Raw genomic sequence first — 41,507 nt, 5'->3', positions numbered from 1 at the left:
GTTAAAAGTTTGTAGTATTGTTGAAAATACAAGTAGAAAATACCCTAAAATTAAATATAGGGATTTTATAATATATTGTGCGGAGTATAAGATATAAGATAAATCTTATACTTTAAATTTAAAAGTAAAAAGGAGAAGGTCACCTAATGGCTAGGTGGCCTTCTTCTTTTAAAGCATTTTTTGACTTGCGTTTTATTTAACTCTTAGTACAAACACATGAGGTGTAAGTCTACCACTCTCAATTTTTATCTCTTGAAGAAGCTCAAGATCTTCATTATCTATTAGAACTTCTCTAAATAATTGCTTCTCTATTGTGTATACAAAGGCCATTCCACCTTTTATTACAAGGCTCGGAATTTTATTTACAAAGTCCCTATATAAGTCTGCATATTTATTATGGGTGGTGGACTTATTGTCAAAAGGCATATTTGTTATAAGTTCATCAAAAGGATGGCTAGTATAAAATTCAAATATATCTTCATCTATTAAATCGATGTCTAGATTAGCTAATTTAGAATTTACTTCAGCAGCTGATATAGCGCGTCTATATATATCAATACCTGTTAAACTTCCAACGGCTTTTAGTTTAGCTCTTTCAATAAGCATTGTTCCAGTGCCACAGAAGGGATCAATAACATTAGCACTAGTTTTCAACCATTTTTCTATAGACTTCATTACAATAGCTGCAGTTATAGGATTTATGGAGGTTGCTATTTCATTTTTCCTATAGTCAAATCTATTGTCAACATAGGAATATAGTTTTATAAATACACTACAGAGATCATTTTTCTCAAGTATTCGGATTTCAACTTCATAGGATGAGGGACTATTTTTCAAATTACCAGAGGAGAGGCTATCTAACTCCATAGATAAGTTTTTTACAAACTCAGATCTCTCTCTACTTGCATCCATGGTTTTAAATTCGACTCTATAACCAAAAGGCAAATTACTTTCGTTATCATGACACTGATTTAAAAAATCTACAATATTTGCATTTATAATTTCAGAAGCTATTATTTTATAATCAAATTGTAAGTCTTCACATTTATCTAAAGGGAACAGAAGCTCATAAAAGGTTCTGCATTTGTAAATCTTATCTAAATCATCCTCGTAAATAAGAATTCCTTCGTCTATAAGTCTACCGTTAATTGAGTTTTCTTCAAGCTCTTTTAAAGTTTGCTGATATTGATAATTCATAACTGTTAGAATCATAGGTACAGTTTCATCAAACCCTTTAAATTCATGATGTACAGGTGGTGACAATTTATCTATGGCTCTTGTAAGTGCTAGTTTTTCCTCATTAATATGTTTACTAGTTTCTATTAGTGAGTCATTTTCACTGCAAGCTTTTTCATTTGTTACTACATCTTCAAACATTTTTCTCAATTTTACTGCATCATCAACTGTGCCACAGTTTCCAATTGCAAGTACATAGGAATATCTTACAAATAATTTATCTTCAGAATTATATGCATTATATAAAGCCTCTAAATATGCAGGGTCACCTAGTTCACCAATAACACCGCATACATTCTTTCTTACTTTGGGATCTGAATGCGAAAGAAGAGCGCTTAACTTTTCCTTTGAATTTCCAATAGTTCTTTTGAACATTCCCTTTGGTTTTTCCTTTTTTAAAATATCTCTCATAACAGAAAGTATTGCCCTTGGGTCCTCATCTGTTATTATTTTTGACCATAACATTGGAATTGCATTATTATAATCTAGAGAAAGCTTATTTACTATAGCAGATCTCTGTTTATCATTTGCATTTTTTAGACTTTCTAATAGTGCTGCTACTGTATCATTTATTTCTATCATTCGTTACCCTCCTGTAGTTCGCTGGGGCACAAAACAATTATTAATTGTTTTGCCTCATATGTTTTAATTTAATAACTTTAATTATACCTTATATTTAGAGGAAATGGGGAGATATTAGTGTTTTATGTATTATATATGTACTATATGTACTATATATGTATTATCTGTAGGTTAACCATAAGCCATACCTATTTTATTATATATTTTTACTCCACAATTATTGACTAATATTTGGTATAGGTAAAGTGTCTTCTGCATAAGCTAGATTTGAAATTTAAAAGATACATGAAAAAAATATTATCATGGTATTACTTTGGTTACTATGAGTTTTTAAAGTGCGTACTTACATTAACAAAATATAGTGATACAATGATATATAGTGGAAATAAGATAACGGAGGAATTTCAATATGAATGAAACTTTGAAAAATATAAGAAATAGAAGAAGTACAAGGGCATTTTTACCAGAACAACTTAATGATACTGATGTGCAAGATATAATAGATGCAGGTATTTATGCACCAAGTGCTACAAATAAGCAACCTTGGCATTTTACAGTAATACAAAGAAAAGATATTATAGATAGATTAAATGATGATTTTAAAGAAGTTGCAAGTAAATCTGATAATGAATACGTTAGAAGATTTGCTGATAGTGAAAATTTTCATGTGTTTTATAATGCACCAACAATAGTATTGGTATCTGGAGACGAGAATAATGCTGCCGCTTCAGTTGATTGCGCTATAGCAGTAGAAAATATGCTTTTAGCAGCAGAATCATTAGAAATTGGTGGCTGCTTCATTGGTCTTATTGCATATTTATTAAATAGTGAAAATGGAGTGGAATGGCTTAAGGAGCTTGAAATACCAGAAGGATTTAAACAAATACACGCATTTTGTCTTGGATATAAAAAAATTCAGATAACTAATGCACCAAAAAGGAAAGAAGACACTGTAAATTACATAAAATAAAAATATATTCATAATATAAGATACAAATAAAAAATCCAATAGATTTAATTAAATCTGCTGGATTTTTTTGTGTAAATAGACATTTTATAAGGATAAGCAAAAATTATAATTTCTATTTATATAGTTATAGTGTTAGTATAAATATGAAAAACCAATATTGGGAGTTTGGGGATTTCAAAATTTTTAAATATACTTTTGGGGGGATTTTAAATGTACGATAAAGTTATGGAATCGGTAAATTATATAAAAAATAAGGTGAACAATAAACCTGTGGTTGCCGTAATTTTAGGCTCAGGCTTAGGAGATTTAGCAAGTTTAGTAGAAAATAGTGAGTACATTGAATATGCAGATGGGTAGTTAAAATTATTGAAGACTTCGACCGCACTCTCGTGTCTTAAGCCATGAGTTGGGTCGTCTTACATATGTTGGCAATAAAACAGTTATAGACCCTTAAAGGTATGGCTTAGCTTATTTGCCAACATAAGTGAGGCTAATAAATGAAAGTTTATCTATTCTTAATTGTTATATGTATTTACAAATGCGGAAAAGTAGAGTATACTAGATTTATTCCGTAATGTGCGTCACTAGCTCAGTTGGTAGAGCACCTGACTCTTAATCAGGTTGTCCAGGGTTCGATTCCCTGGTGTCGCACCAACATAAATAATAGATACCCCAATAATTATTGAGGTATCTATTATTTTTTGTGCTCTTCGTTGAGAAATACGAAAAGAAAGTGAGCATAGTGTTATCTAGGCTTTGTTTTTTTATAAAATATAGATAAATCGTTATAACAATCAATGAGTTTTTTTATGACTTACAGTGATTTTAATAATATAATAGCAAACAATATTTATATGCTGGCAACATCTTTACTATTTGTTCATGTTTTAATATATTTTTTAGACTTACCACAAAATCAAGTAAGTAAAAAATATAAATAAGTAAAAGTTATAATAGAGTAATATATGTGATATAATTAACTAATGACAAAATATATAAAACAGAACATAAATTGTAAGGGGGAATAATTATGGATTACACACTTTTGATTATACCAGGCATAGTGCTAGTAGCAATATTTTTAATTGCTTATGGTATAGGGTTTACAAGTATAGGCTCAGATGAAGTAGGCATTGTTGAGAAATGGTGGAGTATGGGTGGGTCAGTTCCTTCAGATGGACTTATAGCACTTAGAGGAGAAGCTGGTTATCAGCCAGAAGTACTAAGGGCTGGTGTTCACTTTAAAACTCCTTTTAAGTACAAGATAAAGAAAGTAAGGTTAGTAACCATACCACAAGGTCAAATAGCTTATGTATTTTCAAGGTCAGGGGAAAGTTTAGGAGATGGCCAAACACTAGGTAAGGTTATTCCAGAATGTAAATCTTTCCAAGATGTTGTAGCATTTTTGAATAATGATGGTCAAAAAGGACCACAAAGGCAGGTTCTTCGTGAGGGTACTTATGCATTTAATTTGGCACAATTTATTATAATCACCAAAGATAGGGTACATTCAATATTTACCTCAAAGGATGAGACAGCTCAAATAGAAACTATGCGAAGTGACTTAGCTAAAGTAGCTGGATTTAGCCCTGTACTTATATCGAGTTCAAAAGTTTCTGAACAATATACTCATCAGAATGACAGTAATGAAATGGAAGCTGGATTTGGTAAAGGAGTTAATAAGTACGATAGCAAAGATAGTCGCGATACTATAGGTATTGTAACTATTAATGAGGGGCCTACACCTGATAATGGAGCAATTATAGCGCCTATTGTTGGTGAAGGCGTAAATAATGAATTCTATCATAATAACTTTCAAGAGCCAGAAAAGTTTTTGGCTGCAGATGGAAGAAAAGGTAAGCAGATGCAAGTACTTACGGATGGAGTTTATTTCATTAATAGAATGTTTGCAAGTGTGGATATAGTACCTAAAAGTATAATAAATATTGGGTACGTAGGGGTTGTGGTAAGTTATTTCGGTGATAAAGGTGAGGATGTTTCAGGCACTGGGTACTCTCATGGAGAACTTGTGGAACAAGGTAAAAAGGGTATTTGGAGAGATTCTATGATGCCAGGAAAGTATGCGTTTAATACTTATGCTGGTAAAGTTGTGCCAGTTCCTACTACTAATGTAATACTAAAGTGGATTAGTGGCCAAACTGGAGTTCACAAATTAGATGATAATTTAAAAGAGATTAGTTTAATAACTAAGGATGCTTTTGAGCCCAATCTACCACTTACAGTAGTATTTAACATTGATTATAGAAAAGCTTCCTCAGTTATACAAAGGTTTGGGGATATTAAAATGCTTGTTGAACAATCTCTTGACCCAATGGTAGCTGGTTATTTTAAGAATATTGGGCAAACGAAAACTCTTATAGAACTTGTTCAAGATAGAAGTCAAATTCAGCAAGAAGCATCTGATGAAATGAAGCAGAAATTTAAATTATATGATTTAGAACTTCAAGAAGTATTAATTGGAACACCAGCAGCTTCGGCTAGTGATACAAGAATTGAAAAAATTCTTGCACAACTAAGAGATAGACAGGTAGCTATGGAAGAAATTAAGACCAATGAAGCTAAACAAAAATCTGCCGAAAAGCAAAGAGAATTAAATGAAGCTCAAGCGAAATCAATGGCGCAATCAGCTCTTACACAATCAAGTATTGATATTGAGGTAGCTGATAATAAAGGTAAATCAGAATTAAGGCTTGCAGAGCAGTTAGCATTAAAAACTCAGAAACTTGCAGAAGCTGACAAATACAAGAGAACTCAAGAAGCGGATGCTGAGAGGTATACTAGAGAAGCACAAGCTGCGGCGCAAGCCAAAACTATAGAATTAACAGCAGCTGCTAATGCGAAACAAGTTGAATTACAGGCAGGTGCAGAGGCATTTAAGCTTGAAAAAGTAGGTAATGCAACAGCATTAAATATTAAAGTAGTTGCGGATGCTACTGCTGAGCAAGAAACAAAGGTAGGTATTGCAAAGGGAACAGCAGCAAAAGCTTTAGTTGATGCATACGGTGGACCAGAATTACAAGTACAGCAAAGTGTTATGATAGCATTTGCAGAGGCATTAAAGATAAGCAAGTCTCCACTTGTACCACAAACTGTAATAATGGGTGGTAGTGATGGAAAAACACCTAATGCAATGGAAGGAATAATGAGTATGGTACTAGCGAATATGGCAAGTGAAAAAAATTCAATTGTATCAAAACCTATAGAAAATATAGTGGTTAAAGAGGTAATAAAACCAGAAAGCAACTAGCAAAAAACTAATAAAAATTCAGTAGAATAGTATTCTGCTGAATTTTTTTTGTATAAATTGTTTGTACAACTTGCCACGTGGGTGGCACCAGTTTTTATGAAGTTATTATTGCAATATTCTAAAGATTAATATAGTATATAGTTATGATAAAAAGTTAACAATATTTACAGGAGGAATTATAATGAATAAGCAATTTGATTATAGTAAGTTAGATAGCATATTAAGCCAGCATGAATTTGAATCCTGCAATATTATTGCAATATTACAGGATACACAAGAAATTTATAGGTATTTACCTAAGGAAATATTTTCATATTTGTCAGACAAGCTTGGAATGAGTAGAGCTAAAATATATAGTGTGGCTACTTTTTATGATAATTTTTCATTAGAACCTAAGGGCAAGTATGTAATAAAAATATGTAATGGTACAGCCTGTCATGTAAGAAAGTCTATTCCAATATTAGACAAGCTGCGAACTGAATTAGGACTTTCAGAAGCTAAGATCACAACCGATGATTTAATGTTTACCTTGGAAACGGTATCATGTCTTGGTGCTTGTGGACTTGCACCTGTTTTAACTATTAACGAAAAAGTCTATGGTGCTATGACTCCAGAAAAAGCTGTGGGGCTTCTAAACACACTTAAGGAGGAGAATTAATATGCTTCATAATAGAAATGATTTAATTGATATTAGGAATGCTTATAAGGCTAGTCTGGGCATGCAAAAGAAGAAAATTCTTATATGTGCAGGTACTGGTTGCGTTGCAGGTGGTTCCCTAGATATTTATGATGAGCTTGTAAGATTAATGGTGGATAAAGGAATAAATTGTGAAATAAAACTTGAAGTGGAACCACATGATGAATCAGTTGGAATTAAAAAAAGTGGATGTCATGGATTCTGCGAAATGGGACCTCTTGTAAGAATTGAACCTTGGGGATATTTATATATAAAAGTAAAACCAGAAGATTGCGTAGAAATTATAGAGAAAACTATAATTAATAATGAGTGCGTAGAGAGACTCGCATATACCAAAGACGGGAAAATATATAAAAAACAAGAGGAAATTCCTTTTTATAAAAAGCAAACTAGGCTTGCACTTGAACATTGTGGACATATTGATGCAACTTCCATAGAAGAATATTTTGCTGTTGGAGGATATAGGGCACTTGAAAAAGCATTATTTGATATGAGTTCTGATGACATCATTAAGCAAATAGAGGAATCAACTTTAAGAGGACGTGGGGGCGGTGGGTTTCCTACAGGCCGTAAATGGTCACAAGTAAAACTTCAAAAAGAGACAACTAAATATATTGTGTGCAATGGGGACGAAGGTGACCCTGGTGCATTTATGGACAGGAGTTTAATGGAGGGTGACCCTCATAGAGTAATTCAAGGAATGATGATTGCGGCTATTGCCTGTGGAGCAAGGGAGGGTTATATTTATGTGAGAGCCGAGTATCCTCTTGCTGTAAGCAGACTTAAGAATGCTATTAGTCAAGCAAGAAGTTATGGAATTTTAGGTGAAAACATTCTTGGGACAAACTTTAGTTTTGATATTAAAATAAACAAAGGTGCAGGTGCTTTTGTATGCGGTGAGGGAAGTGCACTTACGGCTTCTATTGAAGGAAAAAGGGGGATGCCTAGGGTAAAACCTCCAAGAACAGTAGAACAAGGACTTTTTGGTAAACCAACAGTACTTAATAATGTTGAAACCTTTGGAAATGTACCATCAATTATTAATAGAGGGGTAGAGTGGTATAAATCTATTGGAACGGAAAAAAGCCCAGGAACGAAAGCCTTTGCATTAACAGGGAATATTGAAAATACAGGACTTATTGAGGTACCAATGGGTACAACATTAAGAGAAATAATATTCGATATAGGTGGAGGAATTAAAAATGGTAAAAAGTTTAAGGCTGTACAAATAGGTGGTCCCTCTGGCGGTTGTCTTGTAACCTCGAACCTTGATTTATTACTAGATTTTGATTCGTTAAAAAAAGTAGGTGCAATGATAGGTTCTGGTGGTCTGGTGGTTATGGATGAAGATACTTGTATGGTTGAGGTTGCAAAATTTTTCATGAGTTTTACTCAAAATGAATCTTGTGGTAAGTGTGTACCTTGTCGTGAGGGCACTAAAAGAATGCTTGAAATTCTTGAAAGAATTGTTGCAGGTAGTGGTGTGATAGAAGACATAGATACACTATTAGAACTTGCAGATACTATATCTCAAACAGCACTATGTGGCCTTGGTAAATCAGCTGCATTGCCAGTTATTAGTACTATTAAAAATTTCCGTGATGAGTATGAAACTCATATAATTCAGAAGAAATGTCCATCAAAAACCTGTGTAGGACTTAAGACAATATTTATTGAAGCTGAACTTTGCAAAGGATGTTCAAAGTGTGCGAGAATATGTCCAGTTCATGCAATTTCAGGCAAGATTAAAAGCCCATATATAATTGATAAAGATAGGTGCATTAAGTGTGGCGCTTGCATTGAAGCTTGTGCATTTAATGCTATAAGGGAGGATTAAAAAAATGAATGGACAGTTTATGCTTATAGATGATATTCCGGTAGAGATAAATGGTGAAAAAAACATTCTTGAATTAGTTAGAAAAGCTGGCATTGAATTACCTACCTTGTGTTATTATTCGGAGCTTTCGGTTTATGGGGCCTGTCGTATGTGTATGGTAGAGAACAAAAGAGGAGATATGGAGGCTTCTTGCTCCACTCCGCCAAGAAACGGAATGGAGATATATACCAACACACCAAGGCTTCGTAAATATAGAAAAATGATTCTTGAATTATTACTTTCAGATCATTGTAGAGATTGTACTACTTGTGAAAAAAATGGTCACTGCAAATTGCAAGAGTTATCACAGCGTTTTGGTATAAAGGAAATAAGATTTAAAAATACTTCTGAAAATAAGAAGATAGATAATTCATCTCTATGTATAGTAAGGGATAATAGTAAGTGTATTTTATGTGGAGATTGTGTTCGTGTATGTGATGAGGTACAAAATGTTGGAGCTATTGACTTTGTTAAAAGGGGTTCGAAAATGAGTGTAGGAACTGCTTTTGATGAAGCATTATCAGAATCTAATTGTGTGGGTTGTGGACAGTGTGCAGCTGTTTGTCCTACAGGTGCTATTGTAGTGAAAAACGATACAGCCAAGCTTTGGGAAGAACTTAGTGATAAGGATACAAAGGTTGTAGTTCAGATTGCTCCTGCAGTAAGAGTTGGAATTAGCCAGGAACTTGGACAAAAAGATGGAGAAAACGTAATGGGTAAAATAGTAAGTGCTCTTAGAAAAATGGGTTTTGATGAAGTTTTTGATACTTCTACTGGAGCGGATCTTACAGTACTTGAGGAAACCACAGAATTTCTCTCAAGAATTGAAAAAAATGAAAAATTACCATTATTTACATCTTGTTGCCCTGCATGGGTAAGCTATGTGGAAAATAATTATCCAAGTCTAATGAAAAATGTTTCTACTTGCCGTTCACCTATGCAAATGTTTTCTTCAGTGCTCAAGGAACACTACAAACATTCTAATAAGAGAATTGTATCTGTAGCAATTATGCCTTGTACAGCGAAAAAATCTGAAGCAAAAAGGGATGAATTCATGGAGGATGGGGTTTCTAGTGTAGATTATGTAATAACTACACAAGAGCTTATCCAAATGATAAAAGAATCGGGAATTGTATTCTCAGAGGTAGAACCTGAGGCAGTAGATATGCCATTTGGTGTTAGCAGTGGGGCTGGCATTATATTTGGAGTAACAGGAGGTGTTACTGAAGCTGTTATTCGTAGGGTTTTAGATGATAAATCAACTCCCACATTACGTTCCATTGCTTTTAATGGTGTACGTGGCATGGAGGGGGTTAAAGAAACTAGTATTACTGTAGATAATCGCATAATTAAGATTGCAGTGGTAAGTGGACTTAAAAACGCAGATGAGATTGTAAAAAAAATTCAGACGGGCGTTGCTCATTATGACTTTATTGAAGTTATGGCATGCCCAGGAGGCTGCATTTGTGGTGCAGGACAACCATTTGCAAAAACTGAAGGAAAACTAAAACGTAGTGCGGGATTATATGAAGCAGATAGAATGAGTAGCATAAAACGCTCCGAGGAAAATCCAGTGATGATGTCATTGTACCAGGGATTGTTAAAAGGAAAGGTTCATAAGCTATTACATGTAGAATATAAAGGGAAGGAGTGATTTTTGTGATAGACTTGAGTGTTTGTGTAGGAAGTGCATGCCATATTAAAGGATCTTATAATGTTATTAATAATTTTCAGCAAATTATTGAAGAATATAAGGTATCGGATAAGGTTCAGCTAAAAGCAATTTTTTGCTTAGGGCATTGCACAGAGGGAGTATCTGTAAAAATAGATGACAGTGAGGTTTATAGTGTTTCAGGATCTACATCTAGGAAGTTTTTTGATACTGAAGTAATGACAAGATTAAATTTGTAGAATTTTCATTTTTAGTTATGAATATGAATATGAATATGAATATAAAATAAAAACTCCAGTAGAATAAACTAATATTCTGCTGGAGTTTTATTTAAACATCTCTTAGTTATAATAGCTACTTGACAAGTGGGTAACAACTAATTATCTCTGATTATCCTATAAAGTTTTGTATAGCAAGATAAGCTTTAATATCTATCTTCTCATTTGAAGTAATCAAACTTTTAGCTTCAGCCTTTGATAATAGCATAATCTCAATATCTTCATCTGGTTCTAAATAAGCTTTTGATATTGAACCTTGGCAGGTGCAATATACTAAGGCTGCAGACTCATCTGTCATACCTGCTGATATATAGGCCTTAGCTTTGGTTTTTTTAAAATCAATTTTAAGTAAATCAAGTCCAGTCTCTTCTTTTAGTTCGCGTTTTACAGTAGTTTCAAAATCTTCGCCAGCATCTATAAGTCCAGCGGGAATTTCATAAACATAATCATTAAGCGGAACCCTAAATTGCTTTATAACAACTAATTTATTTTCTTCTGCAGGTGTAGCTTTATCTACGAACGTAGCTTTATCTATGTACATAGCTATTATAATAACAGCATCGATATCGCCTTCTGCGCCATTAAAATAATTGTCTTTCAATGTATTCAAATCTTTTCTAGAAGCTATGGACCAGTTTTTAGGGTTTCCATTTTTATTGATATATTCTGCATTATAAAGTTTTAAAAACTTTGTATCTGCTAGTGTTGTAATATTGGTTATTGACATTATTTCATCTCCAACTGTATTCCATTTTATACTACTTTTTTTTGAATGTTTTTAGTCGCAAAAGAAAGTATATATTACGTATAATGCATTGAATTGAGCTTTAGAACTTCTTATTTTATTTTTATTCGAAATCTTCTGGTTTTAAATTATTTACATACTCTAAAACTACATCTAGTGAAGCCGATGAGTACATAGCATCTGTACCACCTTTGTGATAATAAACCGAAAAACGATCATTTTTAAAATAGAATATGTGATAGCTTCTGCTACCTACTTGCCTATGACCTAAACAACTTTCATCTTCTAAGATAAGATCATTTAATATTTTATTTCCTACATCTATACCTTTTATAACTGCTAAACTCATATAACGAGGCTCAAAAGTAAATTCTTTCATTGTGTTCATTTTTATTCCCCTTTCATACAATATATATAATTTAATAATAACACTTTGCAAGCCTAAAAACAAATATTATATAGTAATATTTGCAACAATTGGGTTTAAGTATTAATAGAAAATAAATTCAATTTTTGATATACTAATAGTGAATTTTAAAAGCTGTTAAGAAATAAACATAAAGAAAGATAGAGTTAGTTTTGGAGGGGAAAAAAAATGTTCTATTTTGTTAAAGATGTAGAAGATAATGTTATGAATGTGAATTGTTTACAAGAGGTCCCGTTTTTGGACGAGGCAATATATAATATGTCATTAGAAAAAATGATGAAAGAGTATGAAAATATAAAAAAGTGGTTCATGATAAATAAAATGGCTAACAATTTTCAGCTTAAAGGTGCTGCAGGAGAAGAATTGAATTTTTTTCTTATAGATAAGATTCCCTACGATGATATGGATTATACCCATGATATTCTCCATAATAGAATTAAACAAAAGATGAAATGTAAATTTGAAAAATATGAATATGATTTGAGATTGAGATTAAGTAGAACATGCTCTGTAATTTTATTCAAAACTAAAATAAAAGCTATATTAGAGGAGTGGTCATAAATAGTTTTATGCAAATATTTAGTGTATTTTATAAAGATTAGATAAAAATAAGATATAACTAAATATAATGTGTAAAAGGAGCAGGAATTGTTGTGAGTAAAAAAGTTATAATTGTAGGAGCAGGTGTTGGCTGTGGCAAGTTTAAAATTAAAGTCACAAGCATAATGCAAATGAAAAGTGAATTTTTTTAGAAATTTGCATAAAGTTTTTATTCTAATGTACGATAATGATAATGTAGGGAAATAATTTATGTAAAATGGGTGATAATCATGGCATTATCTACAAATATAATTAACAATACCTTGTTAAATCAATATGCTTCGCAAATAAAAAATAATAATACAATTTCTGATGATAGCACAAAGGATTTTGAGAATGAAAAAAAAGCGCAAGAATTAGCTTTTAAAACAATGCTTATTCAAATGATGGATAGCTCAGGTAATTCTATGATGGCAGAGCTTATGTCAACTGCGTTATCAAAGGAAAATTCTTTTGATTTTGATGATTCACTGAGTTCTATGAGTAATTTTAATGCAAATATGAGGGGCGCGGCGCTATCATTAAATAATTATAGCCAAAGCACGGATAATAAATTAAGTGGCTTTGGGTCAACATCTGCTAAATATGAATCTAATGGAAATCCAGGTTCAATAAGTAATACACCAGGAGATTATGGTGGAAAGTCCTATGGTGCATGGCAATTTTCTTCTAAAACAGGCTCCTTAAATTCTTTTGTTAACTCACTACAAAAGAAAGATAACCAAATTTATTCAAAACTATCAGAAGCTAAAGCTAAAGATGGTAATAGATTTGGCACAAATTTCGATACGGCATGGACTAGTATTGCACTATCTGACAAGGATAATTTTTTAAAGCTGCAGCAAGGTTGTGTTAAAGAAAATTATTATGATACAGCAGCACAAGCATTAAAATCAAAATATGGTTTTGATATAAGCAAAAAAAGTAATGCTTTAAAGGAGAGTTTGTATTCTACAGTAGTTCAACATGGTGTAGGAGGAACTTTATCTGTATTCTCAAAACTTAATTTAAATAAAAGTGACGGTAATATCATAAATGACTTGTATAATGAGCGCCAAAAGGTTGATGTTTATTTTAGAAGTAGTTCTTCGGAGATAAAACAGAGTGTGTATAATAGATTTACTAATGAAAAGCAAGATATGCTTAAAATGCTAAATGGAGAAAATGTTTAATTAATTCGTAACTACAAAATGTGTAAAAAATCCGGTAGAAGGCCTATTCTACTGGATTTTTTTTCTTAAAATTGTATTAATAAGACACTTAAAATAGAGTGAATACTTCCATCAAAATAAAACATACTATTCATAACATGAAAAAAATTATGCTTTGAAAAATAATGTTTAAGGTGGAGTAAAATGAAAAAGTTCACAAAATTAACTTCTATATTATTAGTAACTGGATTATTGCTAAACAATTTCAGTTTCATTGCACAAGGTGCACAAGTTGAAAGAACTGCGCAAGGTAGAAAGCTACAACTATCCAATTATGTTTCCACTACAAGCCAGGTGAACGTCTTTAAAATAGGCGAGTGTATATCAGGATTTAATCTAGAATCTAAAAAATGGATTGAAGACATACATTCTACTGCCATGATATTTAAACATGACAAAAGCGGAGCTAAATTAATTTATTTGCAAAATGAGGATGAAAACAAAGTGTTTTCAATAAGTTTTCGCACACCAGTGCATGATAATACTGGTGTTAACCATATTATTGAACATTCGGTTTTGTGTGGTTCAGAGAAATATCCCGTTAAAGATCCATTTCTTATTATGACTAAACAATCATTGAGTACGTTTATAAATGCATTTACGGGTCCGGATTTTACAATGTATCCAGTAGCAAGTAAAAATGACAAGGATTTTCAAAATTTGATGAGTGTGTATTTGGATGCAGTGTTTTATCCTAATATTTCTAAAGACCCTAGAATACTTAAGCAGGAAGGTTGGCATTATGAAATTAATAAGGAAACAGGAGAATTAAATTATAATGGAATAGTATATAACGAAATGAAAGGGGCAACTTCTTCACCACAAGTAATACTAGCTAATACTATCAATAAGTCGCTTTTCAAGGGTAATTCATATAATTTTGAATCAGGTGGTAATCCGGAAAATATTCCTGAATTAAGTTATGATAAATTTCTAGAGACTTATAAAAAATATTATATTGCATCAAATAGTTCTTTATATCTGTATGGAAAATTAGATATTCAAAACACATTAAAATTTATAAATGACAATTATCTATGTAAACTTAAAAAAACATTTGTTGATAGTGAAATCAAATCACAAAAGGCTTATAAACCTGCCATAGAAAAAGTAGAAATATATCCTGTAGCAAAAGAGGCAAGTACTACAAATATGGCGTATTTATCATCTAACTATGCTATTGATAAAGGAACAGATGTTGAGAATATTTTAGCTTTTCAAATGTTGCAGGCAATTCTTTTGAATACTGATGCTTCACCTCTAAGAAAAGATTTATTGAAAAGCGGTATTGGAGGCAATGGGTATGCTAGTTTTAGTACATCAACAATACAACCAACTTTCAGTATAATTACCACAAATGCAAATGAGGCAGAAAAATATAAATTTAAAAATGTTGTTGAGACTTCACTAAAGCGAATAGTAAAAGAAGGGTTTGATAGTAAACTAGTAAATTCAGTATTCACTGCTGCGGAATTAAGTTTGCGCATAGAAAATTCTGATGCAAATAGGGGCATGAACTATATGTCCACTTCTATGGCCACTTGGAATTATGATATAGACCCTACAGAATATTTAGAGATTACTCCCGCACTTAAAAAAATAAAAGCAAAGATGTCTCATAGATATTTTGAAAAACTAATACAAAAATATCTGTTGGATAACAAACATAATTCATTAGTTGTTTTAATACCTTTTAATGGATTGAATGAAAAAAAAGAAGAAATGTTAAAAAGCAAGCTTGCGGCATATAAATTATCACTATCAGAAATTGAGTTAGCTAAAATAAAAAGTGACGCACAAGAGTTAAAAAGGTGGCAAGACACAGCAGACTCAAAAGAAAATTTATCCAAGGTCCCAACACTTTTGCGTGAAGATTTAAATTTAAAAGCAGAAGAAGTTCCAACGGTAGAAAAAGAAGAAAATGGTATAAAATTATTGTGTCATCCTATGGTTACTGATGGTGTAACATACACAAACTTATATTTTGATAGTTCAGTTGTTCCTCAGTATAAGATACTATATTTAAAACTACTTGCTAGTATTTTAGGAAATGTTAAAACTGAAAAATATAACCTTATACAGCTTTCAAATGAGATGAGAGAAGATACGGGTGGGATTAGCTTTAATTCAACGCAATTTAAAAATAATACTAATAGTAATGAATATTTTCCTAAAATAAGTGTTTCAATGAGTAGCCTCAATGGTAGATTGCCACAGGCTTTGGAACTTTTAGATGAAGTAATTAATCATAGTGTGTTTGATGATGAAGTACGCATAAAGGGATTAATTAAAATGCTAAGAGTAAATTATGAATCTATGATAGTTAATGGAGAGAATAGTTTCGCAATGGAGCGTACGTTATCCTATTTATCAGATAGTGGGAAGTATAATGATTTGGGGTATTTACCTTATTATAATTTTATTTGTGATTTAGACGATAACTTTGAAGCTAGATATAATGAAGTATTAAAAAATTTAAAGAGTATCAAAGAAATGGTATTTAACAAAAAAGGGTTAGTTGTAAGTTATACTGGTGATGAAAAATATTATGATGATTTTGTTCATAGCTTTAATTTATTTTCAGAAAAAATTATAGATGAGGAATATCCTACTCAGATATATAAATTTGATTATACGAAAAAGAATGAAGCTTTTGTTGTTCCATCTCAGGTACAATATGTTGTTAAAGCAGGAAGTTTTAAAAATGCAGGCTTTAATTATAATGGAAAAATGAAGGTTGTAGAAAATATTATAAATAGTGATTATTTATGGAAGGAACTTAGAGTTAAAGGTGGTGCATATGGCGGAGCTATGAGTTTTACAAAATATGAAGTATTATTTTATTCATACCGTGATCCAAACTTAAAGGAAACGCTAAATATCTTTGATGGAGCTGTAAAATTTTTAAAAAACTTTAAAGCAAGTGATAAAGAAATGACTAACTATATAATAGGAACAATAGGTGGTATGGATTATTTAAGAGGACCCTATTATAAGGGCTTAATAGCGGACAACATGTATTTTTCATGTACTACTCAATATGATCTTCAAAAGCTACGGGATGAAGTGTTATCTACAACTGTAGAGGATATAAGAAATTTTGCAGAGGTACTCGAGGCAGCAATAAAACAGAACACACATTGTGTTGTTGGTAGTGAGTCTAAAGTTAATGAAAATAGTGATTTGTTTGATAGTATTATAGTACCTATAAAAAACCCTAAATAGCAATAGTCATGAGAGCTATAAAGGAAACACACAATATATTTTAAAATTAATTATGGCACTATAGAATATGCAAATGATATGTTATAATGTAAATAACTAGATATTCGCATAAAGGAAGTGTTGTAAAATGAATTTAATTAACAATAGATATAGAGTAATTACAAAGTTGAGCCAAGATAGGATTAAATCTTCCTATCTTGTTTCTGATGTTATAAATAATTATGAAAAAATACAGTTAAATATTATTAATTCTGAATTCGCATCAGAAAATTTGATAGATTTTTATGCATCTGAGTTTGCAACACTTACAAGTATAGATCATGTAAATATAAGTAGTGTGTTTGACTTTGGAATAGTTCACACTATTGATAATAAAAAGACAAATAACAGTGAATACTTCTATACAAATGATTATATAGAGGATACTGTGGAGCTACATGAATTGACTTCTAATTTAAATGAAAATGAAATTTTGAATATATTTATGCAATTATGTTATGTGATAAATTATTTACATATTAGAGGCTTTGTTTATGGTGATTTAAATACTAACAATGTAATGATTAAACAGGTTGTCAATAAACACAAGGTTATTCTTGCAGATTTACCGACTATAGAAATTCAAAAGCAAGATTATAGTCGTAATATAGTAGGACAACTTAACTTTAAATCTCCTGAGCAAATAATTGATAATAAACCAACAATAGTTGCAGGTATATATTCATTGGGAATAGTTCTTCTTGCCCTTTGTAAAATTGATGTAAATCAAAAATTTAATATATATCAAAGTATTATGAAATTGGAGAGTAAAGTTGAAAATAAGTACAGTAAATGCCCTGAAACCTTGAGATTTTACAAGAATTTAATAATAATTATAAAAAAAATGACAGAACAAAATTCAAGGTTGCGTTATAGTAACATAAATGAAATAGTGGAACACATTAATGAACTTTTTAATACTAAATATAGTGCTTATAAAATTGAAGAAATTGAAAAGTTAAACTTTAATACAAAGATAGTGGGTAGAACTACTGAAATTACTGAAATAATAAGCGCTTATGAGAATATAATAGGTCCAAGTGCTTTAAATAAAATTATACTTGTTCATGGTGAGCAGGGAATTGGTAAAACCAGACTTTTAAAAGAAATTGAACATCTACTTTGTATTAAGAAAGCTAATGTATATTCAAGCTTTGCCATAGAAAACTTTCAGGGTAAAAGTAATAAGGCATTTGTAGATATATTAAAAAAGATGGTGTATATGTGTGATGAGGAAATAGTAAAAAGGTATCAGAGTGAATTAATAAAATTCATTCCAGAACTTGGCGAAGAAAATAATATTGTGGCTTCTGAGTCTTTAGTAGGTGAAAAAGAAAAGTATAGGCTAATTAGTAGAATATATAGCTTTATTGAAGAGGCAATGTATAATAAACCTACCATTTTTATTATTGATGATGCCCATTGCTTAGATGAATTTTCATTAGAACTTTTAGAATATATAAACGTGCAAAATCATAATGAGCAAAATATAATGATAGTTTTATCTTATAGTACTGGTGATTACATTGAAAACAATAAGCATCAGCAATTATTAAATAAAAACTCTAACAATCTCAATCTCTATTTAAATAATTTAAATAATGAAGAAACTGGTATTATGATTCAGGAAATACTTAGTATGCCTAGAGTTCCTAGTGAATTTGGAGAAAGAATTTATGCGAAAACTTATGGTAATCCTCTATTTATTGAAGAAACATTAAAAGACTTTATGGCTAAAAAAATTATGACTATAAATATAGATAATGGTAAGTGGTGTACACCTTTTGAAACCATTGATGAAATGCCTATTGCTGTAACAATGGAACAAGCATTATTGAATCAAATAAAGGAAATTAGCAAAGAAAGTTATGAGATTTTAAGTACTATAGCTATTTTTAATACTGCCATTTCAATTGAAGTTATTGAAAAAACTTTTATTGGCGCTGAAAAGAAAATAGACAATTATATTGAGAAACTATGTTCTAAAGGAATACTTATTAAAAAAATTGAAGATATGGGTTTTGTATTTGATTTTAATAATAAGGTGCTTAAAAATCTAATATATAACAGGCTAAGTGAAGAGCAGCGTAAGGTAAAACATGAAATTGCAGCTTCTGTGCTAGAAAGTTTATTTGAAAATGAAGGTAGGGAAAATAAAGAAGAGCTTATATATCATTTAGAAAAAGCTGAGGATAAACATAGAGTCGTAAAATACTGTATAGAAGTTGCAGAAAAAATGAAATCATTTAGAATAATGGATGAAGCCATTTCTAAGTATGAAAAAGCTTTTTCTATGTTATCTGATGATGATCATAATCAGAAGGTAGAGATTCTACTAAAGATAGGAGATGTTTATTCAGATTCGGGGAATCTATCAGGCGCACTAGAAACATATAAAAAAACATATATATATTCAAAAAAATTAGTAAAAGAAAAACTTCAAGTTGATTGTGCTAATAAAATAGCATATATTTGTATGATAAGAAATGAAGTAGAAAAAGCGCTTGAATATATAATAAAAGCTGAGGCTCTATTGTTAAATATGGAATATATGGAGGGCTACCTTGAAAATAAAAGGATTCTTGCCAACATATATACTGCAAAACAAGAGTATGATAAGGTTTATGAAATATGTACTAAATGTATAGAAGAATGTGGTAATGATTATATAAAGTATAAAGGATTAATGTACAATAATCTTGGGATTATGTATAAGGAAACTTCCAGAGTGAGTGAAGCCCTAGACTGCTATAGGAAAGGACTTGTGTATTTTGAAGAAATAAATTACCCCGAAGGCATGAGCCGTTGTTTAAATAATCTTGGAGTAATTTATGGAGATCATTATCAAGAAAATGAAACCGCTATTGGCTATTATAATAAACTATTAGTAATTTGCCAGGAAAATAATATTATGGACCTAGAGTTAATTGCTTTAGTTAATTTAGCAACTTGTTATTGTGATAAGTTTGATTATAATGCAGCACTAAAATATTTTAAAGATGTATTAGAAAAGTCAAAAAACATGGAATTTGAAAGTAATATATTTTATATCTACAATTATATTTCCTATGTTTCTTTAAAAATGGGAAATAACAAGGAGGCTCATGAATATTACCTATTAGCACAAAAGGAGTTAGAACAATATCCCATTCAAGGTAAAGATATTTCTATATATTATCAAATGGGAGCAGAACTTTATTATGGCATAGGAAACATTGAGCAGGCCTACGATTTAATTAAAAAAGCCCTAGATATATATAATAATAATGGTACAACACAAGATAATAATAGCAGATTATTATTCTTTATATTAGAGATTAATAGATTGGAAAGAGTAGAGGATGTAACTGAGAGTATCCAAAATATAAAGTTAGTAATTCATGAACATAAGAATAAAGTAAATAAAGCCAATGCACTATACGAAATTTGTATTGCGTTGTATGAAAACGGATATGTGCATGAAGCTACTGATTTATTTGAAACCCACTCCTTTAAAAGTGAAGATATTTTAGTTGAAGTGGTGAATATTAAAAGATTATATTTAGAAGGACTCATATATAGTGATAAAAGGAGTATAGACAGCTTAATGTTGGCCTTGGATTTATCTAAAAAGGTCAAGAATAAGTTTTTTCAATGGAGGATATGTAGTGCTATTGGAGACTATTATTTTACTCAGCAAGATTATTTTTATGCAGTAAACTATTACTTTGAAGCTTGTGAGATAATTAAAGATTGTACACTACAATTGCCAAAGCGGTTAAGGATAAATTATATTAATGCTTATAATATGATGAAGCCTTTTAACATGATTAAGGGTATGAGTAAGACCAATGCACATAATAAAACTTCCCATTTGGTAGAGGAAAAAATTCTCATTTCAAACAATGAGGATTTAGCAATTCTATTTAATTATGGTGCATTTACCGAAGTAATAAATAATAAAAGTTTTATTGAGTCCGCTCAAAAAATATATAGTTCTATTTTACCAGAGGGCATTCACAATATAAACGATATAATTACTAATATGTGTGAGGATCCACTTCAAACATTGGACGTCATTACAAAACTTATTTCAAGTATGGTGTTATCTACTAGGAGCTTAATTATTTCTGAGTCAAATGATAATGAATGCTCAGTTGTTGCTTCTAGTGATGGAAATCATGATATAGGGGACATAAGATTGATTTTACAAAGAGCACGGGAAACTAAGAATTCTGTATTAGTCAGCGATGCGTTTAATAGCACAAAAAATGTAGAATTAAGATTTATGCCAAGTGGTATAAAATCTATAATGTGTATACCCATTGTAAGGAAGGGTCATTGTTATATGGAAAGCCCTAAAGGGGCAGTTAAAAGAGTATATGAAACATTTAAGCTAGAAAATATAAAAGGCTATCTGTATATGGAATCTGAAAGAGTATTAAATAATTTTAATGAAGTGAGTTTGGATAAATGCTTAGACTTAACCTCATTTATAAGTTTTATTATGGAAAACTATTTACTTAAAATCAGTTCTTCTATCGACAAACTAACTGGGACACTCACAAGACGTTTTCTAGAGGAAGCACTGTCAGATAATGTAGAAAAGGCGAGTGGAGCTGCGGGAGTATTTTCTATAATCATGTTTGATTTAGATAATTTTAAAGGAGTCAACGACAGATTTGGTCATCAAACAGGAGATCAGGTATTGCAAGATGTTAGCAAAATAGTTATGGACTCAATTAGAAAGATAGATGTATGTGGACGTTATGGGGGGGAAGAATTTATAGTCATCTTACCTGGAACTGATGTGAATATAGCAAGTGGAATTGCGGAAAGGATAAGACAAAACATTGAAAATAAAAAAATATTGGGGTCTAAAAGGGAGTTAACAATAAGCATGGGTATTGCCACTTATCCTAGTCATGGAAAATGGAAACAAGAATTGGTAGAAAAAGCTGACCAAGCATTATATGTGGCTAAGGCAAGGGGTAAAAATAGATGCCAAATTTGGGAAGACAAGTTTTCAGGTAAGGTCAAGGGTACTAATAAACTCTCTGGAATAGTATCAGGAAATGTAGTTCAAGATTCAAGAAATGTACTAGCTATGGTAGAGCTAATTGAAATTATTAAGGCGGAGTCAGATTTAGAAACCAAAATATTCAATGCACTTGGAAGAATAATTGAAACCACTGAGGCACAAAATGGTATGTTTTTTATTGTTAATGAAAACGAAATTTCTGAAAAGTTTGGGAGGAAAATTTTCAAGGAAAATTGGACTTCAGTTAAAGGGTATAGTGGAAATATAATAAAGTCTGTAATTAAAGATAAGCAAGCTATATGCATAATCGATTGGGACTCTATAATAGACTATGATTTAGTAACTGGAATGCCGAATTGGAATTCTGTTTTAGCTATTCCTATAATTAAATCAGGAGTTGTTCGTGGAATACTTTATTTAACTGTTCCTATTAAAATTAAAGAGTTTAAATTTGAAGATTTGAATTTTGTAAATACCTTGGGGCAGCTATTAGTAGGAATGTTGTAATATATCATTTATAATATTTATAATATTTAAAAATGGTTTATTTAGATGATTTCAGTTCTAATAGTGATTTAGGAAAGAATATAGAACGTAAGTTTTATGTTCTTTCTTTTTTTATGTTATAATTAAAGGATTATTAAATTCAAGCATTATAAAATTTAAATACTAGGGAGAAAATATGTTGAACGAAGATATGGTATTACAAATATTTAATGAAGGAACCAGTGGAAAAAATCATGCTAGTGGTCAAAGGGTCCTTAATAATGATTTGGTTTCTTCTGTAGACATTACGAATGAAGATAAATTAATATGTATAGAGGGTAATGTTATTTCAGAAAAACTTTTTAATGAATATCACACGAAAATTGAGATGGATACTGTGAGAAGGAGTATTTTTACTACTGCTTGTAGTTGTGCAGATTTTGAGAATAATGAGTTTAAAAAAGAAAATTATTGTTGCAAACATTTAGTGGCAACCTTTTATAGTGCGGTAGAGGATTTAGCTAAGCATCCCCTTTTAAGAGACGAGGATGGCATAAACCCTGGTATAGTTAAAAATAGTAGTAATGTACTATCTATGCTATTAGGGGACGAAAAGTATAAGGACGAAATTAAAATTGAAGTTTACATAAATAAAAATCAATGGACTAACGTTCTTACAGCTGAATTTAAAATAGGATTAAGCTCTATGACATCTAGCAACCTTTATATTTTAAAGGACATCAATCATTTTTTATTAGCCTATTATAATAAAATTCCTATAAACTATAGCAAAAATTATAATTTTAATATTGAAAATCAAAGGCTATCTACTAAAGATAAAAGACTTATGGATTTTATTGAAATGTTAAAGACAATGGAGTCAAGTCAAAGGTACGTTAACAGAAGAGAAGAGCTATATATAGACGGGAAAAATATTAATATTCCCAAATATTTAACAAGAGAATTTTTTGAAGTTATAACTAAGCATAGAGTCTACTTAAATGAAGGTTTTTTTTCCAGACCTATAGACGCAGAAATTTTATATGAGGCTCCTGCGCTAGATTTTGATTTGAAGCTAATAAAAAATAGTTATGTGCTTAAGTCAACAAACGGAATGCCTGTGGCCCTAGGCTCTAAGAATGATGCTTTTTTGTATGGAAGCAATATATATCTTCCTGACTATGAGTTTTGCTATAAAATAAATCCTTATCTTCAAGTTTTTAATGAGGCAAGGGTAGTAACTATGACAAGCCTTGAGGAGGAGAACATATTAAGAAGGCTAATTCCAGATCTTAATTTTTTATCACCGAGTGTTACTTTATCCAAGTCTATAAAAGATAAAATTGTAATAGGTAAGTGTGGATTTAATTTCTATTTTGATAAGGAAGGGAAGAATATTACCCTAACATTAAAGGTAAAGTACGGAAATTTTGAGTTTAATGTGTTTGAGGATTGCAATGAAAAAATCATATATCGAGAATCTAAAAAAGAAGCTCAAGTCACTTCAATACTTAAATCCTTAGGCTTTGAGGACATAAAGAACAAGTTCTATTTCACAAAGGGAGAGGATTACATATTCAAATTTTTTAAAAGTGAGATAGTAAAACTTCAAGATATAGGAGAGGTGTATTACTCTGATAACTTTAAAGGTATAAAATCACTAGGGATTAAGGGCATTAGTGGAGATATTAAAAGTGGAAAATATAATTACTTTGAAATGGACTTTAAGATAGGAGATATTAAACCGCAAGAAACTATAAATATATTAAGGGCCTTTAGAAACAGTCTTAAATATTATAAGCTAAAAAATGGTGAATACCTTGATTTGGAGGAATTAGAACTTAATAAATTCTTAAAGCTCCTTGATGTTATGACTCCATCTCATATTGAAAATAATCATATAGAAATATCAAAAAGTAAGGGCATTTTTTTAGATGGATATTTAGAAGAAAATAAAATTAGATATATAAAAGGTAAAAAAGAGCTAAAAGAAATAAAAGATAAGCTTAAGAATATAGAAAAATTGAACTTCAAAGAGCCAGTGGATTTAAAGGGGCAATTGAGGGAATACCAAAAGGTTGGATATAATTGGTTTAAAACCTTAGAGTATTTAGGGTTTGGAGGAATTTTAGGAGATGAAATGGGTCTTGGTAAAACCATTCAAGCTATTACTTTTATATTAGCGAGTAAGGAGAAGAAGACTTTGATTGTAGCACCAACCTCCCTAATATACAATTGGATAAGCGAGTTTGAAAAGTTTGCACCTAGGCTAAAGGTAGCAGCGGTTAATGGGATAAAAGAAGAGAGAGAAGAAATAATAAATAATCTAGAAAATTATGATGTGATTATAACTACTTATAATTTATTAAAGAGGGATAGCGAAAGGTATAAGGTAGTAGAATTTGATTATTGCATTTTAGATGAAGCTCAAAATATAAAAAATCCGAAATCTCAAAATGCCATAGCTGTTAAAGAGATAGTGGCGAAGACAAAATTTGCACTATCTGGTACACCAATAGAAAATTCTCTTATGGATTTATGGTCTATATTCGATTTTATAATGCCCGGATACTTATATGATGAAAAGAGATTCAGTGTAAGATATCATAAAAAATTAAAGGAGTGTCCGGAGATATTAGAGGATTTAAACAAGCTTATAAAACCTTTTATTCTGAGAAGAAGAAAAAAAGATGTTTTAAAGGAGTTACCTGATAAAATAGAGAAACAATTAATAGTGAATTTAGAGCAGGAACAAAAAAAAGTTTATAAAACTTATGCAAACCATGCAATGGAGCTTATTGAAAATAAGGTGAAAAATGATGAGTTTAAAAATAGTAAAATAGAAATACTATCTTATATAACAAAGCTAAGACAATTATGTCTTGACCCCACAGTGCTTATGAATGATTATAGTGGTGGAAGTGCAAAAATAGAAGCACTAGTGGAACTACTTCAAAAGAGTATAGAAGAAGGGCATAGAGTGCTTGTTTTCTCTCAATTTACCTCTGTTCTTAAGAATATACAAAAGAGACTTAGGGGAGAGAAAATATCCTTTAGTTACTTGGATGGATCTATACCTTCAGAAAAGAGAATGAATTTAGTAAAATCCTTTAATGGTGGCGAAAGTTCTGTGTTTTTAATAAGTTTAAAGGCTGGAGGAACAGGTCTGAATTTAACCTCTGCGGATGTAGTAGTTCATTTTGATCCATGGTGGAATCCAGCAGTAGAAGAACAGGCAACAGATAGAGCGCATAGAATTGGTCAAAAACATGTGGTAGAAGTTGTGAAAATTATAGCTAAGGGCACCATTGAGGAAAAGATTTTGTCGCTTCAAGAAGAAAAGAAAAAGCTTATATCCTCGCTTATGGGAGATGAACTATCAAGTGGAGAAGGGTTTGCAGCTTTAACTGAGGAAGAGATATTTGGATTATTTGAGATGAAGGACTAATAGTGCATAATATAAATATGAATAATGAAATTAATTAATGCTCACAATAAACTGAGGTGAGATTATGAATGATGTAAAAGAAATGAACAAATTCTTAAAAGGAATACACATGGGAGGCACTACATTTAAAGATTATCTTCGTAAAGCTAAAAATCCAGAGGTAAAAAATGAGTTAGTAAAGATCATAGAATCCTTTAAAAGACATGAAGAAGCAGTTACAAATAGGATAGAAAAATTAGGTGGAAATGCTGCGGATACTCTCGGAATAATGGGTACCATGGCGGACTTTTTCGAGAAAATTAAGCTTATATCTGTAAACACTGATTTGGAAGTGTGTGAGAATGCTACAGCTGCTATAGAAATGGGGATAACCCAAGGAGAAAAGTTTATAAAAGAAAATAAGGGGTTAGATCCTGATCTAATGAAAGAAGTAGAGGCTGTTGTAGCCGACTATGACAATCATTTAAGGAAAATACAAAAAATAATGAGAACATGCAAATAGTAAAATGCTCCAGCTTTATAAGCTGGAGCATTTTACTATTTAGTGCCTATATTCATATTTTTTAAAACTGTATAGTGACATTTATACCATTCATTATCAGGTTCTATTTCGTAGGCTTTTTCTGCAAATCTCAATGCAGTTATGATATTTCCCAAAGCCATATATACTTCAGACTTTCCAAAATAAGCAGCACTTTTACTCATATCAACCTCAATGGCTTTAGTATATATTTTAAGGGCTTCTTTTTTACTATGTAGTGAGAGTAGCGCGCTAGCTTTACCGCATAGTGCATCATAAAAATCAGGAATTAGTTTTAGGCAATTATCATAGCAGGCTAAAGCTTTTGTAAAATCATTAAGAAGAGTTAAGAACTCTGCTTTTTTAAAATATACTGTGCAATTTGATTCATCACTTTCAAGAAGCTTTTCACAATAGTAAACGCATTTATCAAAGTCACCAGTTAAATCGTGAATATCAATTAACTTCCAGTAACCTTTTGGGTCACCCGGAAGTAACTTTAGGTACGTTTTTATGCATTTTTCTGCCTCCTCCACTTCATACATTTCAATATGAGCTTGACATTTGACAAGATAAATTTCAGGATATTTATTATTTAAGAAAATGGCTTTATTGAAGTCTTTGAATGCTTTTTCAACCTCTCCATCATTAAAAAGCCCTTTTCCTCTTTCTATATATTCTTTTACTAGAGTTTCATTATTGCATAAATCAATATTATTTTTCATCAATCTACTCCTTTCACGTTGGAACACACATTACAATTATTGACACAAAATAATATAGTATACATGTAATGGCTAGAAAGTTCTGACTTGTTATTTGTATAAATGTGTCATATAATATTTTTATGTGGTATATAAACTTTTAGAAAAATTAGGAAAATGATATTGTGAGGGGGAAATAATATGGGGCAAATTGTGAAATGTTCAATAATAATTTGTGATGATTTTAATGGTGTGCTCATCGCTGCTAGGGGAAAAAAGAAATTACCAATAGTATGGAGTCTTTTTGGCAAAGATATAAAAGGTAAGGAGACCACAGAAAGATGTATTACTAAAACAATAGATAAGGATTTAAATTGTACTATATTTGATATGATGCCATTTAAAGAATATACTTTAGATGAGCAAAGTGGAGATACTTCGCTAGTTTACACTGGAAAGGTAAAACACTATATAACTACTCACAAAGATATAAATCAAGTTAAATGGATTACTGAAAGAGAACTTAACATATATAATTTTTCTGGTGGAGAGAAAGAGATATTATCAGACTTTTTTAAAAGTACTAAATAGTTAATAACTTTTTTGATTATTGATTTATAAAATAATATTTCTTAGAATAATACAGAGAACTAGCAAAGTGTATAACGCTACTTTGCTAGTTCTTATTTGATTTGTACTAAAAAATGGATGTCACTTGCCACGTGGGTGGCACCTATTTATAAAAAACATTTTCTAAAGATATGTAAAATTTTGAAAAAGTGTGTTAATATATAAACATGTAATATATGTGATTTGATAATATTAATTATTTGTTGAAAAAAATTATCAGAGAGAGGAGAATGTATGGAAAGTATTTATAATAAATTTGTAAATTTATTAGAACTAGAGGACAAAGAAAATGCAGTGAATTTAATATTATCTTTGTTAGAAGAGAAAAAAATTGATATTGTTTCATTATACACTGATATAGTAGCTCCATCCTTAAATAATATGAAATGTGATACTGAACAGGGGGGGGTGTGTATATGGAAAGAGCATGTTAGGAGCTCAATAATTAGAACTATTATTGAGTGTTGTTATCCTTACGTTATAAAGGAAAAAAACAAAATTTACAAAGGTAAAAATTATGGAAAAGTTGTTGTTATTTGCCCAGTCGAAGAGCATCATGAGATAGGTGCCAGGATAATTTCAGATTTCTTTACACTATGCGGTTTTGAAACTATCTTTGTGGGAAGTAACACTCCTAAAAATGAGTTTTTAAAAGTCATTGATTACGTAAATCCAAAGTATTTAGCTATAAGTGTGACAAGCTATTACAATCTTGTAGCAGCTAAAGCCACAATTGAAAAAATAAGGAAGTCTAGTAATAAAAAATTAAATATACTAGTAGGAGGTCATGCTTTTAGAAATAATCCTCTAGCATTTAAAAATAGCAATGCAGATATGGTTATAAATAATTTCGATGACATAAAAAAATTGCAAAAGGAGAATCAAAATGAAATTACCATTTAAAATTGCTGTAAGATTTTTGAAGTCTAGCAAGGGACAAACTATTTTAATAGCTACGGGCATAGCCATTGGAGTATCGGTACAAATTTTTATAGGCTCGCTAATACAAGGCCTGCAAAAGAGTCTCATAGATAAAACTATAGGAAATTCTTCACAAATAACTATTACATCAAATAAAGATGATAAAACTATAGAAAACTGGTCAGAAAAAATAGCTAAAATAAAAGTAGTAGATAGTAGAATAAAAAAAATATCCGCTGCTGCAGATTCACCAGCTTTTATAAAGTATAGTGATAAAACTGCTCCAATTCTTATAAGAGGTTTAAATTTAGAGCCTGATATGGATTTATATAATATAAAGTCGAAAATTTATAAAGGCAAGGCTCCTCAAAATTTATATGAAGTACTAGTAGGGAAAAATTTACAAGAAGAACTGAAGTTAAGCATTGGAGATAAGATTTCACTCATTACGCCAAATGGAAAAACTAAAGAATCAGTAGTAACTGGTTTTTATGATTTGAAAGTAGCAGGTATAAATAAATCATGGATTATAACAAGTCTTGAAACTTCCCAAGATATATTCGGATTTAGTAATAAAATAACCTCTATAGAAATGCAAGTAAGTTCAAAAGACGTATTTAAAGCAGATGCAATTGCAATAATAGTAAAAGAAAAATTAGCGGATAATAATTTAAAAGTTGAAAATTGGAAAGCTCAAAATGAGGAATTACTTGGTGGACTTAATGGACAAAGTGTTTCTAGCTTAATGATACAAGTTTTTGTACTTATTTCGGTAACTCTTGGTATTGCCAGTGTGCTTGCTGTAACAGTAGTTCAAAAATCCAAACAAATTGGAATACTTAAAGCTATGGGCATAAAAGATAGAGATGCTAGCAAAATTTTCTTGTATGAGGGGCTTTTACTAGGTATTGCAGGCGCATTACTTGGAATAATATTTGGAATTACACTTATGGTGGTTTTCACCAAATTTGCTGTGAATCCTGATGGAACATCTATAATACCACTTTATTTAGATTATAAGTTTATTGCAATATCAGGGTCAATAGCAGTACTTTCTGCTTCAATAGCTGCTCTTATACCAGCAAGAAGCTCGTCAAAATTAGAACCAATTGAGGTGATTAAGAATGGCTAACATTATTACATTAAAGGATATAAATAAAATTTACGGGTCAGCAGTAAAGACACAAGTGCTATTCGATGCAAATTTGAGGTTTGAAGAAGGGTCTTTCAATTCTATAATAGGGCAATCAGGAAGTGGTAAAAGTACACTGCTGAATATAATGGGTACACTAGATAAACCAACTAGTGGAGAGGTTTATATAGATGGTAAAAGAACAGATAGCATGAATAAGAACTCCTTAGCTATGCTTCGAAATAAAACTATAGGTTTTGTTTTTCAATTTCATTATTTACTGCCAGAATTTACTGCTAAAGAAAATATACTTATTCCATATATGATGAATAATCCAAAGCCCTCTAAGGAAATTATAGAGAGAGCTGAAGAATTCATGAATTTGGTGGGGATTTACAATGTCAAAGATAATTTGGCAATTAATATGTCAGGAGGACAGCAGCAAAGAACTGCTATTGCTAGAGCTTTAATTAATAATCCTAAAATAATACTTGCGGATGAGCCTACTGGCAACTTAGATTCTGAATCAACTGAGAACATATACACTATACTTAGGGATATTAATGAAAAGTTTAAGACAACTTTCATAATTATTACACATGACAGAAGGATAGCAGAAAAAACTGATAGGATAATAGAGATAAAAGATGGAAGAATAAATATGGATATTAATACAAAAGAATATTAAAGGAACTTAGTAAGTTGATATTGAGAATTAATAAAAACCGTAGCATGATTTGAGTGTATATAAATCATGCTACGGTTTTATAAATTGATCTTGATCTTAATTAGAACAACACTTATTGTTTTTGTAGTCATAATAGGGTAATCTATACATAGAGATTATTTCTAAGAAAAATGTCATTAAATTTAAGGAGCTATCGATGGAAAAGTTCAATGGTAAACCGAATTCGTTAAAAAAACTGGGTATTATTTTTATTGTTTCAACTTTATTAGCTCTTGTTAGCTTAATATTTATTCCTAATATTATATTAAAAATAATTTTGCTGATAATTTTTATTGTCACTGCTTGGCAGGTGTATAAGGGAATTATATTTTCTATAGCCGTTGATGACCAAAAGATCAGAATATACAAACCCTTTGGCATCAGAACTATAAAATTTGATAATATCGCCTTTTGTGCAGTGCATGGAATAGACGATGATACTACATTACTATATGCGTTTATAAGGCAAAAGCACCTAAAAGGGGATAGAGTACGGGGAATAAAATCAAATAAATCCTTTGATGAAATTGTAAAAATCATTTCAGAGGATAATGGAAATACAGATTTAAATATTAATTTCAATATGGCTTCGAAAATTCTAATTTCTTTTGTTGAGAATGGAGATATATTAAAGGATAAAATCCTTGCAACTGTAAATGAAAGACATAAAAAAATCATATAAAAAAATCCTTGTTGAACTATCAACAAGGATTTTTTTTTATATTAATGTGCTTATGTAGCTGTTACATTGCTTCCTTTAGTTTTTCCTTATATTCTGGAGCCGATGGATCATCCTCAAGCTTCATCATTGTAATTCCTGTAAATCCGAAAAAGATAGATACTAATGGATTTACAAGGTTTAAGAAGCAATAGGGGAGATATGCAAAGGTTGATACTCCCAAAGAAGTGGACATTGTTGTTCCACAAGTATTCCATGGAACAAGTGGAGAGGTCAATGTACCTGCATCCTCAAGGCACCTTGAAAGGTTTCTTGGGGCTAGTCCCCTTTTACGAAACTCTTCCTTGTACATTTTGCCTGGAAGCACTATTGAAAGATATTGATCTCCAGCAAGTACATTAGCAACTATTGATGTGAATATTGTAGCAGTTACAAGTGAACCTGTGCTGTTTGCATATTTTAGTACTCTGCTGGCAACCGTCTGAAGCATTCCAGTTTTATCAAGTGTTCCACCAAAAGAAAGTGCAGCTAGTATTAGAGATATTGTAAACATCATACTTTGATATCCACCTCTAGTAAGAAGGGAATCTAAAATAACATTGCCAGTTTTTGATACAACACCGTTTTGCATAGCATCCATTACACCAGCAAAGCTAGCGCCTTGAGTAATCATAGCTGCAGCACCACCAAGTAAAACACCTATAAACAAACCTGGAATAGCGGGTACTTTTTTAGCAACCATAATTATAACTATAAGCGGTACTATTAGTAAAAATGGTGTTATTGTAAAGTTTTTGCTCATTAAATCAGTTATTGCACTTATTTTTGATACATCAGGTGTGGTATTTGCAAATTTAAATCCAAGTATTGCATAGCCAATTAGTGCAATTGCAAGGCTAGTTCCTGTTGTATATACCATATGGCTAATATGGTCAAATAATTTTGCTCCAGCCATAGCTGGTGCTAGGTTTGTTGTATCTGATAAAGGTGACATCTTATCACCGAAGTATGCACCGGAAATTATCGCACCTGCAGCCATTGGTGCTGGTATTCCAAGTCCAGCAGCAACACCCATTAGGGCTACACCTACAGTGCCTGCTGTGGTCCATGAACTGCCAGTTGCTAGTGCAACAACAGCACAAAGCAGACAAGTAGCAACTAAGAATATTGATGGTGTTAATATTTTTAATCCGTAAAAGATAAGTGTGGGAACAATACCACCAAGAATCCATGTACCAATAATCATACCAATAATTGCTAGAATGATTATTGCTTGCATAGTACCAGAAATACTGCTTATGATTCCTTCCTCAATATCCTTCCAAGAATAGCCTAATCTAGTAATAGCAACTATTGCAGCTATAAGTGTTCCAAGTATTAATGGAACGTGAACTGGTTGATTAACCTTGAAATAAGGTAATACGCAATACATTAGAAGTACTGTTGTACTAACAACCGGAATTAGTGCCTCCCATAGCTTTGCCTCTCTAGGCTCTTTTGTTTTTGTAATCATTAACAATCCTCCCTTGATTTATGGGTTTTTTAAAAATTGTGATGTCATATATGCTAAAATTCAGAAAAGCATAATAACCTCGCTAAACATCAACACCCCATAAGCAACATCATAATTTTATTAACAAAATTCAGTATTTTGAAATATTGAATATCCTACCAATTCAAATTACTTATGTTATACAAGTATTAATGTATATTATACAGTAATTACAAAAAAAAGCAAAGCACAAATTTTGTCATAATTTAAAACAACAATCTATAAAATGGAAAAATTATTTTATTGTATTATTGCAAAACTTTATGGTTATATAAAACGTAAAAAAATAACAAGCCAATATGCTAGCATACAGACTTGGTATTTTTACTAATAAACTAATTCTAATAACCATTCATTATCATGCTTTTCTAGTGTAAAATCAAAACTAATTATTTTTGTTCATTTTGTACTTACATATAACGACATAAATTTCATATTTTATCTTGTTATATTTTTATCACATATGATATACTGATTTTGTTGAATAATGTAACATATTAACAAAAGAATAATAATAATGATGGGGGTATTCGTATGAAAATTAAATCAATAATATTATCACTAGCTGTAGGTGCTACTTTATTAGTAGGCTGTGGAGCTAAGGAAGAAGCAAAGACTACAACAGCACCAGCAAAAACTGAAGTAGTGGCAACTGATGCCGCAAAAACTGATGTAGTAACAACAGCATCATTAGTAAATACTGAAGCTGCTTTTGAATCTGCTCTAAGCAGTAAGGGTACATGGATTATTGCAACAATAAAGGATTTGACTTTTGACAAAGAGATTATAGTTGAAGGCGAGTTTAAAAATGGCAAAAAGGATGATGCCGGTAAAGAAGTTATACAACGTAAAATAGCTTTATACACACAAGATGCAGATCGTAACGTAACTGCTAGATTTACTTTGACTGCTCCAAAATTAACTTTTAATAGTCCTATGGGAAGTATAGAACATGGAACTTTCAAAGGTGATCTTTATGTTTCAGCAAGCAACTTTCAGTTAAAAGATGCTACGGTAGAAGGAAATGTATACTTTACTACTGATGAAGCTAAATCTACATTTAAAATGGATGCTAAAAGTAAGATAACTGGAGTTCAAGAATTAAAAAAATAAATTATACAGTATATTTTTAAAAATATACAAGTTATAAAAAAATCAGCCAATCCAAATGGATTGGCTGATTTTTTAAGTTACTATTCAAGTGACACCTTAATTATGCCACTTGCCACGTGGGTGGCACCAATGGTATAATAAAATGATTAAAATATGTTTAAAATAGAAGGGTAAATAACAATGATAAAATTTAAAAAATTAGGTCTTAATGATGATATTTTGGAAATGCTCAAAATTCAAGGGATAAGTGAGCCAACTCCAGTTCAAGAGCAAAGTATTCAATTGATAAAAAATGGTAAAGATATTATAGCAGAGGCGCAAACAGGAACTGGAAAGACCCTTGCATTTTTACTTCCAATGTTTGATAATATGTCGGCTGATATAAATACAATTCAAGGATTAATAGTTACACCTACAAGAGAACTCGCAATACAGATAACTGGTGAAGCTAAAAAGCTTGCAGCAGGCAAAAACTTAAATATTTTGGCAGCCTATGGTGGCAAGGATATAGGTTCACAGTTAAAAAAACTAAAAGGAAATATTCACTTAGTTATTGCAACACCAGGAAGGTTACTAGATCATCTTAGGCGAGGTACAATAGAACTTGATAAGCTTAAGACCTTTGTTATAGATGAGGCGGATCAGATGCTTCTTATGGGTTTTAAAAATGATATTGAAGATATTATTTCTAAAACACCTAAAAATAGGCAGACATTATGTTTTTCAGCAACAATGGGATCGGATGTAAAAAAAATGGCATATAAGTATATGAAGGATCCAACAGAAATAATAATTAAAAAACAAGAAACAACACTTACAAATATAAAACAATTTTTAATAGAAACTACGGATAGAACAAAACAGGAAGATTTGTGTAAGGTAATAGATCAGGATAATCCTTTTATGGCTATTATCTTTTGTAGAACTAAAAGAAGAGTTGATGATCTAGAAATGGCGCTTTATAAAAAAGGTTATAATTGTAAAAAGTTACATTCTGATATAACTCAATCAAAAAGAGAAAAAATAATGAAAGAATTTAAACACTGTGATATTCAATATCTAATTGCCACGGATGTAGCAGCTAGAGGGCTTGATATAAATGGAGTTAGTCATGTTTATAACTACGATATGCCTGAAACTGCTGAAGCATATATACACCGTATAGGAAGAACAGGAAGAGCTGGCGAAGAAGGATATACATATTTATTTGCAGCAGCAAAGGACAAATATTTTTTGGATGCTATAGAAAAGAAAATAAAAGGTCAAATTCCTAGAAAGATTTTGTAGTTGATGTAAATTACATAACACAAAATAATCGATATTATAAAGGGAAGGTAAGTATAAAAAAAGTACCTAAAGCATAATGATACTATGTTTTAGGTGCTTTTTTAATTATATTAAGTTATAATTTTTAGTTTTACTATACGATTTTTACTAGTGTTTTGTATAATAAATTTTGTGTCATTATAAATTATTGTCTCGCCTGTCTTTGGAAGTCGTCCATGGATTCCTGTAACGAAACCACCTATGGTATCAAAATCCTCTGATTCTATATTAAGGCCTATCATTTCATTAACCATATTTATTCTTGTATTACCAGCTACAATAAATTCATCTTCTTTGACAACCTCAATTTGATCTGTATCATCATCATATTCATCGTCTAAATCTCCAACAATTTCTTCTACTAAATCTTCAATTGTGACAAGTCCAGCAGTGCCACCATATTCATCTAATAAAATTGCTATAGGTACTCGTTTTAAGCGCATGTCTGCAAACAAATCCACAGTGCTTTTAAATTCATAGGTAAAATAAGGTATGCGCATATGTTTCTCTATAGTGAATTTTTCTATTTCATCTTCAAAGAAAATTAAATCTTTAAGGTATAAAACTCCAATAATATTATCAATAGTATCTTGATATATAGGAAGTCTAGAAAATTGTTCTTCTTTGAAAATTTTAATGAGTTCTTCATAAGTTGAGTTTATATTTGCTACAATCATATCAGTTCTTGGAGTCATAACATCTTTTGCTTGTGAATCTCCAAATTCAAATACATTATAGATCATTTGCTTCTCTTCGCCTTCTAAAACCCCTTCTTCATGACTTACACTGACCATAGTTTTTAATTCTTCTTCTGTAATAAAGGGCTTTTGATTACCAACTTCTCCACCTAGTATCTTTATAAATATATTTGTTATATAAATTAATACAACAATAAGTGGATTTAAAATGAAGGTAATTAGACTTATTGGCCGAGCAATTTTCAAAGCAACTTTTTCAGAATTTTGTGCAGCTAATGACTTTGGTGTTATCTCTGCAAAAATAAGTACAAGAACCGTCATTATAGCTGTTGCAATAGCTACCCCTGATGCCCCTAAATATTTAATTGCCAAGGATGTTGCCAGTGCAGAAGCACCAATGTTGGAAATGTTATTTCCTACTAAAATACCACCTAAGAGTTTGCTCGGGTTTTTAAGTAATTTATTAATTAGTGCAGCACCTTTAATTTCTGAATCTACCATATGTCTTAATCTAATTTTACTTAAAGTCATAAGTGCAGTTTCAGAAGCAGAGAAAAATGCTGAAAAACCCAATAAAATTACTAAAGCTATAATTTGCCACGTACCGTCGGGGTCCATAATATGTTCACACTCCTTAAGATATAACCTAGAAAAATTATACCATAATATGAGGGATATTAAAATAAAATATCATTAATATTTCGACTAATTGTATTATATTGTATATATAATGGTTTCATCCAAGCTAAAGACTAATGGTAAAATGATTTTTTTGTGGAGCTATAAATCAGTGCAGCAATAACTATTTTTACGTATTGTAGGATTATAATTATTAAAAAAGCTATTAAAAAAAAGTGATATGCCATAAGTATTTGAAATTTATAATAGGATGCATAAAATAGACAAATTGAATTGCAAAGAAAAAGGGTGATTATAGGTTCTTTAAAAGACCTATTAATTCTTTTATTGTAACTAGATATTAAAAAAATCATACAAAAAATAATCCCTAAAAACAAGAGATTTCTATATGTAAATGTAAAGCTTAAAGTGAAAATTTCCTTCGCAAATACATCTTTTTTAAAAACTAAATATCTCATGACTCCCATTTTCCTGTCCGACAAATATTGAAGAAGTAAAGGTGGAACTAACATGAGTACTTGTAATATAGTAATTATATTTTTTAACACAACGATCCAAAAATTTTTTTTCATATTTTTCACCTTTCTAATTATATTAAAGTTTAATATTAAATATAACACAAAAGGGCAATATTTTAAGTATGCCCTTTTGTGTTTTTATTATTTAGATTTTGGTTCACCAGTTTCAACAGGATTCTTAGGATTTGCACTCCATTCGTACCATCCATTGCTGTATAATGAAATGTTTTTAAGGCCCATTACATCAGCATAGGTGAGAACTTCAGCAGCTCTCCAACCAGAACCACAGAAGAAGGAAAGTCTCTGATCTGGAGTAATTCCTTGCTCTTTCCACATAGCTAATATTTCGTCACTATTACGCATTGTATTGTCTATATTTCTATATTCTTGTAAGTGATTTGCGTCGCTACCCGCATGACCCCAAGTAGAACCTGCTGGCCTTCCCTTAAACTTTAAATCACTGTAGCCAGATATCTTACCAATGTATTCATCCCAGCTTCGTACATCCACGAGTTTGCTATTTGCTTTATCTGCTAATATTTCTTTTGTTTTGTTTATATCTACTATATAATTCTTATTTACTGGTACAATAGCGCCAAAAGAACTTATTGGTTGTTTAGCATTAGAAATAGTTTCTGTTTTATATCCAGCATTTCTAAAGGCTGCAGTTCCACCATTGAGTACCCTAACATCCTTAACTCCAATATATTTAGCTATTGCAGCTATTCTAAAGGAAGCCATTGGATCAGGTCCATAAAGCACAACTGTTGTATCTGGAGTTAAACCATTTTTTTCTGCGAATTTTTGAAGAGCAGCATCAGAGTTAATACTCCAAAGGGGCGCGGATTCTATTTCATCTGTGTTTATATGCACTGCACCTTTAATATGCCCTTTTATGTAATCCTTATCCTTAGACTCTTCACCCCAGGCAACTTCAAAAATCTTATATTTATTGTTTGTATAAGTTTCTGGCTTTTTACCATTAACTAAGTCATTTACAAAGGATGGAGGAACTAACATTTGGTAATTTGCATAGGCTTCCATTGGAAGACTATTGTCAGCAGCCCATTGTTTAACATCATATGTATAAATATTAGTTATTCCTTTTTCTTTTAAGTATTTTGCAACTGCCACCGCATCTTTTCCATTTGCGTCATAAAGTACAACATTTTTATCTTTTGTAATATTCTTTGTTACTAAAGCTTTTGCTAAAACACTATCTTTTTCCTTATCCTCTACTGTTAACCAGTTTGCAGCAAAATCCGTAGCACCTTTAATATGTCCACCACGAGTTACTCCATCTACTTTCCAACCATTAAAAGCGTCGTTTGTTCTTGTATCCACTACTAGCCAGTCATTGTTTCCTAGTTTGTCTTTCAAATATTTAGTGCTAATAGTTTTAATAACTGATGCACTATTATCTGTAGAGTCTTTTTTTACATCATTATTACTTGAACATCCAACAAAAGATATTGAGGTAGTTACAGTAATAAGAGTAGCTAAAATAACTTTTATAAATTTTTTCATAATAATCCCTCCTTGTATAACCTAAAACATATTATCATATTATGACAAGATACACTAATCAATATTCCTAATAGTTAAAGCACTATCTATTTGAATTTTCTATAATAAATAATAAATTATAATTTAAAAATGAGAAATCTATATAATGTATGGTATTATTTTGTTGATATATATCACTTTATGCTGTTAACCATATATAATCTATAATATACTAAATTATATGTTATGATATATGTAAGTGTATAATTTTAAAACTTACTATAAGTACAATTCAAAAAGGAGCTAATCATGGTAAAAATTAAGTCGCATAAAAGTAAAATATTTATTTTACTATCTATAACTTTAATTATACTTATTACAATGATTAAAGGAAGTAGTGAAATTAGTCATACGGATAAAAAGATGCCCTTGGCAGTGAAAGGGGTATTAGACTTAAGAAATTGGGATTTTAAAAAGGATGGCATGATAAAACTTAATGGGGTATGGGAGTTTTATGATAATAAGCTGCTTTTACCTGAGGATTTTCAAAGTGATGATTCCCAAAATGTTACCTATGAATATCTACCAGGTATTTTTGGTAAGCAAGGCTATTGTACATATCGATTGAAACTACTTATGGATAATGAAGAGGATCTTTATTCAGTAAAGATAGATTTTATACAAAGCGCATATGAACTTTGGGCTGATAATAAATTAATAACCTCTGTTGGAACAGTTGGAAAAGATAAAAATGAAATGACACCACAATTAGTACCATCTATTGGCTCATTTTATGTAGAGAATGGGGAAGCCTATTTAATCCTTCGAGTTAGTAATTTTTACAATAAATATGGATATATAGATACATTGGTATTAGGAAAATCAGTAGAAATTACAGCTATGAGAGAGAAAAAAATAGCCTTAAGTTTATTTATTTTAGGATGTAGTATTATGGCTGCTGTATATAGTTTTGGGGTTTTCATAAATAGAAGAAAGGATAAGGCTCAATTGTATTTTGCTATGATTTGCATAATAATTACCATTAGAACATTATTTATTGGCGAAGGGTTCTTAATTTCGTTATTACCACATTTAGATTATATATTTTCTTCAAGAATAAAAATATGGACGTTTTATTCTTACATTCCTTTTATTATTTTGTTTATAGATAAATCTTATAAAAAAATTATGCCAAGTAAATTTGTTAAAATATCAAATTATGTAGCTTTGGCATATACTTTGATTGTAATTTTTATTCCAGTTAGATATTATTTATATTATATAGTACCTTCTGAAGCATTTGCACTTTTAGCTATATTATACATGATGTATAATATAGCTAAATCCTACATAGAGAGAGAGCAAACTGACTATATAGTTGTGGTAGGTTTATTTGCACTATTTATTACAAGAATTAATGATATTTTATATGAATACAGTATTATATTCACTGATTCTTTTGCTTCCTTGGGCATATTAATATTTATTATTGTGAATTACTATGTTTTAGCAAAACGTCAAGCTGATGAACTTTCAAGTGTTGAAAATATTAGTGCCAAACTCAAGTCTTTAAATAACCTAAAAGATGATTTTTTTGCTGTAACTTCTCATGAGTTAAAAACTCCATTGAATGGAATTATCGGATTAACTGAAGGGATAGTGAATAATAAAGGTGGTAGTTTAGACCTAGAATTAAGGGAAGATTTATTTTTGGTGAATTCTAGTGCTAAGAGATTATCTAACTTGGTTAATGATATGATGACATTTTCTAAACTTAAAAATAATGAAATTGTATTGCATAGGAAACCTGTTAACATAAGTACGGTGGTAGAAATGGTAATTAAATTTAGTCGGGTATCTCTAAATAATAAACACATCACCTTTATAAATAAAATAGATGAAAATGCGCCTTTTGTATTTGGAGATGAAGATAGGATACAGCAAATTCTACATAATTTATTGGGTAATGCTATAAAGTTTACACATAAAGGAACCATAACCTTATCTTTTAAACTTAGAAATTCATTTCTTGAGATAAGCGTTAGTGATACGGGAATAGGAATTCCACAGCAGAAGATTCATAAAATTTTCGATAGATATGAGCAGGTGGATGGAATTTCTCAAAAATATGGTGGTACTGGGGTAGGACTTTACGTAACTAAAGAACTTATTCAAATACAGGGTGGCACTATAGCGGTATCTTCAGTTATTGGAAAAGGCAGTAAATTTGTTTTTACTATTCCCTTATGCACTGATGAAGATTTAGTGAGTAATCCACAGGAGAATAACTATAATGAAGAAAATGGAGAAGTATTAGATAAGTATTCAAAACATTTAGAATTAAAACCTAATTTAGTTAGTATTTCTCTGGAGCACGGTAGAAAAATTATTAATGAAAACATGAATTCAAATAGTAAAGATAAATACAGGATATTAATAGTTGATGATGAATATGTGAATCGTAAGGTAATAAAAAATTATTTGTCAAATGATACTTTTGAAGTTTTAGAAGCATCCTCGGGTGCTGAGGCATTGAAACTAGTTGAAGAAAATAAAAATTTGGATTTAGTAATTTTAGATATGATTATGCCAGATATTTTGGGTTATAAAGTATGTGAGATTATTAGGGAAAAACAATCCATTTTTGAACTGCCGGTGTTAATTATGACTGCAGATAGTAATTTAGAGCACTTAGTTATTTCCTTTGAGTGTGGTGCAAATGATTATCTGAGGAAACCTTTTAACATGCATGAGTTATTATGTAGAATAAACACTTTGATAACACTAAAGTATTCAGTAAAGCAAGCATTGTCATTAGTACATGAACTTGGGATTGCTAAAAATCAAGTAAAAGTTCTTAGTATGAAAAGTGCCGAAAGTAGTAAGCAAGTTGAAAAACTTATGGCCTATGATAAGGTGAAAACAGAATTTTTTGCTAATTTGTCCCATGAACTTAGAACTCCACTAAATGTAATTTGCAGCACAATACAGTTATTAAAATCACTTGATGGATCAAGAAAGTTAGGTGAGGAAAGAATTAAATATTATATTAATATAATGAA

General features: G+C 30.8%; 28 protein-coding genes and 1 tRNA gene (1 of these 29 only partly in view). 22 read left to right on the top strand and 7 right to left on the bottom strand.

The window, feature by feature from the left end:
- Positions 1–192 precede the first annotated feature (192 nt).
- Entirely contained in the window at positions 193–1,818 is a 1,626-nt protein-coding gene (locus KPL51_RS13390; RefSeq protein ID WP_216162355.1) for a HEAT repeat domain-containing protein, read from the bottom strand.
- Positions 1,819–2,227: 409 nt separating this feature from the next.
- Here KPL51_RS13390 and KPL51_RS13385 point away from each other — a divergent pair, with 409 nt between their 5' ends.
- The 8 genes from KPL51_RS13385 (at position 2,228) to KPL51_RS13350 (ending at position 10,540) form a co-directional block, all read left to right on the top strand.
- Complete coding sequence (locus KPL51_RS13385) at positions 2,228–2,788, top strand: nitroreductase family protein (protein WP_216162353.1); 561 nt, start codon at positions 2,228–2,230, stop codon at positions 2,786–2,788.
- Positions 2,789–2,998: 210 nt separating this feature from the next.
- Positions 2,999–3,145 carry a hypothetical protein gene (locus KPL51_RS13380; protein WP_216162350.1) on the top strand — a complete coding sequence of 49 codons (147 nt, stop codon included), beginning with the start codon at positions 2,999–3,001 and terminating at the stop codon, positions 3,143–3,145.
- 221 nt (positions 3,146–3,366) lie between these two features.
- A tRNA-Lys gene (locus KPL51_RS13375) sits at positions 3,367–3,442 on the top strand.
- 376 nt (positions 3,443–3,818) lie between these two features.
- On the top strand, positions 3,819–6,056 hold the full coding sequence (locus tag KPL51_RS13370; protein ID WP_216162346.1) for an SPFH domain-containing protein: 2,238 nt from the start codon (positions 3,819–3,821) through the stop codon (positions 6,054–6,056).
- Between the two features lie 181 nt (positions 6,057–6,237).
- A complete protein-coding gene (locus tag KPL51_RS13365; protein ID WP_216162342.1) occupies positions 6,238–6,714 on the top strand; it encodes a complex I 24 kDa subunit family protein in 477 nt (158 codons plus the stop codon).
- A gap of 1 nt (position 6,715) precedes the next feature.
- The gene (nuoF, locus tag KPL51_RS13360) at positions 6,716–8,590 is read left to right on the top strand and encodes an NADH-quinone oxidoreductase subunit NuoF (RefSeq protein WP_216162338.1); all 1,875 of its coding nucleotides are present in this window, start codon (positions 6,716–6,718) and stop codon (positions 8,588–8,590) included.
- A gap of 4 nt (positions 8,591–8,594) precedes the next feature.
- The gene (locus KPL51_RS13355; RefSeq protein WP_216162335.1) at positions 8,595–10,283 is read left to right on the top strand and encodes a [FeFe] hydrogenase, group A; all 1,689 of its coding nucleotides are present in this window, start codon (positions 8,595–8,597) and stop codon (positions 10,281–10,283) included.
- A gap of 5 nt (positions 10,284–10,288) precedes the next feature.
- Complete coding sequence (locus KPL51_RS13350; protein ID WP_216162332.1) at positions 10,289–10,540, top strand: (2Fe-2S) ferredoxin domain-containing protein; 252 nt, start codon at positions 10,289–10,291, stop codon at positions 10,538–10,540.
- A gap of 151 nt (positions 10,541–10,691) precedes the next feature.
- Here KPL51_RS13350 and KPL51_RS13345 read toward each other — a convergent pair whose 3' ends face one another.
- The gene (locus tag KPL51_RS13345) at positions 10,692–11,306 is read right to left on the bottom strand and encodes an NUDIX hydrolase (RefSeq protein WP_216162329.1); all 615 of its coding nucleotides are present in this window, start codon (positions 11,304–11,306) and stop codon (positions 10,692–10,694) included.
- A gap of 121 nt (positions 11,307–11,427) precedes the next feature.
- Positions 11,428–11,712 (bottom strand): hypothetical protein, encoded by a 285-nt coding sequence (locus KPL51_RS13340; protein WP_216162327.1) that lies wholly within the window; start codon positions 11,710–11,712, stop codon positions 11,428–11,430.
- A 207-nt stretch (positions 11,713–11,919) separates the two neighbouring features.
- On the opposite strand from KPL51_RS13340, the gene KPL51_RS13335 reads away from it, so the two are divergent.
- From KPL51_RS13335 to KPL51_RS13310, 6 genes are all read left to right on the top strand, one after another.
- The gene (locus tag KPL51_RS13335) at positions 11,920–12,312 is read left to right on the top strand and encodes a hypothetical protein (protein WP_216162324.1); all 393 of its coding nucleotides are present in this window, start codon (positions 11,920–11,922) and stop codon (positions 12,310–12,312) included.
- A gap of 269 nt (positions 12,313–12,581) precedes the next feature.
- Complete coding sequence (locus KPL51_RS13330) at positions 12,582–13,523, top strand: VgrG-related protein (protein WP_216162322.1); 942 nt, start codon at positions 12,582–12,584, stop codon at positions 13,521–13,523.
- Between the two features lie 183 nt (positions 13,524–13,706).
- A complete protein-coding gene (locus KPL51_RS13325) occupies positions 13,707–16,787 on the top strand; it encodes an insulinase family protein (protein ID WP_216162320.1) in 3,081 nt (1,026 codons plus the stop codon).
- Positions 16,788–16,914: 127 nt separating this feature from the next.
- Positions 16,915–22,353: a diguanylate cyclase gene (locus KPL51_RS13320; protein ID WP_216162318.1), complete on the top strand. Its 5,439-nt coding sequence runs from the start codon at positions 16,915–16,917 to the stop codon at positions 22,351–22,353.
- Between the two features lie 175 nt (positions 22,354–22,528).
- Complete coding sequence (locus tag KPL51_RS13315; protein WP_216162316.1) at positions 22,529–25,780, top strand: DEAD/DEAH box helicase; 3,252 nt, start codon at positions 22,529–22,531, stop codon at positions 25,778–25,780.
- A gap of 64 nt (positions 25,781–25,844) precedes the next feature.
- Entirely contained in the window at positions 25,845–26,282 is a 438-nt protein-coding gene (locus KPL51_RS13310; RefSeq protein ID WP_216162314.1) for a DUF2383 domain-containing protein, read from the top strand.
- Between the two features lie 35 nt (positions 26,283–26,317).
- On the opposite strand, the gene KPL51_RS13305 is transcribed toward KPL51_RS13310, so the two are convergent.
- Entirely contained in the window at positions 26,318–27,025 is a 708-nt protein-coding gene (locus KPL51_RS13305; RefSeq protein ID WP_216162312.1) for a tetratricopeptide repeat protein, read from the bottom strand.
- Between the two features lie 180 nt (positions 27,026–27,205).
- Between KPL51_RS13305 and KPL51_RS13300 the strand changes: the two genes are divergently transcribed.
- From KPL51_RS13300 to KPL51_RS13280, 5 genes are all read left to right on the top strand, one after another.
- Positions 27,206–27,595, top strand: coding sequence for a hypothetical protein (locus tag KPL51_RS13300; protein WP_216162310.1), 390 nt, complete (start codon positions 27,206–27,208; stop codon positions 27,593–27,595).
- Positions 27,596–27,868: 273 nt separating this feature from the next.
- Positions 27,869–28,537: a cobalamin B12-binding domain-containing protein gene (locus KPL51_RS13295; RefSeq protein WP_216162308.1), complete on the top strand. Its 669-nt coding sequence runs from the start codon at positions 27,869–27,871 to the stop codon at positions 28,535–28,537.
- Positions 28,521–29,687: an ABC transporter permease gene (locus tag KPL51_RS13290; protein WP_216162306.1), complete on the top strand. Its 1,167-nt coding sequence runs from the start codon at positions 28,521–28,523 to the stop codon at positions 29,685–29,687. The genes KPL51_RS13295 and KPL51_RS13290 overlap by 17 nt, the downstream gene beginning before the upstream one ends.
- The gene (locus tag KPL51_RS13285) at positions 29,680–30,375 is read left to right on the top strand and encodes an ABC transporter ATP-binding protein (RefSeq protein ID WP_216162304.1); all 696 of its coding nucleotides are present in this window, start codon (positions 29,680–29,682) and stop codon (positions 30,373–30,375) included. Before KPL51_RS13290 ends, KPL51_RS13285 begins: the two co-directional genes overlap by 8 nt.
- A 196-nt stretch (positions 30,376–30,571) precedes the next feature.
- Positions 30,572–31,096 (top strand): hypothetical protein, encoded by a 525-nt coding sequence (locus KPL51_RS13280; protein ID WP_216162301.1) that lies wholly within the window; start codon positions 30,572–30,574, stop codon positions 31,094–31,096.
- Positions 31,097–31,157: 61 nt separating this feature from the next.
- Here KPL51_RS13280 and nhaC read toward each other — a convergent pair whose 3' ends face one another.
- Positions 31,158–32,606 carry a Na+/H+ antiporter NhaC gene (gene nhaC, locus KPL51_RS13275; RefSeq protein ID WP_216162298.1) on the bottom strand — a complete coding sequence of 483 codons (1,449 nt, stop codon included), beginning with the start codon at positions 32,604–32,606 and terminating at the stop codon, positions 31,158–31,160.
- A gap of 573 nt (positions 32,607–33,179) precedes the next feature.
- On the opposite strand from nhaC, the gene KPL51_RS13270 reads away from it, so the two are divergent.
- Positions 33,180–33,758: a hypothetical protein gene (locus KPL51_RS13270; RefSeq protein ID WP_216162295.1), complete on the top strand. Its 579-nt coding sequence runs from the start codon at positions 33,180–33,182 to the stop codon at positions 33,756–33,758.
- A 180-nt stretch (positions 33,759–33,938) separates the two neighbouring features.
- On the top strand, positions 33,939–35,045 hold the full coding sequence (locus KPL51_RS13265; RefSeq protein ID WP_216162292.1) for a DEAD/DEAH box helicase: 1,107 nt from the start codon (positions 33,939–33,941) through the stop codon (positions 35,043–35,045).
- 110 nt (positions 35,046–35,155) lie between these two features.
- Here the strand turns inward: KPL51_RS13265 and KPL51_RS13260 are convergent, their stop codons facing one another.
- Together KPL51_RS13260 and KPL51_RS13255 are read right to left on the bottom strand one after the other, a co-directional pair.
- Positions 35,156–36,400 carry an HlyC/CorC family transporter gene (locus KPL51_RS13260; protein ID WP_216162288.1) on the bottom strand — a complete coding sequence of 415 codons (1,245 nt, stop codon included), beginning with the start codon at positions 36,398–36,400 and terminating at the stop codon, positions 35,156–35,158.
- Positions 36,401–37,080: 680 nt separating this feature from the next.
- A complete protein-coding gene (locus KPL51_RS13255; protein WP_216162285.1) occupies positions 37,081–38,466 on the bottom strand; it encodes a sulfurtransferase in 1,386 nt (461 codons plus the stop codon).
- A 288-nt stretch (positions 38,467–38,754) separates the two neighbouring features.
- Here KPL51_RS13255 and KPL51_RS13250 point away from each other — a divergent pair, with 288 nt between their 5' ends.
- Positions 38,755–41,507: the 5' portion of an ATP-binding protein gene (locus KPL51_RS13250; protein ID WP_216162283.1), read on the top strand. The gene runs 643 nt beyond the window's last position; the window shows 2,753 of its 3,396 coding nt (coding positions 1–2,753); the start codon lies at positions 38,755–38,757; its stop codon lies off the right edge, out of view.

It is taken from the genome of Clostridium bowmanii (assembly GCF_018861315.1).
GTDB classification, from domain to species: domain Bacteria; phylum Bacillota; class Clostridia; order Clostridiales; family Clostridiaceae; genus Clostridium_AD; species Clostridium_AD bowmanii.
Note: the sequence above shows the minus strand (reverse complement) of the source record. Positions and strands in the feature narration are given on the sequence as shown.

Excerpts from the sequence above, each read along its gene's own strand:
- nuoF (WP_216162338.1), top strand. The coding sequence starts at position 6,716 with ATGCTTCATAATAGAAATGATTTAATTGATATTAGGAATGCTTATAAG.
- KPL51_RS13270 (WP_216162295.1), top strand. The coding sequence starts at position 33,180 with ATGAAAATTAAATCAATAATATTATCACTAGCTGTAGGTGCTACTTTA.
- KPL51_RS13370 (WP_216162346.1), top strand. The coding sequence starts at position 3,819 with ATGGATTACACACTTTTGATTATACCAGGCATAGTGCTAGTAGCAATA.
- KPL51_RS13385 (WP_216162353.1), top strand. The coding sequence starts at position 2,228 with ATGAATGAAACTTTGAAAAATATAAGAAATAGAAGAAGTACAAGGGCA.
- KPL51_RS13265 (WP_216162292.1), top strand. The coding sequence starts at position 33,939 with ATGATAAAATTTAAAAAATTAGGTCTTAATGATGATATTTTGGAAATG.
- KPL51_RS13355 (WP_216162335.1), top strand. The coding sequence starts at position 8,595 with ATGAATGGACAGTTTATGCTTATAGATGATATTCCGGTAGAGATAAAT.
- KPL51_RS13295 (WP_216162308.1), top strand. The coding sequence starts at position 27,869 with ATGGAAAGTATTTATAATAAATTTGTAAATTTATTAGAACTAGAGGAC.
- KPL51_RS13300 (WP_216162310.1), top strand. The coding sequence starts at position 27,206 with ATGGGGCAAATTGTGAAATGTTCAATAATAATTTGTGATGATTTTAAT.
- nhaC (WP_216162298.1), bottom strand. The coding sequence starts at position 32,606 with ATGATTACAAAAACAAAAGAGCCTAGAGAGGCAAAGCTATGGGAGGCA.
- KPL51_RS13340 (WP_216162327.1), bottom strand. The coding sequence starts at position 11,712 with ATGAACACAATGAAAGAATTTACTTTTGAGCCTCGTTATATGAGTTTA.
- KPL51_RS13305 (WP_216162312.1), bottom strand. The coding sequence starts at position 27,025 with ATGAAAAATAATATTGATTTATGCAATAATGAAACTCTAGTAAAAGAA.
- KPL51_RS13365 (WP_216162342.1), top strand. The coding sequence starts at position 6,238 with ATGAATAAGCAATTTGATTATAGTAAGTTAGATAGCATATTAAGCCAG.
- KPL51_RS13310 (WP_216162314.1), top strand. The coding sequence starts at position 25,845 with ATGAATGATGTAAAAGAAATGAACAAATTCTTAAAAGGAATACACATG.
- KPL51_RS13335 (WP_216162324.1), top strand. The coding sequence starts at position 11,920 with ATGTTCTATTTTGTTAAAGATGTAGAAGATAATGTTATGAATGTGAAT.
- KPL51_RS13325 (WP_216162320.1), top strand. The coding sequence starts at position 13,707 with ATGAAAAAGTTCACAAAATTAACTTCTATATTATTAGTAACTGGATTA.
- KPL51_RS13320 (WP_216162318.1), top strand. The coding sequence starts at position 16,915 with ATGAATTTAATTAACAATAGATATAGAGTAATTACAAAGTTGAGCCAA.
- KPL51_RS13255 (WP_216162285.1), bottom strand. The coding sequence starts at position 38,466 with ATGAAAAAATTTATAAAAGTTATTTTAGCTACTCTTATTACTGTAACT.
- KPL51_RS13345 (WP_216162329.1), bottom strand. The coding sequence starts at position 11,306 with ATGTCAATAACCAATATTACAACACTAGCAGATACAAAGTTTTTAAAA.
- KPL51_RS13280 (WP_216162301.1), top strand. The coding sequence starts at position 30,572 with ATGGAAAAGTTCAATGGTAAACCGAATTCGTTAAAAAAACTGGGTATT.
- KPL51_RS13330 (WP_216162322.1), top strand. The coding sequence starts at position 12,582 with ATGGCATTATCTACAAATATAATTAACAATACCTTGTTAAATCAATAT.
- KPL51_RS13390 (WP_216162355.1), bottom strand. The coding sequence starts at position 1,818 with ATGATAGAAATAAATGATACAGTAGCAGCACTATTAGAAAGTCTAAAA.
- KPL51_RS13290 (WP_216162306.1), top strand. The coding sequence starts at position 28,521 with ATGAAATTACCATTTAAAATTGCTGTAAGATTTTTGAAGTCTAGCAAG.
- KPL51_RS13380 (WP_216162350.1), top strand. The coding sequence starts at position 2,999 with ATGTACGATAAAGTTATGGAATCGGTAAATTATATAAAAAATAAGGTG.
- KPL51_RS13315 (WP_216162316.1), top strand. The coding sequence starts at position 22,529 with ATGTTGAACGAAGATATGGTATTACAAATATTTAATGAAGGAACCAGT.
- KPL51_RS13260 (WP_216162288.1), bottom strand. The coding sequence starts at position 36,400 with ATGGACCCCGACGGTACGTGGCAAATTATAGCTTTAGTAATTTTATTG.
- KPL51_RS13285 (WP_216162304.1), top strand. The coding sequence starts at position 29,680 with ATGGCTAACATTATTACATTAAAGGATATAAATAAAATTTACGGGTCA.